Annotated in this window: 54 protein-coding genes (1 of these 54 running past the window's edge); 24 read left to right on the plus strand and 30 right to left on the minus strand. The window is 60.7% G+C overall.

The window, feature by feature from the left end:
* The 5 genes from gspD to ABWQ00_RS11645 form a co-directional block, all read left to right on the plus strand.
* The coding region (gene gspD, locus ABWQ00_RS11625; protein ID WP_353238840.1) for a type II secretion system secretin GspD at positions 1 to 1,611 on the plus strand (1,611 nt) is incomplete at its 5' end.
* 15 nt (positions 1,612 to 1,626) lie between these two features.
* Positions 1,627 to 3,033 carry a GspE/PulE family protein gene (locus ABWQ00_RS11630; protein ID WP_353238841.1) on the plus strand — a complete coding sequence of 469 codons (1,407 nt, stop codon included), beginning with the start codon at positions 1,627 to 1,629 and terminating at the stop codon, positions 3,031 to 3,033.
* 183 nt (positions 3,034 to 3,216) lie between these two features.
* Positions 3,217 to 3,888: a MipA/OmpV family protein gene (locus ABWQ00_RS11635; protein WP_353238842.1), complete on the plus strand. Its 672-nt coding sequence runs from the start codon at positions 3,217 to 3,219 to the stop codon at positions 3,886 to 3,888.
* 10 nt (positions 3,889 to 3,898) lie between these two features.
* Positions 3,899 to 5,137 (plus strand): type II secretion system inner membrane protein GspF, encoded by a 1,239-nt coding sequence (gspF, locus tag ABWQ00_RS11640; protein WP_353238843.1) that lies wholly within the window; start codon positions 3,899 to 3,901, stop codon positions 5,135 to 5,137.
* A gap of 50 nt (positions 5,138 to 5,187) precedes the next feature.
* Positions 5,188 to 6,087 (plus strand): 5'-nucleotidase, encoded by a 900-nt coding sequence (locus ABWQ00_RS11645; protein WP_353238844.1) that lies wholly within the window; start codon positions 5,188 to 5,190, stop codon positions 6,085 to 6,087.
* 11 nt (positions 6,088 to 6,098) lie between these two features.
* Here the strand turns inward: ABWQ00_RS11645 and ABWQ00_RS11650 are convergent, their stop codons facing one another.
* The 7 genes from ABWQ00_RS11650 to tyrS all read right to left on the minus strand — a co-directional run bounded on the left by ABWQ00_RS11650 (position 6,099) and on the right by tyrS (position 12,474).
* The gene (locus ABWQ00_RS11650) at positions 6,099 to 6,740 is read right to left on the minus strand and encodes a DUF3299 domain-containing protein (RefSeq protein WP_353238845.1); all 642 of its coding nucleotides are present in this window, start codon (positions 6,738 to 6,740) and stop codon (positions 6,099 to 6,101) included.
* Positions 6,741 to 6,759: 19 nt separating this feature from the next.
* Entirely contained in the window at positions 6,760 to 8,079 is a 1,320-nt protein-coding gene (locus ABWQ00_RS11655) for an ABC transporter permease (RefSeq protein WP_353238846.1), read from the minus strand.
* The gene (locus ABWQ00_RS11660) at positions 8,076 to 8,765 is read right to left on the minus strand and encodes an ATP-binding cassette domain-containing protein (protein WP_353238847.1); all 690 of its coding nucleotides are present in this window, start codon (positions 8,763 to 8,765) and stop codon (positions 8,076 to 8,078) included. The genes ABWQ00_RS11655 and ABWQ00_RS11660 overlap by 4 nt, the downstream gene beginning before the upstream one ends.
* Before the next feature lie 48 nt (positions 8,766 to 8,813).
* Positions 8,814 to 9,752: a DMT family transporter gene (locus tag ABWQ00_RS11665; protein ID WP_353238848.1), complete on the minus strand. Its 939-nt coding sequence runs from the start codon at positions 9,750 to 9,752 to the stop codon at positions 8,814 to 8,816.
* A 73-nt stretch (positions 9,753 to 9,825) separates the two neighbouring features.
* A complete protein-coding gene (gene dtd / locus ABWQ00_RS11670; RefSeq protein WP_353238849.1) occupies positions 9,826 to 10,269 on the minus strand; it encodes a D-aminoacyl-tRNA deacylase in 444 nt (147 codons plus the stop codon).
* The gene (locus ABWQ00_RS11675; RefSeq protein WP_353238850.1) at positions 10,266 to 11,192 is read right to left on the minus strand and encodes a cation diffusion facilitator family transporter; all 927 of its coding nucleotides are present in this window, start codon (positions 11,190 to 11,192) and stop codon (positions 10,266 to 10,268) included. The genes dtd and ABWQ00_RS11675 overlap by 4 nt, the downstream gene beginning before the upstream one ends.
* Before the next feature lie 49 nt (positions 11,193 to 11,241).
* Positions 11,242 to 12,474: a tyrosine--tRNA ligase gene (gene tyrS, locus ABWQ00_RS11680; protein ID WP_353238851.1), complete on the minus strand. Its 1,233-nt coding sequence runs from the start codon at positions 12,472 to 12,474 to the stop codon at positions 11,242 to 11,244.
* Positions 12,475 to 12,616: 142 nt separating this feature from the next.
* On the opposite strand from tyrS, the gene ABWQ00_RS11685 reads away from it, so the two are divergent.
* Complete coding sequence (locus ABWQ00_RS11685) at positions 12,617 to 14,083, plus strand: peptidoglycan DD-metalloendopeptidase family protein (protein WP_353238852.1); 1,467 nt, start codon at positions 12,617 to 12,619, stop codon at positions 14,081 to 14,083.
* A gap of 74 nt (positions 14,084 to 14,157) precedes the next feature.
* Positions 14,158 to 15,306 (plus strand): anhydro-N-acetylmuramic acid kinase, encoded by a 1,149-nt coding sequence (locus ABWQ00_RS11690; RefSeq protein ID WP_353238853.1) that lies wholly within the window; start codon positions 14,158 to 14,160, stop codon positions 15,304 to 15,306.
* Positions 15,307 to 15,339: 33 nt separating this feature from the next.
* Here the strand turns inward: ABWQ00_RS11690 and erpA are convergent, their stop codons facing one another.
* The 3 genes from erpA to rplM form a co-directional block, all read right to left on the minus strand.
* Complete coding sequence (gene erpA / locus ABWQ00_RS11695; RefSeq protein WP_019426473.1) at positions 15,340 to 15,705, minus strand: iron-sulfur cluster insertion protein ErpA; 366 nt, start codon at positions 15,703 to 15,705, stop codon at positions 15,340 to 15,342.
* 168 nt (positions 15,706 to 15,873) lie between these two features.
* Positions 15,874 to 16,266 (minus strand): 30S ribosomal protein S9, encoded by a 393-nt coding sequence (gene rpsI, locus ABWQ00_RS11700; protein ID WP_019426472.1) that lies wholly within the window; start codon positions 16,264 to 16,266, stop codon positions 15,874 to 15,876.
* An 11-nt stretch (positions 16,267 to 16,277) separates the two neighbouring features.
* Positions 16,278 to 16,709, minus strand: a complete 432-nt coding sequence (gene rplM, locus ABWQ00_RS11705; RefSeq protein WP_353238854.1) for a 50S ribosomal protein L13 — start codon at positions 16,707 to 16,709, stop codon at positions 16,278 to 16,280.
* 198 nt (positions 16,710 to 16,907) lie between these two features.
* On the opposite strand from rplM, the gene ABWQ00_RS11710 reads away from it, so the two are divergent.
* From ABWQ00_RS11710 to ABWQ00_RS11735, 6 genes are all read left to right on the plus strand, one after another.
* The gene (locus tag ABWQ00_RS11710; RefSeq protein ID WP_353238855.1) at positions 16,908 to 17,795 is read left to right on the plus strand and encodes a 23S rRNA (adenine(2030)-N(6))-methyltransferase RlmJ; all 888 of its coding nucleotides are present in this window, start codon (positions 16,908 to 16,910) and stop codon (positions 17,793 to 17,795) included.
* Positions 17,796 to 17,971: 176 nt separating this feature from the next.
* Positions 17,972 to 19,003, plus strand: a complete 1,032-nt coding sequence (paaA, locus tag ABWQ00_RS11715) for a 1,2-phenylacetyl-CoA epoxidase subunit PaaA (RefSeq protein ID WP_353238856.1) — start codon at positions 17,972 to 17,974, stop codon at positions 19,001 to 19,003.
* Positions 19,000 to 19,296 (plus strand): 1,2-phenylacetyl-CoA epoxidase subunit PaaB, encoded by a 297-nt coding sequence (gene paaB, locus ABWQ00_RS11720; RefSeq protein WP_353238857.1) that lies wholly within the window; start codon positions 19,000 to 19,002, stop codon positions 19,294 to 19,296. The genes paaA and paaB overlap by 4 nt, the downstream gene beginning before the upstream one ends.
* Positions 19,297 to 19,304: 8 nt before the next feature.
* The gene (paaC, locus tag ABWQ00_RS11725) at positions 19,305 to 20,087 is read left to right on the plus strand and encodes a 1,2-phenylacetyl-CoA epoxidase subunit PaaC (protein ID WP_353238858.1); all 783 of its coding nucleotides are present in this window, start codon (positions 19,305 to 19,307) and stop codon (positions 20,085 to 20,087) included.
* 9 nt (positions 20,088 to 20,096) lie between these two features.
* Complete coding sequence (gene paaD, locus ABWQ00_RS11730) at positions 20,097 to 20,645, plus strand: 1,2-phenylacetyl-CoA epoxidase subunit PaaD (protein ID WP_353238859.1); 549 nt, start codon at positions 20,097 to 20,099, stop codon at positions 20,643 to 20,645.
* Positions 20,646 to 20,674: 29 nt separating this feature from the next.
* Entirely contained in the window at positions 20,675 to 21,778 is a 1,104-nt protein-coding gene (locus ABWQ00_RS11735; protein ID WP_353238860.1) for a 2Fe-2S iron-sulfur cluster-binding protein, read from the plus strand.
* 12 nt (positions 21,779 to 21,790) lie between these two features.
* On the opposite strand, the gene ABWQ00_RS11740 is transcribed toward ABWQ00_RS11735, so the two are convergent.
* The gene (locus ABWQ00_RS11740) at positions 21,791 to 23,629 is read right to left on the minus strand and encodes an ABCB family ABC transporter ATP-binding protein/permease (RefSeq protein ID WP_353238861.1); all 1,839 of its coding nucleotides are present in this window, start codon (positions 23,627 to 23,629) and stop codon (positions 21,791 to 21,793) included.
* A gap of 41 nt (positions 23,630 to 23,670) precedes the next feature.
* Between ABWQ00_RS11740 and ABWQ00_RS11745 the strand changes: the two genes are divergently transcribed.
* The gene (locus tag ABWQ00_RS11745; RefSeq protein ID WP_353238862.1) at positions 23,671 to 24,081 is read left to right on the plus strand and encodes an acyl-CoA thioesterase; all 411 of its coding nucleotides are present in this window, start codon (positions 23,671 to 23,673) and stop codon (positions 24,079 to 24,081) included.
* A 12-nt stretch (positions 24,082 to 24,093) separates the two neighbouring features.
* On the opposite strand, the gene ABWQ00_RS11750 is transcribed toward ABWQ00_RS11745, so the two are convergent.
* Both ABWQ00_RS11750 and uvrA read right to left on the minus strand, forming a co-directional pair.
* Positions 24,094 to 24,576: a thioesterase family protein gene (locus ABWQ00_RS11750; RefSeq protein ID WP_353238863.1), complete on the minus strand. Its 483-nt coding sequence runs from the start codon at positions 24,574 to 24,576 to the stop codon at positions 24,094 to 24,096.
* 35 nt (positions 24,577 to 24,611) lie between these two features.
* The gene (gene uvrA / locus ABWQ00_RS11755; protein ID WP_353238864.1) at positions 24,612 to 30,749 is read right to left on the minus strand and encodes an excinuclease ABC subunit UvrA; all 6,138 of its coding nucleotides are present in this window, start codon (positions 30,747 to 30,749) and stop codon (positions 24,612 to 24,614) included.
* Between the two features lie 181 nt (positions 30,750 to 30,930).
* Here uvrA and ABWQ00_RS11760 point away from each other — a divergent pair, with 181 nt between their 5' ends.
* The 8 genes from ABWQ00_RS11760 (at position 30,931) to ABWQ00_RS11795 (ending at position 39,173) form a co-directional block, all read left to right on the plus strand.
* Positions 30,931 to 32,433, plus strand: a complete 1,503-nt coding sequence (locus tag ABWQ00_RS11760) for a DUF294 nucleotidyltransferase-like domain-containing protein (protein WP_353238865.1) — start codon at positions 30,931 to 30,933, stop codon at positions 32,431 to 32,433.
* 117 nt (positions 32,434 to 32,550) lie between these two features.
* Positions 32,551 to 32,853, plus strand: a complete 303-nt coding sequence (locus tag ABWQ00_RS11765; RefSeq protein ID WP_353238866.1) for a DUF4212 domain-containing protein — start codon at positions 32,551 to 32,553, stop codon at positions 32,851 to 32,853.
* A gap of 369 nt (positions 32,854 to 33,222) precedes the next feature.
* Positions 33,223 to 35,028, plus strand: coding sequence for an MFS transporter (locus tag ABWQ00_RS11770; RefSeq protein WP_353238867.1), 1,806 nt, complete (start codon positions 33,223 to 33,225; stop codon positions 35,026 to 35,028).
* 183 nt (positions 35,029 to 35,211) lie between these two features.
* Entirely contained in the window at positions 35,212 to 35,484 is a 273-nt protein-coding gene (locus ABWQ00_RS11775) for a hypothetical protein (protein ID WP_353238868.1), read from the plus strand.
* Positions 35,485 to 35,814: 330 nt separating this feature from the next.
* Entirely contained in the window at positions 35,815 to 36,111 is a 297-nt protein-coding gene (locus ABWQ00_RS11780; RefSeq protein WP_353238869.1) for a hypothetical protein, read from the plus strand.
* A complete protein-coding gene (locus ABWQ00_RS11785) occupies positions 36,102 to 36,719 on the plus strand; it encodes a tetratricopeptide repeat protein (RefSeq protein ID WP_353238870.1) in 618 nt (205 codons plus the stop codon). Before ABWQ00_RS11780 ends, ABWQ00_RS11785 begins: the two co-directional genes overlap by 10 nt.
* A 79-nt stretch (positions 36,720 to 36,798) precedes the next feature.
* Positions 36,799 to 37,062 carry a DUF4212 domain-containing protein gene (locus ABWQ00_RS11790; protein ID WP_353238871.1) on the plus strand — a complete coding sequence of 88 codons (264 nt, stop codon included), beginning with the start codon at positions 36,799 to 36,801 and terminating at the stop codon, positions 37,060 to 37,062.
* Positions 37,059 to 39,173, plus strand: a complete 2,115-nt coding sequence (locus ABWQ00_RS11795) for a sodium:solute symporter family protein (protein ID WP_353238872.1) — start codon at positions 37,059 to 37,061, stop codon at positions 39,171 to 39,173. The genes ABWQ00_RS11790 and ABWQ00_RS11795 overlap by 4 nt, the downstream gene beginning before the upstream one ends.
* Positions 39,174 to 39,283: 110 nt before the next feature.
* Here the strand turns inward: ABWQ00_RS11795 and ABWQ00_RS11800 are convergent, their stop codons facing one another.
* On the minus strand, positions 39,284 to 39,922 hold the full coding sequence (locus ABWQ00_RS11800) for a 2-hydroxychromene-2-carboxylate isomerase (protein WP_353238873.1): 639 nt from the start codon (positions 39,920 to 39,922) through the stop codon (positions 39,284 to 39,286).
* A 97-nt stretch (positions 39,923 to 40,019) separates the two neighbouring features.
* On the opposite strand from ABWQ00_RS11800, the gene ABWQ00_RS11805 reads away from it, so the two are divergent.
* Positions 40,020 to 40,463 (plus strand): universal stress protein, encoded by a 444-nt coding sequence (locus ABWQ00_RS11805; RefSeq protein ID WP_353238874.1) that lies wholly within the window; start codon positions 40,020 to 40,022, stop codon positions 40,461 to 40,463.
* A 22-nt stretch (positions 40,464 to 40,485) separates the two neighbouring features.
* Here ABWQ00_RS11805 and ABWQ00_RS11810 read toward each other — a convergent pair whose 3' ends face one another.
* Genes ABWQ00_RS11810 through ABWQ00_RS11855 form a run of 10 tightly spaced genes read right to left on the minus strand, consistent with a single transcriptional unit; the run spans position 40,486 to position 49,457 of the window.
* Positions 40,486 to 40,722, minus strand: coding sequence for a DUF1289 domain-containing protein (locus ABWQ00_RS11810; protein WP_353238875.1), 237 nt, complete (start codon positions 40,720 to 40,722; stop codon positions 40,486 to 40,488).
* A 3-nt stretch (positions 40,723 to 40,725) separates the two neighbouring features.
* Complete coding sequence (locus ABWQ00_RS11815; RefSeq protein ID WP_353238876.1) at positions 40,726 to 41,634, minus strand: hydroxymethylglutaryl-CoA lyase; 909 nt, start codon at positions 41,632 to 41,634, stop codon at positions 40,726 to 40,728.
* A 16-nt stretch (positions 41,635 to 41,650) separates the two neighbouring features.
* A complete protein-coding gene (locus tag ABWQ00_RS11820; protein WP_353238877.1) occupies positions 41,651 to 42,571 on the minus strand; it encodes a 2-hydroxyacid dehydrogenase in 921 nt (306 codons plus the stop codon).
* A 12-nt stretch (positions 42,572 to 42,583) separates the two neighbouring features.
* Complete coding sequence (locus tag ABWQ00_RS11825) at positions 42,584 to 44,593, minus strand: acetyl/propionyl/methylcrotonyl-CoA carboxylase subunit alpha (RefSeq protein ID WP_353238878.1); 2,010 nt, start codon at positions 44,591 to 44,593, stop codon at positions 42,584 to 42,586.
* 1 nt (position 44,594) lies between these two features.
* Entirely contained in the window at positions 44,595 to 45,752 is a 1,158-nt protein-coding gene (locus ABWQ00_RS11830) for an alpha/beta hydrolase family protein (protein ID WP_353238879.1), read from the minus strand.
* Between the two features lie 10 nt (positions 45,753 to 45,762).
* Positions 45,763 to 46,548 (minus strand): enoyl-CoA hydratase/isomerase family protein, encoded by a 786-nt coding sequence (locus tag ABWQ00_RS11835; RefSeq protein ID WP_353238880.1) that lies wholly within the window; start codon positions 46,546 to 46,548, stop codon positions 45,763 to 45,765.
* On the minus strand, positions 46,545 to 47,081 hold the full coding sequence (locus ABWQ00_RS11840) for a DinB family protein (RefSeq protein WP_353238881.1): 537 nt from the start codon (positions 47,079 to 47,081) through the stop codon (positions 46,545 to 46,547). Before ABWQ00_RS11840 ends, ABWQ00_RS11835 begins: the two co-directional genes overlap by 4 nt.
* Positions 47,069 to 47,470 (minus strand): type II toxin-antitoxin system VapC family toxin, encoded by a 402-nt coding sequence (gene vapC, locus ABWQ00_RS11845; protein ID WP_353238882.1) that lies wholly within the window; start codon positions 47,468 to 47,470, stop codon positions 47,069 to 47,071. Before vapC ends, ABWQ00_RS11840 begins: the two co-directional genes overlap by 13 nt.
* Entirely contained in the window at positions 47,467 to 47,805 is a 339-nt protein-coding gene (locus tag ABWQ00_RS11850) for a type II toxin-antitoxin system VapB family antitoxin (protein ID WP_353238883.1), read from the minus strand. Before ABWQ00_RS11850 ends, vapC begins: the two co-directional genes overlap by 4 nt.
* Positions 47,806 to 47,849: 44 nt before the next feature.
* A complete protein-coding gene (locus tag ABWQ00_RS11855) occupies positions 47,850 to 49,457 on the minus strand; it encodes a carboxyl transferase domain-containing protein (protein ID WP_353238884.1) in 1,608 nt (535 codons plus the stop codon).
* 99 nt (positions 49,458 to 49,556) lie between these two features.
* On the opposite strand from ABWQ00_RS11855, the gene ABWQ00_RS11860 reads away from it, so the two are divergent.
* Positions 49,557 to 50,579 (plus strand): AraC family transcriptional regulator, encoded by a 1,023-nt coding sequence (locus ABWQ00_RS11860; protein WP_353238885.1) that lies wholly within the window; start codon positions 49,557 to 49,559, stop codon positions 50,577 to 50,579.
* Between the two features lie 16 nt (positions 50,580 to 50,595).
* Here the strand turns inward: ABWQ00_RS11860 and ABWQ00_RS11865 are convergent, their stop codons facing one another.
* The 6 genes in view from ABWQ00_RS11865 to ABWQ00_RS11890 are tightly spaced (at most 60 nt apart) and all read right to left on the minus strand, a layout consistent with a single transcriptional unit that may run on beyond the window.
* Entirely contained in the window at positions 50,596 to 51,243 is a 648-nt protein-coding gene (locus ABWQ00_RS11865) for an HAD family hydrolase (RefSeq protein WP_353238886.1), read from the minus strand.
* A 60-nt stretch (positions 51,244 to 51,303) separates the two neighbouring features.
* Positions 51,304 to 51,693 (minus strand): YchJ family protein, encoded by a 390-nt coding sequence (locus ABWQ00_RS11870; RefSeq protein WP_353238887.1) that lies wholly within the window; start codon positions 51,691 to 51,693, stop codon positions 51,304 to 51,306.
* Positions 51,693 to 52,124: a rhodanese-like domain-containing protein gene (locus ABWQ00_RS11875; protein WP_353238888.1), complete on the minus strand. Its 432-nt coding sequence runs from the start codon at positions 52,122 to 52,124 to the stop codon at positions 51,693 to 51,695. Before ABWQ00_RS11875 ends, ABWQ00_RS11870 begins: the two co-directional genes overlap by 1 nt.
* Positions 52,125 to 52,160: 36 nt before the next feature.
* Positions 52,161 to 53,624, minus strand: coding sequence for a TrkH family potassium uptake protein (locus ABWQ00_RS11880; RefSeq protein WP_353238889.1), 1,464 nt, complete (start codon positions 53,622 to 53,624; stop codon positions 52,161 to 52,163).
* Entirely contained in the window at positions 53,624 to 55,015 is a 1,392-nt protein-coding gene (gene trkA / locus ABWQ00_RS11885; RefSeq protein WP_353238890.1) for a Trk system potassium transporter TrkA, read from the minus strand. The genes ABWQ00_RS11880 and trkA overlap by 1 nt, the downstream gene beginning before the upstream one ends.
* Positions 55,016 to 55,063: 48 nt before the next feature.
* On the minus strand, positions 55,064 to 56,138 hold the 3' portion of the coding sequence (locus tag ABWQ00_RS11890) for an acyl-CoA dehydrogenase family protein (RefSeq protein ID WP_353238891.1). 53 nt of this gene lie beyond the right edge of the window; the window shows 1,075 of its 1,128 coding nt (coding positions 54-1,128); the start codon falls outside the window, past its right edge — the gene reads right to left on this strand; the stop codon is at positions 55,064 to 55,066.

Genomic DNA, 56,138 nt, shown 5'->3' on the forward strand with positions numbered 1-56,138 from the left:
AACACCATCAACGCGAACCCGGGCACCAACGCTTTGGTGATCACCGACTACAGCGACAACCTGCAAAGACTGGGCCGCATCATCGCGGCACTTGACGTGGCCAACGCCACCGGGGTGGAGGTGATCCGCCTGCAGCACGGCATCGCGGGCGAACTGGCCCCCATGGTGCAACGCCTGATCGATTCGGGCGCAGCAGCTGGTGCTGGCGCTCCCCCCGTCCAAGGACAGACCGACACCGGCTTCAGGACCACGGTGCTGCCCGAGGTGCGCACCAACTCTTTGATCATCCGCGCCGCCAACCCCGCCCGTTTGTCGCTGGTGCGCAGCTTGGTGGTGCAACTGGACCAGCCCAGCGCCACCGGTGCGCGTGCAGCCAGCGGCAACATCCATGTGGTGTACCTGAAAAACGCCGACGCCACCAAACTGGCCGCCACTTTGCGGGCCGCCTTGTCGGCACAGGGCAATACGGGTTTGCCAGGCATCAACATCAGCCAGAACCCGCCAAGCGCGACACCCACGCCCACGGGCGGCACGCTGGGCCAAAGCAACGCCACCCCGCAGGTGTCAACGGGTGGCCAGATCCAGGCCGACCCGGCCACCAACTCGCTCATCATCACCGCGCCTGAGCCTCAGTACCGCCAATTGCGCGCGGTGATTGACATGCTGGACCAGCGCCGGGCGCAGGTGTTTGTCGAGAGTTTGATTGCCGAAGTCAGTGCCGACAAAGCAGCCCAATTTGGGGTGCAGTGGATGAGTGGCACCGGCACCGGCAGCAACACGGTGGGTCTGTTGGGCACCAACTTTGGCACCGGCAACACCAACTTGTTGAACATCGCCGCAGGTGCCGCGGCCGGCACACTGGTGGCGCCCACGGGGCTGAATGTGGCGGTGGGCCAGCAACGCAATGGTGCCTTGGCCTTGGGGGCCGTCGCTCGTTTTTTACAAACTGACAAAAACAGCAATGTCTTGTCGACACCCAATTTGCTCACGCTGGACAACGAAGAAGCCAAAATTGTGATTGGCCAAAACGTGCCTTTCATCACCGGCTCATTCACCAGTGCGGCACCCGGCTCGACCAACCCCTTCACCACCGTGGAGCGCAGAGATGTCGGTCTGACCCTGCGGGTGAAACCTCAAATCAGTGAAAACGGCACCGTGAAAATGCAGATCTACCAAGAGGTCAGCAGCGTCGATCAAAACTCCACCAACTCGCCAACGGGCTTGATCACCAACAAACGCTCCATCGAGTCGCATGTGCTGGTCGAAGACGGCGCCATTGTGGTGCTGGGTGGCTTGTTGCAAGACGACACCAACAACAGCCAAGAGAAGGTTCCCGGTCTGGGCAACATGCCGTTTTTTGGCAACCTCTTCAAATCCGAATCGCGACGCCGAAACAAAACCAACCTGATGGTGTTCTTGCGGCCCGTGGTGGTGCGCGATGGTGCAGCCACCGAGGCTTTGTCCAGAGGCCGTTACGAGCTGATGCGCATCGACCAACAGGGCTTTCAGCCTGTGGCCACCAGCACGCTGCCCATCAGCGGCTCGGCAGTGCTGCCCGCCCTGAGCCCTGAAGCCCAGCCGGCACCCCCACCCGCAACCACCAAGCCTTGAGCCCCGGTCCGCGCCATGAGCTACCCCTTGCCCTACTCCTTTGCGCGTGCGCACCAGTTGCTGGTGGAGGACGACGACCAAGGCCTGACCTTGAGCCTTTGCGAGGCCAGTGACCGCTCGGCCTTGTCGGAAGTGACGCGCAAGTTTGCGGGCCAAGGCTTGCAACTGCTGCACTGCACGCCTACCGACTTGGCGCAGCGCATTCACCAGGCCTATTCGGGCGGCCAAGCGCATGGCGCATCCATGGCTGCTGCAGTGGTCAATGAAGTGGAGGCCGAGGCCGATCTGTCGCGCATGATGCAAGAGTTGCCGGCCGTGGAAGACCTGCTGGAGGCCAGCGACGACGCACCCATCATCCGCATGCTCAACGCCTTGCTCACGCAAGCGGCCCGCGATGGCGCCAGCGACATCCACATCGAGCCCTACGAACGCCACTCGAGTGTGCGCTTTCGCATAGACGGCACGCTGCGCGAGGTTGTACAACCGAACCGGGCGCTGCATGCTGCACTGATTTCGCGCCTGAAAATCATGGCCGAACTCGACATCGCAGAAAAACGTTTACCGCAAGACGGCCGCATCAGCCTGCGCTTGGGCTCGCGAGCGGTGGACGTGCGCGTCTCCACCTTGCCCAGCGCCCATGGCGAACGCGCCGTGCTGCGGCTGCTGGACAAGAGCGAGGCGCGTTTGACCTTGGAGGCGGTCGGCATGCAAGGGCGCGTGCTGGCGCAAATTGACCAATTGATCGGGCAACCGCACGGCATCTTGCTGGTCACAGGCCCCACCGGCTCAGGCAAAACCACCAGCCTGTATGCGGCGCTGCAACGGCTGGATGCCTCGCGCAACAACATCATGACGGTGGAAGACCCGATCGAATACGAGTTGCCCGGTGTTGGTCAAACGCAGGTCAACAACAAGATCGATTTAAGCTTTGCCAAGGCGCTGCGGGCCATCTTGCGGCAAGACCCGGACGTGATCATGATCGGTGAGATCCGCGACCATGAGACCGCGCAAATCGCGATCCAGGCGTCTCTAACAGGTCACCTGGTTTTGGCCACGCTGCACACCAACGATGCTGCCAGCGCGGTCAACCGCCTGATCGACATGGGGGTGGAGCCGTTTTTGCTCAGCTCCTCGCTCTTGGGGGTGCTGGCCCAGCGCTTGGTGCGCAAACGCTGCCATGCTTGCGCGGGTGCAGGCTGCGATGTCTGTGGCCACACCGGTTACGCCGGGCGCACGGGGGTGTTCGAGTTGTTGGTGGCCAGCGATGAGATCCGCGCACAAATCCACAACCGCGCGGCCGAAGCCGACTTGCGGGCCACCGCTTTGGCGCAAGGCATGGTGTTGATGCGGGAAGACGGGCAACGCTTGGTCGATGCGGGCGTGACCAGTGCCGAAGAGTTGCTGCGCGTGACGCGCGACTGAGCCCTGATGCCCCACACGCCAATTTTTCGGACGTACCCATGTTTTTGGGCACTGGGTGCTGGGGGTCTGCTGGCATGGAGTGCTGCTGCTTGTGCAGCGACCGAGGCCGCAGCCACACCCCCAAGCGAACCCACGTCTGTCCCCATTGCGAACGATCCCCCGGCCAGACCGTGGTTGTACACCGTGGGCGTCAAGCTTCAAAGCCGCGATGCCGCGAACGCCAGCAGCATCTTGACTTTGCGACCCGTACTGGGTTTGCGCTACGGGCGTTGGCGAATCGGTCACCCCACAGGCACAGAGTGGTTGAGTTTCAGCGGATACCGCAAAGAGTCGAACCTCGCTTACCAATGGCGTGACGATGAGCGGCTGAAAGTGGGGCTGTCACTCCGCGTGCAAAACCTCCAAGACAACAGCTCTTTCGATGGTTTTTCTTCCGGGCAGAACACCCTGCGGGGCCGGGTGAGCGTGAATTACAAACTCGACCGGCATTGGTCACTGGGCAGCGACCTGACGCAAGACCTGATGGACCGAGGCGATGGCACCACCTTGTCGGTGGGGGCTGCTTATGGCTTGCCTTTGAGCGATCGCAGCGCCCTCAGCCTCAGTGCCGGTTTGAATTGGGCCACCGCCGACCACTGGGCCACCCAGTGGCGCAAAGCACCCGCCCCGGCAGAGCCTTGGCATTCAGGGCTGGGCTCGCTGGGTGTGGGCATGAGTTACCGCTACGCCCTGACACCCCAATGGGCCTGGTTTGGCACTCTGGGCAGTTCACGCCCCTTAGGACAAGTGCAAACCGTCAGCCCTCACAATCTCAACTGGCAAGGCCAGCTCGGCTTGCTTTACTTCAGTCGTTGAGATTTGCCCCATGCCCGCTTACCGTTTTGAAGCCCTGCAAGCCGATGGCGCCTTGCGCAAAGGCACGCTGGAGGCCGACAGCCTGAAAACTGCGCGCGGGCAATTGCGCGCACAGTCTTTGGTGCCGCTGTTGGTGGAAGCCATTGCATCGGGCGCTGCGGCCGATGCCAGCATTGGCCTGCCATGGTGGCAACGCCCCATCGGCGGTGGCCGCGCCTTCAGCACCAGCCAACGCGCGGTGTGGACACGCCAACTGGCCGGACTGGTGAGCAGCGGCTTGCCGGTTGAACGCGCTTTGGCGGCCCTCACCGAAGAAGGCGAGGACGACAAACAGCGCCACCTGATGGCGGCCATCCGCGCCGAAGTCAATGCGGGCAGCACCTTGGGCCGCGCTTTGGCGCAATACCCGCAGGAATTTCCTTCCATTGACCGTGCAGTGATCGCCGCTGGAGAACAAAGCGGGCATTTGGGCGATGTGCTGAACCAATTGGCCAATGACCTGGAAGACCAGCAACTGCTGCGCTCCAAGCTGCTGTCGGCCTCGCTGTACCCGGCCATCGTGAGCTTGGTGGCGCTGGCGATTGTGATTTTTTTGGTCACCTCGGTGGTGCCGCAAGTGGCCGGGGTGTTTGCAGGCACCCAACGCCAATTGCCGGGCCTGACGGTGGCCATGCTGGCCATCAGCGACTTCGTGCGCACCTGGGGCTGGCTGATGCTGGTGCTGCTGACATGCGGTGTGCTGGTGTTCGGTCAAGCCATGCGCCAGCCCGCCCTGCGCTTGCGTTTTGACGCCGCGTGGCTGCGCTTGCCTGTGATTGGCCGTTTGGCTCGGGGTTACAACAGCGCCCGCTTTGCCTCGACGCTGGCCATGCTGACGGCTGCAGGCGTGCCCATCCTCAAGGCCTTGCAGTCGGCGGCCGACACGCTGTCCAACCAAGCCCTGCGGGCCGATGCCCTGGAAGCTTTGGTGCGGGTGCGCGAAGGCGCGCCCTTGGGCACGGCGCTCGCGCAAAACGCGCGGTTTCCCGGCTTGCTGTCGATGTTTGCGCGCTTGGGCGAGCAGACCGGTCAATTGCCGGTGATGCTGCAGCGGGCCGCGCAGCAACTGTCCAGCGAAGTGCAGCGCCGCGCCATGGCCTTGGCCACCGTGCTCGAACCCCTGCTGATCGTGGCCATGGGCGGCGTGGTGATGCTGATCGTGTTGGCGGTACTGATGCCCATCATGCAGCTGAACCAGTGGGTCAATTGAGCGCGGATAAGTGAGCGATGATGTCAGCCTGTTTGATCAAGGAGTGAACCATGCCCGCCAGCCTTGAAGGTCAACTCGTCGTGGCCATTTCCTCTCGCGCTTTGTTTGACTTCGAGGAAGAAAACAGGCTGTTTGAGCAAGGCGACGACCGCGCTTACATGCAGCTGCAACTTGATCGCCTCGAGGCCCCCGCCAAGCCGGGCGTGGCCTTTTCTTTGGTGCGCAAGCTGCTGGCGTTCAACGACGCTGATGCGCAACGGGTCGAGGTGGTGATCTTGTCGCGCAACGATCCGGTCTCGGGCATGCGCGTATTCCGATCGGCACAGCACTACGGCCTGCCGATTCAGCGCGGCAGCTTCACACGGGGTCAGCCGCCGTGGCGCTACCTCAAGCCATTGAACGCCAACCTGTTTTTATCCACCCATTTGTCGGACGTGCGTGCGGCCTTGGGCGCGGGCGTGCCCGCAGCGCAGGTTTACCCCCATTCGGCCTTGGCGTCTGAGGCGCACCCGCACGAAGTGCGCATTGCATTTGACGGGGATGCGGTGTTGTTCTCTGACGAGGCCGAACGCGTGTTCCAGGCCGAGGGTTTGTCGGCTTTTCAAGCCCACGAGCGGGACAAAGCAGGACAGCCTTTGCTGGCGGGGCCTTTCAAACCTTTGCTGGCCGCCTTGCACCGTTTGCAGCAAGAGGGCACGCCGGCCATGCGCGTGCGCACCGCGCTGGTTACGGCCCGCAGTGCACCGGCGCACGAGCGCGCCATCCGCACGCTGATGGACTGGAACATCGAAGTGGACGAGGCGATGTTTTTGGGTGGCTTGCCCAAAGGGGAGTTTTTGCGTGAATTTGAGCCCGACTTTTTCTTTGATGACCAGACCGGTCACATCGAATCGGCGGCGCGCCATGTGCCTTCGGGCCATGTGGCATCGGGCGTGTCCAACCCCGACTGAAGTGTTCAGTCTCAGCGCTTTTTCGCGTTGTAGGGCGCCACTTGCCGGGCGTCGATGCGGTAAGCCGCCACCCCCATGTGCGAGTCGGTTTTGGTGGCGCTCATGGGGCCGGTCACCCAAACCACATCCATGAGGCGCAACCGCTTGGCGGGTTTGTCCAGCACCACATGCACGATCTGGTTGGCTGGGGGTGGGGGGGAATGGATGCAGGCCCCAAAGTAAGGTACCAGCAAAAACTCTTTCATGCCTTCGGGCAGGTCCTCCAGCGGCACCACATAGCCTGGAAGGCGCAGGTTTTGGCCCAGCACCAAGGGGTTGACGGGGGCGTTGTCCCACATCTTGCGCATTTTTTGCAGCGCCTCTTCGGCCTTGGGGTCGTTGTCTTTCAGCGCATCCAGATTCAAAGCCTTGAGGTCTTTGAAGGGGTCCCAGCCAGCCGGTATCAACTGCTCCCAGCCGACGGTGCGCACCGGGCCCGGCAGGCTGGCACCGGGGGGCGGGGCTTCGGCAGACAAGGCAGGCTGAATTTGCGGCACCAATTCACGGGCGGTCTCGCGCACACTTTGGGCCATGGCCAAACCGGGCAGCAGTGCTAAAAGAACCAAGCCCAGACCCAGGTTCAGGGCCATCGCAGCTGTGCGGCGCTGGTTCATTATGAGGATCGCTTTCATCTCAAACACGCGGTGACAAGCCATCGGCCAGGGACCAACGGTAAGCCCGCCAAGCAGGGCCCAGGCTGGCCAAGAGGCCCGCCAACAACACGGCAGCGAGCAAGGCCCACTGCGTGGGCAAGGGGGCCGACATTTGCAAGCGGATGCCCAGCTCTTGCTGCAACCAAGGCGTGCCCAGCGCCATGCCCGATTGCGCCAACAAAACACCCAGCACCACCCCGGCGCAGGTGACCCAAAACCCTTCGAGGGTGAGCAAGCCCAGCACATGGCGCGGCCCCGCACCCACGGCCCGCAACACCGCGAGTTCTCGACGGCGCTCATTCAGGCCCGCCAGCACCACTGCCATGAGCGAGACCACGCTGACCAAGGCCACCAAGGCGGACACGGCCAACAAGGCGTTTTCACCCACACCCAGCAGCGCCCAGAGCTCACCCAGGGCCACGCCAGGCATCACACCCATCAGGGCCTCGGCTTCGTAAGCGTTCACAAAGCGCTGCACATTGAACACGGCCGCTCGGGTTTTCAGGCCCACCAAAGCGGCCGTCACGGCTTGGGGCTCCAAGTTGAATTTGCGCACTTGGTCTGCAGGAATCTGCCCGCCCGGCATGGGCGCGCCCGCCACCCATTCGAGGTGCAAGGCCTCGAGCGCCTGCAGGCTCACATGCACCGTGCGGTCGACCGGGGTGCCAGTGGGCGCCAAGATACCGACCACCTTGAAGGGCTTGTCGTCATGGTGGGGGGTTGCCGGGCTGGCAGGTGCATGGCTGTGGCCGTGTGTATGGCCATGGTCATGGTCATCCATGCCGTGGCCGAACGTGATGCTTTGCCCCAAGGTGTAACCCATTTTGCGCGCCACCTCGGACCCGATCACCGCTTCGTACAAGCCATCCAGGGTGCCTGCAAACACCGCGCCTTGCTGCAAGGCCAAAGGCTGTTTGTCGCCGTATGCAAAGTGCTGGAAGTACGCGGGCGTGGTGCCCAGCACCGCATAGCCCCGGTGAGAGTCGCCCAAACTCAAGGGCACGACCCACGAGACCGAGCGGTGCTGCGACAGCGCCCGAACACTGTCCATGGACATGCCTTGTGGCACGCTGCCGATGTGGAACACCGAAAACAGCATGAGTTGCACCGGGCTGCTGCGGGCACCCACGATCAGATCGACCCCGCTCACGGATTGCGAAAAACTGCTGCGGATGTCGTGTCGCAAACGCTCCAAGGTCCATAGCAAGGCCGTGGCCAGCGCCAGCGATACCACCACCCAGACCAAGGTGCTGCGGCGGTTCCAGGCGCTTTGCCGGGCGATGCTGAGCAAACTGTTCATGCGCGCGCCCCCGTTTGTTGCAGCTCAGGCAAAGACCACTGCAGGTCAAAACGCGCGGCCTGTTGCGGGTCATGGCTCACGCACACCAAGGTGCTGCCCGCGTCCCGCGCGGCTTGCATGAGCACGTCCATGAAGTCATGGCGCAAAGCAGCGTCCAGCGCCGAGGTGGGTTCGTCGGCCAAGACCAATTCGGGCTGGCCCATCAAAGCACGGGCCGCGGCCACGCGCTGCTGTTGGCCCACCGACAAGGTGTCAGCGCGGCGTGCCCACAGGCCTTCGGGCAAGCCCATGCGCTTTAACCAAGTTTGGGCCGAGGCCTGGGGGCCACCGGCGGATTGGCAGCGTTCGCGTCGCAGTTTTGAAAAGCGGCAGGGCAAGCTCACGTTGTCGAGCACGCTCAAGTAGGGCAACAGGTTGAACTGCTGAAAAATCACGCCCACATGGTCCGCACGAAAGACGTCGCGCTGGCCAGACGGCAAAGCCGCCCAGTCTTGTCCGAGCAAAGACACGCGGCCGTGCTGCGGCAACAACACACCCGCCAGCAAGCCCAACAAGCTGCTTTTGCCGCACCCACTGGGGCCGTGCAAAAACACAGTCTGGCCCTGCGCCACGTGCAAATGGCCCAGCACCAAGGTGTCAGGCGCCCCACGGGTCCAGGCAAAGCGCATGGGCTCGATGTCGATCATGAAACTCCCCTTTTTTGAGTCCGGGACAATATACCCGCTCAAAGGGGCTCAGGCGGTTTTTCTGCGACCTTCCCTGCGGGCAATCCACACCGTGGCCCACAAAATCACAAATGCTCCCAACCAAGTGGACTGGCTGGGCACATCGCCAAACACCAACCAACCCAAGACAGAGGCCCAGACCAGATCCAAAAAGCGCAGCGACTGGGTGGCCGAGATGTCGGCCAGCGCAAAGGCGCGGGTCAGGCAGTAGTGAGCCAGCGTGCCCAGCACGCCAGTGGCCGCAAAAGCCAACCACTGCATGGGGGTTGGCATTTGCCAGTTGGGGATGGCCATGGGCAAACTGAGCACCGTCACCGTGAGGGCTTGCCAGAGCACAATGACGCCGGGCTTTTCGTAGCGGGTCAGCGCTTTGGTGATCAGAAACGAAGCAGCAAACACGGGGGCCGATGCCAACATGACCAGGTTGTACCAACCGCCATCGCCCGACATTTTGGGTAAGACCACCACCAACACACCGCTGAAACCGATGATGGCCGCGATCCAGCGGTCTTTGCGCATGGGCTCGCCCAAAAACCAAGCAGCACCCAGCATGATGAAAATCGGTCCGGTGAAACCAATCGCGGTCATGTCGGCCAAGGAAATTTTGGGCAAGGCGGTGAACCACAACACCAGCCCCAAAGTGTGAACGCCTCCACGCCAGAACTGTCCCGCCAGGTTCACAGGCCTGTAGGCCCGCCAGCCATCGCGCCAGACCCAAGGCAAGATCACCAACAAGCCAAAGAGGTAACGCAAAAACTGCGATTGGTAGACGTCCAAATGCAGCGTCAGGTCGCGGGCGATGGTGTTGAGCAAGGAAAACAAGAAGCCACCCAGCACCATCCACACCATGCCGCGTACCGCCACCGGCCAGTTGGCAAATGTGCGCAAACCGCGTCGGTGGACCAAAGACCACTGGCGTCTGGGGTAAGTGGGTTTGCGCCGTTTCAAGCCAAAACCCAGGGGAAGGAGTGCATCACATGGCCATCTTAGGCCGACCCAGCTGCAAAGCGGGTCGCTTGGGTTACGCCGTCATGCGCATCGGAATGGTGACCGGGCCATCGTTGACCAACGCCACTTTCATGTCGGCGGCAAAGCGGCCGGTTTGCACCATCGGGTGGGCCTTTTGCGCTTGCGCCACAAAGTGCGCATACAGGCGCCGGCCATCGTCGGGCGCAGCCGCTTGGGTGAAACTGGGGCGGTTGCCACCAGCCACGTCTGCGGCCAAGGTGAACTGGCTCACCAGCAGCAGCCCCCCGCCCACGTCTTGCACGCTGTGGTTCATTTTTCCGGATTCGTCACCGAAGATGCGCAGCTTGAGCAGCTTGGCCAGCAGTTTGTCGGCCACGGCTTCGGTATCGCCCTTTTCGGCGCAAACCAAGACCAACAAGCCATGACCGATCTGACCGATCACCTCGCCGTCGACCCGCACACTGGCTTCGCTCACCCTTTGTAACAAGGCCATCATTTCAAGTCCCTCGGATCGTCAAAATGCGCCTCCACATCGCTGGGCAACAGCTGGATGGTGGCCCGCAAGCCAGGCACGGCGCTCATCAAAGCCTGCTCGACGCTGCCGCGCAAAGCGGCGGCGCGGCCCAAGGTCCAAGCCGAGGGCATGTGCATGTGCACGTCGACAAATCGCCGCTGGCCCGCTTTGCGGGTGTTCAGGTGGTCAAAGCGGATGATCTCGGTTTCGCCGCGCTGGTGCGCAAAGCTGGCCAGCACCGTGTTCACTTGGGCCAAGACCTCGGGCTCCAGCGCCTCGTCCATGAGGCCTTGCGACGAGCGCCAGATCAGGTGCCAGCCTTCTTTCAGAATGTTCAGGGCCACGCCAATGGCCACCACCGCATCCAACCACAACCAGCCACTGACGCTGACCAAGGCGATGCCCAGCACCACCCCAGCAGAAGTCCAGACATCGGTCACCAGATGCCTGGCATCGGCTTCCAGCGCCAACGAGCGGTGTTGGCGGGCGGCTCGGAACATCAACCAGGCCAACAAGCCATTCAGGGCCGAGCTGCCCACAGACAAAGCCAGGCCCCAGCCGAGCTGCTCAATGGGCTGAGGGTCGAACAGGCGATGAACCGCCACCCAGATGATGCCCAGGGCGGCCACGATGATGAGAACGCCTTCAAAGCCAGAAGAAAAGTACTCGGCTTTGTGGTGACCATAGGGGTGATCGTCGTCCGCAGGACGGGCTGCGATCGTGACCATCATCAAACCGAACACCGCACTGGCCAGATTGACCAGTGACTCCATGGCGTCCGACAACAAACCCACCGAGTCGGTGAGCCACCAAGCGCCGGTTTTGAGGGCGATGGTGACCAAGGCCACCACCACCGATGCCCACAGCATGCGTGTGGGGGTCATCCAGCTGTCGATTTTTTTCATGGGATGAGGATAACGCGGCGGCACCCGGTTGCCGTGCGGCAGACCGCCATCAGGACAGGGTCACCTTGGCAAATTTGCGCTTGCCCACTTGCACCACGTAAGTGCCCGCTTCGAGCTTGAGCCCCTTGTCGGTGACCACGCTGGAGTCCACACGCACACCGCCGCCATCGATCAAGCGGCCGGCTTCGGTGGTCGAGGGGGCCAGACCCGCCGATTTGAGCAACGCGCCAATGCCCAGCGGTGCGCCCGACAGGCTGATATCGGGAATGTCGTCGGGCACGCCACCTTTGCTGCGGTTGATGAAGTCTTGCTCGGCCGCATCGGCCGCAGCGACGCTGTGGAAACGCGCGGTGATTTCCTTGGCCAGCATGACCTTGGCGTCTTTCGGATTGCGACCGCCCTCCACCTCTTTTTTCAGCGCTTCGATCTCGGCCATCGATTTGAATGACAGCAGGGTGTACCAACGCCACATCAGGGTGTCCGAGATAGAGAGCACCTTGGCGAACATGTCATTGGGCGCTTCGGCGATGCCGATGTAGTTGTTCTTGGACTTGGACATTTTGTCCACGCCGTCCAGGCCTTCGAGCAAGGGCATGGTCAGAATGCACTGCGGCTCTTGACCATACTCGGCCTGCAAGTGGCGGCCCATCAGCAAGTTGAATTTTTGATCGGTACCGCCCAGCTCCAGGTCGCTTTTTAATGCCACCGAATCGTAGCCTTGCATGAGCGGGTACAAAAACTCGTGCACGCTGATGGGCGTGCCAGCCTTAAAGCGGTCGTGGAAGTCGTTGCGCTCCATCATGCGCGCCACGGTGTACTTCGAGGCCAACTGGATCATGCCCATGGAGCCCAAAGGTAGCGACCACTCACTGTTGTAGCGAATCTCGGTTTTTCCGGGGTCCAGCACCATGCTCGCTTGTTTGTAATAAGTCTCAGCGTTGAGCTTGATCTGCTCGGGGGTCAGCGGCGGACGGGTGCTGTTGCGCCCCGAAGGGTCGCCAATCAGGCTGGTGAAGTCGCCAATCAAAAAGATGACTTGGTGGCCCAGATCCTGCAACTGGCGCATTTTGTTGAGCACCACGGTGTGGCCGATGTGAATGTCAGGCGCGGTCGGGTCCAAGCCGAGTTTGATGCGCAATGGCACACCTGTGGCCTCAGATTTGGCCAGTTTTTGCAACCAATCTTCCTGTGGAATCAGCTCTTCACAGCCCCTCAACGTGACCGCCAGGGCCTCACGGGTCTTGTCTGTGACCGGGAATTTTGTAACAAGCGCTTGATTCATAAGGGTTTTTTCTAAAGTCAAATGGGTTTAGACCGGTACAATAAGCCGTTGTCTAAAGGTTACCCATTTTAGGGTGCCCCGATTTTGACCCCTGCGCATGGGCTTGGTTTGACCACTCCCACTGCCGATAACCCTTCAATTGATGTCTTTTTTTGTTGCTCTCCAGTCTCGACTGGCCTCCCTGCTGATCGGTATCTTGTTCCTGTGCACTGCTGTGCTCGGCGCATTGCTGGTGGGTGTGCAACGCGTGTTGGGCTGGCTCGATGGGCAACACCCCGTGCTTACCGCCGGCAGCAAGGCCGTGGCCCGTTGGCTGGCGCGGCACCCCAAAGCCATCAGCGCCAGCTTGGCCTCCTTGCTCTTGGCAGGCGGCGGTGGCGCATTCGCCATTGCCAACTTGGGCCCAGACATTGCTGACCAGCCTGTGGTCACCATCACGGTGCCCGTGGCCATTGCCAAGCTCGAAGAACAGGTCCAGTCCCTCGACACGGTCAACCTCAACCTGAGGCGCAGTGACACCACCCGTGCATCCGACACCCCTGAAAGCTTGTTGCGCCGACTGGGTCTGGTTGACGCCGAAGCCGCGGTTTTTTTGCGCAACAACCCCTTGGCCAAACAGGCCCTGCGCCAGTCTGGCCGTGCCGTCACAGCCGAAGCGGACAGCCAGCAGCGCTTAATCGCCTTGCATGTGCGCTGGCTCAACAAAGAGTCCGATACGTTCTTCCAGCGTTTGTCCATCCAGCGCGGTGACAAAGGTCTGCAAGCCGCACTGGAGACCTCGCCAATGAACACCAGCATCCGCATGACGGGTGGCACGGTGACCCGGTCTCTCTACGACGCCGCTGACGAGGCCCGCTTGCCTGACGTGGTGATCAATCAGCTCACCCAGATCTTTTCCAACCAAATCGACTTTCACCGCACCCTGCGCAAGGGTGCGCGGTTTTCAGTGGTCTATGAGGTTCTTGAGGCCGATGGCGAGCCGGTCCGCACTGGCCGCGTCTTGACCGCCGAGTTCAACAACGGCAACAACACTTACGAAGCCACCTGGTTCCAAGAGCCGGGACAAAAAGGCAATTACTACAGCCTTGAGGGCAAAAGCCTGAGCCGTGCTTACTTGGCCTCTCCCGTTCCTTTTTCACGCCAAACCAGTGGTTTCACCATGCGTTTGCACCCCATCTTCAAAACTCAGCAGGCTCACCGCGGTGTGGACTATGCCGCGCCCACAGGCACGCCCGCTCAATCTGTGGGTGATGGCACGGTGATTTTTGCAGGCGTTCAAGGCGGTTATGGCAATGTGGTTGAAGTTCGCCACGGCAGCGGTCACACCACTTTGTATGCGCATTTGAGCAAGATCCACGTGCGCAAAGGGCAGACCGTCCAAAAGGGTCAAACCATTGGCGCTGTGGGCTCCACAGGCTGGTCTACTGGCCCTCATTTGCATTTTGAATTCCGCGTCAATGGTGTACACGTTGACCCTCAAAAAGTCATCCAACAAGCTCAGGCCTTGCCCATTGCGCCAGGTGCGATGCCCCGCTTTAACGCCCAAGTCAATCAAGCCAAAACACAGCTGCTGGCTGCGGCGCAAATGCGAGAGAGCAACAGCCAATGACCTCGAAGGGCCGCAAGGCCCTTTTTTAATGGGCGGCAAGCTTCCCTGTAACGATCCTGCATTGGTCTTTTCCCATGGCCCCAGCTTTTTTCATTGGCCTGATGTCTGGCACCTCATTGGATGGCGTGGATGGCGTCATGGCCCAGATCGACAACACCGGACGCTTGCGGGTCATCGCCCACGCCTTTGTGGCTTTTCAAGCCTCTTTCCGCGACGAGCTGCTGCAACTCAACCAGAGTGGGCCCGATGAACTGCACCGCAGCGCTTTGGCTGGCAATGCCATCGCGCGGCATTACGCGCAAGTGGTGCAAGCGCTTTTGCAAGACACAGACCTCGCGCCTGAAAACGTGGTGGCCCTTGGCGCCCATGGTCAAACGGTGCGCCACCGTCCACTGGAGTTCGACAGCGATGCAGAGGGCCTCTACCCTGCTGTGGGCTACACACTGCAATTGATCAACCCCGCCTTGCTTGCCGAGTTGACCGGGATCGACGTGGTCGCCGACTTTCGCAGCAGAGATCTGGCTGCAGGCGGGCAAGGTGCACCCCTGGTGCCAGCCTTTCACCAAGGGGTTTTCGGACAACCAGGTGCCTGTGTGGCCGTGCTGAACATTGGCGGCATCTCCAACCTCAGCGTGCTCAGTGCCGATGGCGGCGTTCAGGGTTGGGACTGTGGCCCCGGCAATGCCCTGATGGATTTTTGGTGCGCCCGTCACACCGGCCAGGCTTTTGACCGTGCAGGGGCTTGGGCGGCGCAAGGCCAAATCAACCCGCCTTTGCTCGCGCAGTTGATGACCGAAGAATTTTTGCAGCGCCTGCCCCCCAAAAGCACGGGCCGTGATTTGTTCAACCCCGCTTGGCTTGAGCACCACATGGCCACCTTGGCTAAGGACAGTGCGCATACACCTCAAGACGTTCAAGCCACTTTGGCGGAGTTCACCGCACTCACCTGCGCTTCAGACGTCTTGCGCCATGCCGAGGGCGCAGCGTCTTTGGTGGTGTGCGGGGGTGGTGCACTGAACACCCATTTGATGGCGCGACTGGCGCATCATGTGCCCGGGGTTCAGGTCGTCAGCAGTGCCGATCGAGGTCTGCCGCCCTTGCAGGTCGAAGCCGCAGCATTTGCCTGGTTGGCTTTCAAAAACTTGAAACGCGAAACCGCCAGCCTCCAAAGTGTCACGGGCGCCCGAGGCGCCCGTGTCTTGGGGGCTGTTTACCCCCGTTGAATGGCAGCGAGCAGGGCTCGCACGCGTAAAGGATCAGGCTGAGAAGGATGAACCGCAACCACAGGTCGAGGTGGCGTTGGGGTTCTTGATGACGAATTGCGCTCCCTGCAAGTCTTCCTTGTAATCGATCTCGGCACCGGTCAGGTACTGGTAGCTCATCGCATCGATCAACAAGGACACACCGTTTTTGCTCATGGTGGTGTCGTCTTCGTTGGTGATTTCATCGAAAGTGAAACCGTACGAAAAACCCGAGCATCCGCCGCCTTGCACAAAGACACGCAGCTTCAAATCAGGGTTGCCCTCTTCGGCGATCAGGTCGGCCACCTTGGCGGCAGCGCTGTCGGTAAAGACAATCGGATCGGGCATGACAGTTTGGATATTTTCAGCAACAGCGCTCATGGTGTTTCTCCGGTTCAGTGCCAAATAGTATAGCGCGCTGGTCGGGAATTACCCACTGTCGTAAGCAGTAACGCTACTGGCCTCATGGGCTTTTCACCCGGCATGCGCCCAAACAAAAAGCCGCCACGGCGAACCGGTGCGGCTTTTGGATGAAGCAGAAAAAGCGGATTAACGCTTGGAGAACTGCTTGCGGCGACGAGCGGAGTGCAAACCAACCTTTTTACGTTCGACTTCACGGGCGTCGCGGGTGACAAAACCAGCTTGGCTCAGCACGGGCTTGAGCGAAGCGTCGTAGTCAATCAGGGCGCGGGTGATGCCGTGGCGCGATGCGCCGGCTTGACCGGATTCGCCACCGCCGTGCACGTTGATCATGATGTCGAAAGTTTCGGCATGGTTGGTCAACATGAGGGGTTGCTTGGCAATCATGATCGAAGTCTCGCGGCCAAAGTAGGCTTGGATGTCCTTGCCATTGACCGTGATCTTGCCTGTGCCTTTTTTCAGAAACACGCGGGCGACGCTGGATTTGCGACGGCCTGTGCCATTGTTCCATTCACCAATCATCTCAAGGCTCCTTAGATGTCCAGCACTTTAGGCTGTTGGGCGGTGTGTGGATGCTCTGCGCCGCCATACACCTTGAGTTTCTTGATCATGGCGTAACCGAGTGGGCCCTTGGGCAGCATGCCCTTGACAGCCTTCTCGAGTGCGCGGCCAGGGTGCTTGGCTTGCATGTCGCGGAAGTTGGTGGCAGTGATGCCGCCTGGGTAGCCAGAATGGCGGTAGTAAATCTTGTCGATCGTCTTGGTGCCCGTCACTTTGAGCTGGGCAGCATTGATGATGACGATGTAGTCACCGGTGTCGACGTGAGGCGTGTAAATGGCCTTGTGTTTGCCGCGCAAACGGAGAGCAACTTCGCTGGCTACTCGTCCGAGGACCTTGTCGGTCGCGTCAATCACAAACCACTCGTGCACGACCTCAGCGGGTTGCGCGCTGAAAGTTGTTGTCATGAGTTTTCTCTTCAAAAGAAAGGTTTGTCGGGCCCTTTTCCACGGTCGGTGTTCCTCTGTTGGGAACCTCTTAGGTGGGAGATTGCTTGAGCCATAACAGCATCAAGCGTCTTCGCCGCGGGGCCACAAAATCGCTGCGAAGCCTGCCATTATACGAAAAATCAAGGACTTGCAGAAGTTATTGGTTACCATCAAGCCATGTTCAGTTACCGACACGCTTTTCACGCAGGCAACCATGCCGATGTGCTCAAACACATCACCTTGCTCGCCACCCTGCGCCACCTCATGCAAAAAGAGGCCGGCATCACCCTGATTGACACCCATGCTGGGGCCGGTTTGTACCGTTTGGACGGCGATTACTCTCAAAAGGGTGGGGAAGCAGAAGACGGCCTGTTCAAACTTCTGGCCGCCGCCGAAAAGCGCGATGCCTTGCCCGAGCCCGTTCAAGACTACCTGGCGCAAATTGCCAGCTTCAATCCCAACGGGCAAGCCAAGATTTACCCCGGCTCGCCCTTTTTGATGCAACGCCTGATGCGCCACGCCTCGCGCGACCGCCTGCGTCTGTTTGAGCTGCACCCCACCGACAGCAAAGCCCTGATGTCCAACATCGCCCAGCTCGAAGCCGGGCGCACGGTCACGGTGAGCCGCGAAGACGGTTTTGAGGCGCTCAAAAAGCTGCTGCCCCCACCGCCTTCGGCCACAGGCTCCAAGCGGGCCATGGTGCTGATCGACCCCAGTTACGAGATCAAGTCGGATTACAGCAAGGTCGCCAGCGTCATTCAGGAGTACCTCAAGCGCTTTTCGACCGGCACTTACCTGGTTTGGTACCCGATCATTCCTCGCCCCGAGGCGCATGACTTGCCCAAACGCCTGCGCACCTTGTCCAACCAGGCCCAAAAGCCGTGGCTCCATGCCACGCTGGCGATTGGCCGCGGTCCCAGCGACGAAGGCGGTCTGGTGGCCAGCGGCATGTTCGTCATCAACCCCCCCTTCACGCTCAAAGACCAGATCCGACAGGCGCTCGATGTGGTCGGGCCTGCTTTGGCGCGCGGCTCCGGCAAAAACTGGGCCGTCGAGTCGTCTTGAACGGCATGAAGCAAGTTCCAAGAGCAGCTTGCATGGGGCTTTCGCTGCGACCACCCAGCCATCAGGGAAAAACCTGAGCACGCCGTGCCAAAATTAACCGACCGGGCGGTCGGTTAATGGGTATACTGGCACCTGCGCCAAGATCATTCCATCCTGTTTGGCGCAGGAGACCCGCCATGTACACGCAATCTTTCAGCGTCCCGGACACAACCGAAGACGTCAAATCGGCCGGCCTGAAGGCCGTGCCCAAAGCCCTGAGCACGCAAGACGCTGCCCTGCAGGCGGCCTTTGACGCCCGCATCGACGCCGATGGCCGCATCGAACCCCGCGAGTGGATGCCAGAGGCCTACCGCAAAACCCTGGTGCGCCAGATCAGCCAGCACGCCCACAGCGAAATCGTCGGCATGCTGCCAGAAGGCAACTGGATCAGCCGCGCCCCGAGTTTGAAGCGCAAAACGATTTTGATCGCCAAGGTGCAAGACGAAGCTGGCCACGGCCTGTACCTGTACAGCGCCGCCGAAACCCTGGGCACCAGCCGCGACCAGATGCTGGATGCCCTGCACTCGGGCAAAGCCAAATACAGCTCCATCTTCAACTACCCCACGCTCAACTGGGCCGATGTGGGCGTGGTCGGCTGGCTGGTCGATGGCGCGGCCATCATGAACCAGGTGCCCCTTTGCCGCTGCTCTTATGGCCCCTATGCCCGCGCCATGGTGCGGGTGTGCAAAGAAGAATCCTTCCACCAGCGCCAGGGCTACGAAGCCTTGCTGGTGATGATGCAAGGCACGGCCGAGCAAAAAGCCATGGTGCAAGACGCCGTCAACCGCTGGTGGTGGAAGTGCCTGGCCATGTTCGGGCCGCCTGATGCCGACAGCCCGAACAGCGCGCAAGGCATGCGCTGGGGCATCAAGCGCATCAGCAACGACGACCTGCGCCAGAAGTTTGTGGACGCCACCGTGCCGCAAGCCAAAGTCCTGGGCGTGACCCTGCCCGACCCCGACCTCAAGTGGAACGAAGCCCGTCAAGCCCACGACTACGGCCAGATCGACTGGGACGAGTTCTGGGCCACCGTGAACGGCAACGGCCCTTGCAACAAGGAGCGCCTGGGTGCCCGCGTCAAGGCCTGGAACGACGGCGCCTGGGTGCGCGAAGCCGCACTGGCCCACGCCCGCAAACAACAAGCACGCCAATTGAAGGAGGCCGCATGAGCTCCGCAGCATTGAAAGAATGGCCCCTGTGGGAAGTTTTTGTCCGCAGCAAGCAAGGCCTTGAGCACAAACACTGCGGCAGCCTGCACGCATCCGATTCAGCGCACGCCCTGCAAATGGCGCGCGATGTGTACACCCGGCGCCAGGAAGGCGTGAGCATCTGGGTCGTGCCCTCGGCCAGCATCTCAGCCAGTGAGCCCAATGACAAATCCGAGTTTTTCGACCCGGCCAGCGACAAGGTGTACCGCCACCCGACCTTCTACCAAATCCCCGACGAAGTCGGTCACATGTGAGCGTTCAGATGAATGCCCCCACTGAATACCTTTTGCACCTGGCCGACAACGCGCTGATCCTCGGTCAGCGCAATGCCGAATGGTGCGGTCACGGCCCCATCCTGGAAGAAGACATCGCGCTGTCCAACAACAGCCTAGACCTGATCGGCCAAGCCCGCATGCTTTACCAGCACGCGGCCACGCTGCAAGGCGGCGACGCCACCGAAGACACGCTGGCGTATTTCCGCGACGTGCCCGACTTCAAAAATTACACGCTCTGCGAATTGCCACACATGCCTTTGATGGCGGCCACGTCTGTGGGCGACCGCGACTTTGCCACCACCATCGTGCGCAATTTTTTGTACAGCAGCCTGATGGTGCTGGTGTGGGACCAACTGCAAAACTCGCAAGACACGCAGCTGGCCGCGATCGCCGCCAAGTCACTCAAAGAAGTGCGTTACCACCTGCGCCACTCGCGCGATTGGCTGGTGCGCTTGGGTGATGGCACCGACGCGTCGCACGCCAAAGCGCAAGCAGCGCTCGACCAATTGCTGCCCTACACCGAAGAGTTTTGGAGCCACAGCGCGCATGAATCAGCGGCACTGGCCAATGGCACAGGCCCCGACATGACCGCTTTGCGAAACGACTGGAACCAGATCGTGGACGAGGCACTGCAAGAGGCCGCCCTGCAACGCCCAGCCGATGGTGGCTTTGTGCCCACCGGCAAGCAAGGTGTCCATTCGGAGCACCTGGGTTTTGTTTTGGCAGAAATGCAAAGCCTCGCCCGAGCGCACCCCGAAGCCACCTGGTGATGAGTTCCAATGACCACGATTACTTCGCCCGCCTCTGCGCCTGAACGCGCAGCCGATGTGAGCCACGCCTGGGCACTGCTGGAGCAGCTGACCGACCCCGAAATTCCGGTCGTCAGCTTGCGCGAGCTGGGCATCTTGCGCGACGTGCGTATCGGCGATGCGGGTCTGGAAGTGGTCATCACTCCCACCTACAGCGGCTGCCCGGCCATGGGCGCGATCGAGGACGATGTGAAAGCCCTGCTGCAAGTCCATGGCTTGCAGGGCCATGTGGTCACGCAACTGGCCCCCGCTTGGACCACCGACTGGATGACCGACGCCGCCAGAGACAAGCTGCGCGCTTATGGCATTGCCCCGCCGCACGCCTGCGCCAGCGCGCCCTCGGGCGCGGCCAACGTGGTGCAGTTTGCGGCACGCGTTGCCAAACCCGAGGTGGTGAACTGCCCACAATGCGGCTCGGCCAACACCACCGAAACCTCTCATTTCGGCTCGACCGCCTGCAAGGCCCTTTACCGGTGCCTGGCTTGCATGGAGCCCTTCGATTACTTCAAACCTTACTGAGTGGCCGCAAGCTGCCTCAACGTCACGCCATGTCCGCACCCCGATTCCATGACCTCCCGATCGCACGCATCAGCCCCGAAGCGGCCGGTGCCGTGGCGATCACGCTGAACGTACCCGCCGATCTGCGCAGCAGTTTTGACTTTCAGCCGGGCCAGTTCCTGACCTTGCGTGCGGACATCGACGGCGCAGACGTGCGCCGCAGCTACTCCATCAGCTCGGCCCGCAGCCTGCTGCAAAAGAACGGCGTACTCGAAGTCGGCATTCGCCCCGTCGAAGGCGGCGTGTTCTCCAACTGGGCTGCGACACAACTCCAAGCGGGCGACACGCTGCGCGTGATGCCGCCCGAAGGCCGCTTTGTGGTGCAGCGCCCCCGCGCGATTCACCGGGTGGGTTTTGCCGCAGGCTCGGGCATCACGCCCATCCTGTCCATCCTGGCCAGCACGCTGGAAGACCAACCCGACAGCAAATTCACCCTGGTCTATGGCAACCGCCGCATGGACAGCGTGATGTTCAACGAAGCCCTGCAAGACCTGAAAGACCGCTACCCCTCGCGCTTGACGCTGATCCACATCCTGTCGCGCCAAGCGCAAGAAGTGCCTTTGCTGGAAGGCCGCATCGACGGCGCCAAAGTGCAAGCCATCATCGATGCGTTTTTGCCTGTAGGCAGCATGGACGAGGTGTTTGTGTGCGGCCCAGAGGCCATGATCGAGGCCACCGAACAAGCCCTGCTGAAGGCTGGCGTCAAAGCCGAGCGCATTCGCACAGAACGTTTCAGCTCGCCCACACTGGATGCCCTGCCCCCCGAAGTCCGCGCCAAAGCCGTGCTGGGCCACCCGGCCACGCGCGCGCAAGGCGAAGTGCAGCTCACCGTGGTGCTGGACGGTAAGCCTTACAACATGCCGATGAACCGCAACGAGAAGATTCTGGACATCGCTTTGTCGCTGGGTCTGGACCTGCCCTACTCGTGCAAAGCCGGGGTGTGCTGCACCTGTCGCTGCAAGGTCATGGAAGGCACGACCGAGATGGAAAAGAACTTCACCCTCGAAAAGCCCGAAGTCGAGCAAGGCTTCATCCTGTCTTGCCAAGCCCGCCCCACCAGCGATCGCGTGGTGATCAGTTTCGACGAGCGCTGAAACTTTTCCGGTTCACTCGCTCGACTGCTGCATGGCCCACATGCTGGCGTAACGGCCTTGTTGGGCCAGCAGCTCGGCATGGTGGCCGCGCTCGATGATTTGGCCCGCTTCCATCACCAAAATCTCGTGCGCATCGACCACCGTGGACAGGCGGTGCGCAATCACCAGCGTGGTTTTGTTTTGCGCCACGCTGGCCAGCTCGGATTGGATCGCACGTTCGTTGGCCGAATCGAGCGCCGAGGTGGCCTCGTCAAACACCAATATCGGTGGATCCTTGAGCAAGGTGCGGGCAATCGCCACGCGCTGCTTTTCGCCGCCCGACAATTTCAGCCCGCGTTCGCCCACCGAGGTTTGGTAGCCCTTGGGCGTGGAGGCGATGAAGTCGTGGATGCGGGCCGAACGCGCTGCGCCTTCGATCTCGGCCTGGCTGGCACCGGGTCGGCCATAAGCGATGTTGTAGGCCACGCTGTCGTTGAACAGCACCGTGTCCTGCGGCACGATGCCCAAGGCCTGGCACACGCTGTTTTGGGTGACCTGCCGGATGTCCTGCCCCGCGATGCGGATGAAGCCCTGCTGCACATCGTAAAAGCGGAACATCAAACGCGCCAGCGTGGACTTGCCGGAACCCGAAGGCCCGACCACCGCCACCGTTTTGCCTGCGGGGATGGTGAAGCTGATGTCCTTCAAGATCGGGCGATCGGGCTCATAAGCGAAGGACACACGGTCAAACACCACATCGGGCGCACCTTGCAAAGCCAAGGCAGGCGCATCGGGCACATCGGCCACTTCACGCTCGCGGTCCATCAGCACAAACATCTTGTCCAGATCGGTCAGGCTTTGCTTGATCTCGCGGTACAGCACCCCCAAAAAGTTGAGCGGGATGTAGAGCTGGATCATGAAGGCGTTGATCATGACCAGATCGCCCAAAGTCATGCGTCCGGCCACCACCCCTTCTGTGGCACGCCAAAGCATGGCCACCAAGGCCGACGCGATGATGAGCTGCTGCCCGGTGTTGAGGACAGACAAAGTGGTTTGCGCCTTGAGCCTGGCCAAGCGCAAACGCTCCAAGCTTTCATCGTAACGGCCAGCCTCAAAGCGTTCGTTGCCAAAGTATTTGACAGTTTCGTAGTTCAACAGCGAATCGATGGCGCGGGTGTGCGCAGCCGAGTCGAACTCATTGGCTTGTTTCCGAAACTGGGTGCGCCACTCGGTCACACGCACAGTGAAGAAAATATAAAACACCAAGGCCGCCAAAGTGATGCCCGCGAACCAAGCGTCAAACTTGACCGCCAAAATGGTCAACACCAGGCCCACCTCGATCAGGGTGGGAATGACGCTGTAAAGCGAATAAGAAATCAAGGACTCGATGCCGCGCACACCACGCTCGATGTCGCGTGTCATGCCGCCGGTCTGCCGAGCCAGATGAAAGCGCAAACTCAAGGCATGCAAGTGCTCAAAGGTTTGCAGGGCAATGCTGCGCGAGGCCCCCTGCGTAGCTTTGGCAAAGACCAGTTCGCGCAACTCGGTGAATGCCGAGGTCAGCAAACGCAAAGCACCATAACCCAACAACAGCGCCACTGGCACCGCCAGCAACGCCTGCGGATCGCTGGGCTTGAGGCTCATGGCATCGACCAACTCCTTGAGCAACAAAGGCACACTGACGTTGGCAAGCTTGGCGCACACCATGAGGGTGAGCGCAATCAGAACTCGCCATTTGTATTGCCACAGGTAGGGCAAAAGGCGCGAGAGGGTTTTCCAGTCGTTGCCGGGGGGCGTTGGCGTTGCAGCGCCGGGCTTGGCGCCAGAGGCGTGGGGAGAAGCGGTGGCAGCGGTTTCGCCGTTGTGGCGCATAAGGGACAATCCGGTTTTGACGTTAACCACCGATTGTGCCCATGTCTGCCCACCAAAGCCCCGACACCGTGTCTTTGCCCACTGACCAAGAGCTGGTGCTCAAAGTCATCCCTATGCCTGCTGACTGCAATGCCAGTGGCGACATTTTTGGCGGCTGGGTCATGGCCCAAGTCGACTTGGCCGGAGCCGTGTTGCCCGCTAGGCGCGTGCGTGGCCGCATGGTGACCGTGGCGGTGAACGAGTTCATCTTCAAGCAAGCCGTCAAGGTGGGCGACATCCTGTCGTTTTTCTCGCGCATCGTGCGGGTGGGTCGAACCTCGGTCACCGTCAAGGTGGAGGTATTTGCCGAGCGCTTTCAGTTGCAGGGTCAGTACATCAAAGTCACCGAGGCGAACTTGACCTATGTGGCGGTGGACGACCAAGGCAAGCCCAGGCCCGTACCAGCCGAGTGATCGCTAGGGCGATCAGGACACGATGTAAGCCGCAGCGCCCGTGGACATCAAGGACCCATCGGGCCCACAAAACTCCATGCGGGAAGACCCCACACGCGAGCCCACGCGCAAGGCGTTGGCGGTGATGGTGAAGTACTCGCCAATGCCAGGACGCAGATAGTCCACCCGCAAGTCGATGGTGCCCAACTTGGCAAAGCGCTCCAGGCGTTTGGCGGGCGGCTCATCCATGTGCTTGGCCGCCAGCGCCGCCATGACCGCGGCACTGCCGATGGCGTCAAGCACCGCGCTGATGACGCCACCGTGGATGCGGTTGTAGGCAAAGTGCCCCACCAATTCGGGCCGCATGTCGATGCGGGCCTCCACGCCATCGGGCGTGACCTTGACGAGCTTCAAGCCGAGCGTTTTGTTGAAGACGATTTTTTCTTCGTAGATCTGACGAAAGCCCTCGATGTATTCAGGTTCCAGGACGATGGGGGATTCGATTCTTTGGGGCATGGCCTGATTCTATGAAATGCGCATAGGCGCCTAGGTCACGTCCGCGCCAGCACCGGCCCCAAGGCCACCCCGGTGTGGGTACCCAAGATGACCAAGGCCTCAGGCGTCATGGCCGCCACGATGCGGCCACCGGCATTGCCGCCTTCTGGCCCCAGATCAATCACCCAATCGGCCTCGGCGATCACATCCAGGTCGTGTTCGATCACGACCACGCTGTGACCTGCGTTGACCAGTCGGTGCAGCACGCTGATGAGCTTGTCCACGTCGGCCATGTGCAATCCCACAGTGGGCTCGTCGAGCACATAAAGCGTATGTGGTGCTTTGTTGCCACGCTTGCCCACTTCGTCACGCACCTTGGTCAGCTCGGTCACCAGCTTGATGCGCTGCGCTTCACCACCGCTCAAGGTCGGTGAAGGCTGACCCAAGGTCAGGTAACCCAGACCCACGTCTTTGAGCAACTGCAACGGGTGCGCGATGCTGGGCATGCTGGCGAAAAAGCCCACCGCCTCGTCGACTTCCATCTGCAGCACATCGCCAATGCTCTTGCCGCGCCAAGTGACCGCCAGAGTCTCTGGGTTGAAGCGGGCACCGCGGCAGGTTTCGCAGTGCACTTTCACGTCGGGCAAAAAGCTCATCTCGATGGTGCGCATGCCCTGGCCTTCGCAGCTGGGGCAGCGGCCTTCCCCGGTGTTGAAGCTGAAGCGCCCAGCGGCATAACCCCGGGCCTTGGCCTCTAGGGTTTCGGCAAACAGCTTGCGGATCGTGTCCCAAAAGCCAATGTAAGTGGCGGGGCAAGAGCGCGGTGTTTTGCCGATCGGCGTTTGGTCAACCTCAAGCACGCGGTCGATGGTTTCAAAACCCTGCACATCGCTGCACGCCGTCAAAGCCACCCGTTGGCCTGCATCTTGCGCGGTGCGGCCTGCAAAGGTGGAGCGCTGGCTGACCAGCGCCTGCACATTGGCCAGCAGCACATCGCGGGCCAGCGTGGACTTGCCGGAACCGCTGACGCCTGTGACGGCCACCAAACGCTTGAGCGGCACTTGTACATCGACCTGGCGAAGGTTGTGCAGGTTGGCTCCTGTGAGCGTGAGCCATTGCAAATCCACACCACCCGCCGCTTCTTTGTGGGGGGGTGGCGTGGGCGCCGATTTTGGCGTACCCCCGCCGTATGAGGTGCCCGCGCCACCGCTCCACAAAGAAGCATCCACGGAACGACGCAACTGCATCGGATGCTTCATCGCGTGCAGCAAATAGCGTCCGGTTTGCGAATCGGCAGAAGCTGTGATATCCGCCACGGATCCCTCGGCTACCAGACGACCACCGCGTTTGCCTGCGCTGGGACCGATGTCAATGATGTGGTCGGCGCGGCGGATGGTGTCCTCGTCGTGCTCCACCACCACCAGCGTGTTGCCCTTGTCGCTCAGGCTTTGCAAGGCGTTCAGCAAAATCCGGTTATCGCGTGCATGCAAGCCAATGGTGGGTTCGTCCAGCACGTAGCACACACCTTGCAGATTGCTGCCCAGTTGCGCGGCCAGGCGGATGCGCTGGGCCTCGCCACCCGAGAGCGTAGGCGCACCCCGGTCCAGCGTGAGGTAACCCAGACCCACTTCTTCCAAAAATTCCAGTCGGCTTTGGATCTCGGGCACCAGGTCACGGGCGATATCGGCATCGCGGCCGGTGAGATGCAGCCTGTCAACCCAGTGCCGCACATCGGTGACCGACAAGCTGGCGATGTCGGTGATGCGCCAGCCTTGACCCGGAGCAGAACCGAGCCTCACGGCACGCGCCGTGGCATTCAGCCGGGTGCCTTCGCAGCTGGGACAAGCCACATTGGCCAGGTCTTCGATCTCGGGCTCGGCAAAGGTTTGCTCGCGGCCTTTGTTCTTGTCGTCTTGCACCGAGTCGTCGAACACTTGGCGCTCGTCTTTGCTCAGCTTGACGCCCGTGCCAACGCAATCCGGGCACCAGCCGTGTTTGCTGTTGTACGAGAACAAACGCGGATCGAGTTCCGCATACGAGGTGGAACACGCCGGGCATGCGCGCAGTGTCGAAAACACGCGGTGCTGGCCAATGCGGGCAGTCGACTCGCCGCTGAACATGGCTTCACGCAAACCATCCAAGTCACTCAGCACATGCACCACGCCTTTGCCATGCTCCAGGGTTTTGGTCAGGGCTTGGCGCAGCGCCGTCTCGTTGCTGGGCAGCACATCGAGACTGGCCACGGGCAGTTCAATGTTGTGCTCTTTGAAGCGGTCGATGCGCGGAAAGCCTTGTGTGGGCAAAAAGTCGCCATCGACGCGCAAGTGGGTGTAGCCACGCGGGCGGGCCCAGTCGGCCAACTCGGTGTACACGCCCTTGCGGTTGGTGACCAGCGGGGCCAACAGACCAATGTGCTGACCTCGGAACTGGGTCATCAGCTGCGCGATGATGCTGTCCGGCGTTTGCGGCTGCACAGGCGTGTTGTCATGCACGCAATGCTGAATGCCCAGCTTGACATAGAGCAGGCGCAAAAAGTGCCAGACCTCGGTGGTCGTGCCCACGGTCGATTTGCGGCCACCTCGCGACAGGCGCTGCTCAATCGCCACGGTGGGCGGAATGCCATACACCGCATCCACCTCAGGCCGACCTGCAGGCTGCACGATGGCGCGGGCATAGGCGTTCAGACTTTCCAAATAACGGCGCTGGCCTTCGTTGAAAAGGATGTCAAACGCCAGCGTGGACTTGCCCGAACCGCTGACGCCCGTGACCACATTGAACTTGCCGCGCGGAATGTCCACGCTCAAGTTTTTGAGGTTGTGCTCTTTGGCGTTGACGATCTGGATGTTGTTGTTCAACACAGGTGCGCGTTGATGAGTACCGTTGGAAAGTCCTACGCCCTCACGATCCAAAGCTCTCGAGAGCGAGGCTGCGGTGTCAGAGGATGACGATTTTGGCGTACCCCCGCCGTATGAGGAACCCGCTGACACCGCAGCCTCGCCCCCATAGACATTCGATCGCCCACCCTCGCCCCCATAAACATTCAAGCGCTCAGCCACCCCTAACACCTCGCCCATCGACTCAGCGTACTCGCGCAGCGCCAGCCCCGTGTGCGATGTCGCATGCTGACGCACATCTTCGGGCGTGCCCTCGGCCACGATCAGCCCCCCAGCATCACCGCCCTCTGGGCCCAAGTCGATCAGCCAATCGCTCGCGCGGATCACGTCCAGGTTGTGCTCGATGACGATGAGCGAATGCCCTGCTTCGAGCAGCTTGCGCAAAGCGCGCATGAGCTTGGCGATGTCGTCAAAGTGCAGGCCGGTGGTCGGCTCGTCAAACAGAAACAAGGTGCCCTTGCGCGCCAGGCTCTGGCGACTCTTGGATGCGCTCTTGGCCGCCTCGGCCAAAAAGCCCGCAAGCTTGAGGCGCTGCGCCTCGCCACCCGACAAGGTGGGCACGGGCTGGCCCAGACGCACGTATTCCAGACCCACATCCACAATCGGCTGCAGGGCACGGATGACTTCGCGGTCTTGCGCAAACAAAGCCGCAGCCTCGCTCACGGTGAGCTCCAAAATATCGGCCACATTGAGGTGGCGCACCGAGCCGCTGATGGCTTGGCGCTCGATGGTGATCTCCAAAATCTCGGGGCGGTAACGCTTGCCGTCGCAGTCGGGGCAGCGCAAATACACATCGCTCAAGAACTGCATCTCCACATGCTCAAAGCCCGAGCCGCCACAAGTGGGGCAGCGCCCGTCGCCGCCGTTGAAGCTGAACTTGCTGGCGGTGTAACCACGCTGACGCGACAGCGGCGCGGTCGCAAAAATCTCGCGGATCGCGTCCCACGCGCCGACATAGCTCACCGGGTTAGAACGGGCCGTCTTACCAATCGGCGACTGGTCCACAAACACCACATCGCTCAGGTGGTCAGCCCCCAGCAAGCGGTCGTGCGCGCCGGGAGTTTCGGTGGCTTTGCCAAAGTGGCGCATCAGCGCCGGGGCCAGCACATCCTGGATCAAACTCGACTTGCCCGAGCCACTGACACCCGTGATGGTGACCAAGCGCTGCAGGGGGAAGTCCGCGCTGATGTTTTGCAGGTTGTGTTCACGGGCGCCTTCCAAAATCAAACGCGGCGTGCTGTCGGTGACCATGCGCTTGAAGCCCAGACCCACTTGCTTGCGGCCGCCCAAATAAGCGCCTGTGAGCGTGTCGACCTTGCGCAGGTCAGCGGTGGTGCCGTCAAACACGATTTGGCCGCCGCGCTCGCCGGGACCGGGCCCCATGTCGATCATGCGGTCAGCGGCCATCATCACGGCCGGGTCGTGCTCGACCACCACCAGCGTGTTGCCCGCGTCACGCAGGCGGTGCATGGCCAAGGTGATGCGGTGCATGTCGCGCGGGTGCAAACCAATGCTGGGCTCGTCCAACACAAACAAGGTGTTGACGAGGCTGGTGCCCAGGGCCGTGGTGAGGTTGATGCGTTGCACTTCACCGCCGCTGAGCGTGCGGCTTTGGCGGTCAAGGGTGAGGTAGCCAATGCCGACGTCGCACAGGTATTTGAGGCGGGTGGTGATTTCTTCCAGCAGCAACTGCAGCGCTTTTTGTTCGGCGCTTGGACCGTGACTGGTTTCTTCGGCGGTTCGGTCTGCATCAGAGCGGGGGGCGAGCTCCTCATGAGGCGGGGGTACGCCAAAATCGTCGCCCGCCCCCCGCTCTGACACAGACCTTGTGGCTGATCCAGCGTTTTCTGAATTCTCATACCCCGAAGCCGACACCCGGTCAAAAAACAAACGCAAACGATCGAGCGGCATGATCATCATGTCGTGCAGACTCAACCCCGGCAACGCCTCCAACTGCGCCCGCGACCACTTCACACCTGCTGGCATGAAACGCTTTTCCACTGGCAAAACCCCATCGGCATCCGAGTGGCTGCCGATGCGCCAGAGCAAACTCTCGGTCTTCAAACGTGCCCCTTGGCACGTTGGGCACTCGGTGTAACTGCGGTACTTGGACAAGAGCACACGGATGTGCATCTTGTAGGCCTTGCTCTCCAGGTACTCAAAAAAGCGCTTCACGCCATACCACTGGTGGTTCCAGCGGCCCTTCCACTCGGGTGAGCCGTTGATCACCCAGTCTTGCTGGGCTTTCGTCAGCTTGTCCCATGGCGTGTCGCGCGGAATGCCTGCAGCCTCGGCGTGGCGCATCAGGTCGTCCTGGTTTTCTTGCCAGGCGGGCGTTTGCAGTGTCTTGATGGCACCGGCGCGCAGCGTGAGCTTGGGGTTGGGAATGACCAAGCCGTAGTCCACGCCGATCACGCGCCCAAAACCACGGCAGGTCTCGCACGCGCCCACCGCCGAGTTGAAGGAGAACATCGACGGGATCGGGTCGGTGTAGCGTTGATCGCTGTCGGGGCAATGCAGGCCTGTGGAAAAGCGCCAGATGTCAAAGGCGGGCTCAGGGGAAGAAGCAGCGGAGAAATTGGGATCTGACCCCAATTTCTCCACATACACATTCAGGCGGCCGCCGCGTTTCAGGGCGACTTCGGTGGCTTCGACCACGCGGGCTTTTTCGGCGGTGCCGATGCGAAAGCGGTCGGCGATCACATCCAGCACTTTGCGCGGACCGGTGGGCGTGGCCACTTCGCGCTCGGCCTGCACCTTGGTGAAACCGCTGGCCGACAGCCATTGCTCGACTTGCTCAGCGCTGGTGTTTGCGGGCAATTCCACCGGGAAGGTCAGGTACAAACGCGGGTCGCCCGCTTGCGCGGCACGCTGCGCCAGCTCGGCGTAAATCGTGTCGGGGTTGTCGTGGCGCACCGGCTGCGCGGTGTCTTTGTCGAACAGCTGACCCAGACGGGCGAACAACAACTTCAGGTGGTCGTTCAGCTCGGTCATGGTGCCCACGGTGGATCGCGAGCTGCGCACCGGGTTGGTCTGGTCGATCGCAATCGCCGGGGGCACGCCTTCGACCTTGTCGACCGCCGGTTTGTCCATGCGGTCCAAAAACTGGCGGGCGTAGGCGCTGAAGGTCTCCACATAGCGGCGCTGACCCTCGGCATACAGCGTGTCAAACACCAGACTCGATTTGCCCGAACCACTGGGGCCAGTGACCACCGTGAGTTCACCGGTGCGGATGTCGAGGTCGATGTTTTTGAGGTTGTGCTGACGGGCACCACGGATGCGGATGAGACCTTGGGACATGCTGGGCTTTGTGGGGTGAAGGCCAAATATTCTAGGGCCGCGCCCGATGTACCTAGACAAGGCCTGTCTTGCCCCTTTTTCTTGACCGGGATCATGAAAACCACCGACTTTTCTGCCGCGTAAACCTGGCCGATGACAGAATGGAAAAACCTTGTTGACCACGAAAGGACGGGGCCAGAACATGTCCCTTGTGAGCAACGATGACGCTGTACCGCCGGATGCCATCGCTTTGCGCGATTCAGCAGCAGGACAAGATCAACACGCGCCCTTGTTGGGCTTGCCACTGCAGGCCTTGGTTCAGCACGGCCCCATCACCATGCCTTGGGATGCCAGCGTGCGCGATGTGGCCCGCACCATGCGCGACCACAAGGTGTCTTCGATCTTGCTGGTACAAGAAGGCCAATTGATGGGCTTGGTCACCGACCGTGACCTGCGCGACCGTGTGGTCGCCGAGGACCTCGACCTGTCTCGCCCTGCTGCCGACATCGCCAGCCTGAACCCCATCACATTGGACCAGCGCAGCCCGGCCTTTGCGGCCTTGCTGCTGATGACACGCCACAACATCCACCATGTGCCTGTGATGGACGGTCAGCGCTTGGTGGGCATGGTCACCGCCACAGATCTGATCCGACAACACAGCACATCACCCTTGTACTTGACGCGCGACATCCACCGACAAACCACGCTCGAGGGTCTGGTGGGCATCGGTCGGCAAATCAAGGGCTTGCAAAACCACTTGAGTGCAGCCAACGCCAGCGCCTACCAAACCGGTCACATCATCACGGCCATCACCGATGCTTTGACCTGTCGCTTGATTGCACTGACCGAGGCGATATTAGGCCCCCCGCCCGTGCCCTATGTCTGGGTGGCTGCAGGCTCGCAAGGACGTTGCGAGCAAACCGCCAAATCCGACCAAGACAACTGCATGGTTTTGGACGACGCCTATGAGCCCAGGGTGCACGGCGACTATTTCAAGACCTTGGCGCGACGGGTCTGCGATGGTCTGGCAGCCTGTGGCTATATCCACTGCCCGGGTGAGATGATGGCCATGACCGACACGTGGCGTCAACCGCTGCATGTTTGGCGTCGGTATTTTCAGCGCTGGACAGAACACCCCGAGTCCAAGGCTTTGATGCTGATCACGGTCTTTTTTGATCTGCGGGCGGTGCACGGTGCGTTCGAATTGCTTCAGGCATTGCGCCAGGACGTGATGGCGCATACACCCCAAAAAAGCCTGTTTTTGGCGCATGTGGTGAACAATCCACAAAAGCTACGCCCGCCCCTCAACTTGTTTGGCCAAATCACCAGCAGCCACAGCGGCGCGCACGCCGGGACGGTTGACTTGAAAAACCACGCCATCACGCCCATCGTGGACCTGGCGCGCATCTGCGCCTTGGAGTCCGGCTTGCTCGAAGTCAACACCTGTGATCGAATCGAAAAGGCCTCAAAACTGGGCGAGTTGTCTGAGTCCAGTTCGCGCGACTTGCGGGACGCCTTCGAATTCGTGTCCCGCCTGCGCATCGCCCACCAAACCCTTTGCATGCAGCGCGGCCTCGAGCCTGACAACCACTTGCATTTGCAAGAACTGTCGAATTTCGAACGCGACCACCTGCGCGACGCGTTGTCCGTCATTCAATCTCTGCAGGATGTCTGGGCCCAGCGCTACCCCTCGGGCTTGCTTTGAAACCCTGGGCGCTCTGTAGTGCTTGCCATGCACCCGCTGTGCATGCAAGGGTAAACACCGAATGTCGGTGTGGTGCGGCGCCTACAAACGCCATGGGTTTTTTGCGTATCCTTGCATATGCCTGAAATTCACACGCCATCGGCTGCGCTGAAAAAACGTGAAAACCGCTTGAAGTGGACCTTGTTGTCCATTTGGCTTTTGACCAGTTTTGGGCCTGGTTTTTTTGCACGCGACCTGGCCATCGACATCCAAGGTTGGCCTCTTTATTTTTGGATGGCCGCACAAGGCTCTTTGCTGGTTTTCATGGCCATCGTGGTGCTTTATGCCTGGCTCATGAACCGCTGGGAAGCCGAAGAAGTGGCACAACTGAGCGCCGCCCACCAACGTCCGCCTCTCTCAGACACGCACGAATCTAACTGATGGTGCGTTCAGCGCACCCCCGCACCAGGCCGGCATGAGGTGCGTGCCAACGCCTTCACCATTCGAGCCGCCTGAGACATCCGGACACCTGTTGACCTGGGTCAAAACAACAAGTGGACGGCATCGCTATGGTTCAGCACGAACACGCGCATGCCCTTGATTCGCCCACAGGCCAATCCAAGGACAGCCGTTCTAATTTAAGTGTTTACCCTAGGTTTTGCGACGCCTTATAGCCGATGCAATTCTCAAGTAAGTTAATAAACCTAAATTGATAAGGTAATTGTTTGGGGACCCAAAAAGTGCGCCCATCAGTACACGCTTTACCTAAACCGTCGGGCTTTGAAACCCGACAACCATCAAGGAAACGACATGTCCACAACAGATCAGTCCAACAACGTGCGGGAACGCTCCCGTCCGATGACGCCAGAGGAGAAGAAAGTCATCATGGCTTCTTCAGCCGGCACCATTTTTGAGTGGTACGACTTTTACCTTTACGGCGCTCTGGCCGCCATCATTGGTGCGCAATTCTTCACCGCCTTCCCCGAAAACACCCGCAACGTTTTTGCCCTGCTGGCTTTTGCCGCGGGCTTCATCGTGCGCCCCTTTGGCGCTCTGGTGTTCGGCATGTTGGGCGACATGATCGGTCGCAAGCACACTTTCTTGATGACCATCGTCATCATGGGCGTGTCCACCTTCTTGGTGGGTGTGCTGCCCAATTACGAGAGCTGGGGCGTTGCTGCACCCATCATCCTGATTCTTTTGCGCATGGCACAAGGTCTGGCCCTGGGTGGTGAATACGGTGGTGCGGCCATTTATGTGGCAGAGCATGCCCCTGCCAATCAGCGCGGCTACTTCACCGCCTTCATTCAGACCACGGCCACTTTGGGCCTGCTGCTTTCGCTGATTGTCATTTTGTCGGTGCAAGGCTACGTCAATGGCAACTACCCCGATGTGCCCTTGATGAAAGACGGCGTGGCCGTGCTCATGGCCGACGGCAACCCCACCATGGTCAAGGCCTTCAACGCCTGGGGCTGGCGTGTTCCCTTCATTGGCTCCATCTTCTTGTTGGCGATTTCGCTGTACATCCGCTTGCAGATGAACGAAAGCCCTGCCTTCAAAAAGATGAAAGAAGAAGGTCGTACTTCCAAGGCGCCTTTGAGTGAAGCTTTTGGCAACTGGAAAAACGGCAAGATCGCTTTGATCGCGCTGCTGGGTTTGGTGGCGGGTCAGGCTGTGGTTTGGTACACCGGCCAGTTCTACGCTTTGTTCTTCATGCAAAACGTCATCAAGATCGACAGCTTCACCGCCAACGTGATGGTGGCTTGGTCGCTGATCTTGGGTACAGGCGGTTTCTTGTTCTTCGGCGCTTTGTCGGACCGCATCGGTCGCAAGCCGATCATCCTGGCCGGCTGCGCGCTGGCTGCTGCCACCTTCTTGCCCGTGTTCAACTTTTTGACTGAAACGGCCAACCCCGCCATTTACCAAGCGCACAAGACGCCGGTTTCCGTCAAGGTCTCGGCCGAAGATTGCTCTTTCCAGTTCAACCCCACGGGCACTGTGAAATTCACCTCCTCTTGCGACATTGCCAAAGCTCAATTGGCTCGTTCTTCGGTGAACTACACGACCGAAGAAGGCGCGTCGCCTGGCACACTGGCCATGGTGAAGGTGGGCGAGACGGCCATCGAGTCTTATGACGCAGGCAAGCTGACAGGCGACGATCTGAAAAAGGCCAAGGCCGCTTTCGACAGCAGCCTGAACGCAGCCTTGAAGCAAGCCGGTTACCCACTGGTCCCTGCGGACAACAAAACCATCGCCAAGGCCAGCAGTTTCATGGACATCTTCACAGCGCAGAAGATCACCATCATTGTGATCCTGACCTACCTGGTTTTGCTCGTGACGATGGTCTATGGCCCGATCGCAGCGATGCTGGTTGAAATGTTCCCCACCCGCATCCGTTACTCCGGTCTGTCTTTGCCCTACCACATCGGCAACGGCTGGTTCGGTGGTTTGATGCCTGCCACGGCGTTTGCGATTTCTGCGCAGACCGGCAACATCTACTCCGGCCTCTGGTATGCCATCGTGATTGCGGTCATGACCGTGGTGATCGGTACGCTGTTTGTGCCAGGCGGCACGCACAAGAAGGACATCTTCGCCGGCGACCGCGACGCCCGATAAATCCAAGCCCAACCCGACTCGGTCTTGCACAAAGCCGAGCTCGGGTTGCACGGCTGCGTTGCCCCTGACAAGGCAAGCGGCCGGTTGGCTTCTTGCAAATCGGGTTGGTCCAACCCAGCCCGATTTGCAAGGCGCAGACCATGTCAAACTCCATGCGCACTTCACCCCTGAGGAAATGACACCGTGATTGAGCTTGTGTTTTCGCAATTGAGCGACGTATTTCGCATCGGTTTGATCATGGCCTTGGTGGTCACCATGCTCAGAACCTCCTCGGTGACGGGGCGCGTCTTGCCCTTGATCGCGGGCGTGGTGTTCGTGGCCGTGATCGTGCCGAGCACCCTGTCTGGCAGCACGGAGACGCTCAGCCAAGAAATCGCCGCAGGCCTGATCTCTAACTTGATCATTTTGGTCCCCGTGCTGGTGCTGGCGCGGCTGATTGCACACCTGCGCCGCTGACGCTGCACGTCTGCCCGCCATCCCATGTGGGCCTCCTGGCCGCCAACAGAGCGGGCCTGCCACCCGCGTTTGCGTTGAGAAATCCCGCAATCCGCCTAAGTGTTTTCCCTCGGACCCCCATCGCCAAGGCTGTAAGCCTTCAGAAAGCAATCTGTCAGGCCTTTGTCAGCTTGGCCTTTTTCCCGAGCGAGGCCACCTAATAGGCGTAAAAAAATAAGGTTTTAGAGCAACTTCTGCAAGGTTTTATGCGGGACTGGCTGGGTTTGGACGATGGCAAGCTTGCCCATAGAATCCAAAAAAATCACCTGTTCACCCTATCAATAGAGCCTTATGCTGCTTGCCGTTGTCATTGCCAAGAGTCTGATTGAACTGTCTTTGATGTTCATCGTCGGGCGTTTCTTGCTGGGACTGCTGGCGGGCGCCAAACGTGACACCAACGTTTTTTACCAACTGCTCGACGTGGCGTCCAAGCCTGCGCTTTGGATCACCCGCAAGATCAGCCCCAAATTGATCCTGGACCAACACATCCCCCTGGCCACCAGCAGCTGGCTTTTGATCGCTTGGGTCGTGGTGGTGCAATGGAAGATCGAACTCTGCCTCGAAATGGGCATCACAGCATGTCAGTGAAAACCCAACTCTCTCCCGCCAACCCCAGAACCTCCCACCGAGGCAGGTGCTTTTGGCTGCGCCTCCAAGCCAAGGCGCTGTTGGTCGTGGGCATGCGCCGCAGAGCCCACGAGGTGTTTCAAGACATCCTGGACCTCAATCCCCACGATGTCTTGGCCCTCAACAGCCTCGGATACAACGAATTGAACGATCGCCGCTTGGTCCAGGCTTTGGGGTTTTTTGAGCGCGCCTTGGCCCTCACCCCCGCCAATGCCAATGCGCACTTCAACGTGGGTTTTGTCTGCGAAGAGTTGGGACGCAGCCAGGAAGCAGAACAAGCGTTCAGGGCCGCACTCCAAATTGACGAAAAAATGGACCGCGCCTGGTATGGCCTGGGATTGGTGCTGGTGCGTCAACGGCGATTCGAAGAGTCGTTGGTGGCCTTTGAGCGCAACACCAAGTTGCAATCGATGAGCCCCTACGCCTGGTACCAAATGGCCCGCGTGCACATGGAGATGCAGGCCCCCGATAAGGCGCTGGAAGTCATGCGCCACCTGAACGGTTTCGAGCCCAAGGTCGCCGCACAACTCGAGCGCGAAACAGGGCTCAAGTTGAACACGCTCATGTGAGTTCCTGCCCCCCAGCTTGGGGCAAGCCATTCAAATGTGACAGTCGGTAGTTTGATTTTTTAACGAGAAGGAGATGACGATGCAGCTCACTGCAAGGCACCAGGAATACTGGGGCAAAAACTTAAGGATCACGGGGCTATTGCTGGCCCTGTGGTTCTTTGTCACGTTCGTACTTTTGTTTTTTTCGCGTGACTTGACGTTCAGCTTTTTTGGCTGGCCGTTTTCATTCTGGGTGGCCGGCCAGGGCGCACTGATCGTGTACTGCCTGATCATCTGGTACTACGCACGCTACATGAACAACCTTGACAAGGAATATGGCGTTGCAGAAGGAGAAGAAGCATGAGCGTTTTCGGCGGCGAAGGCCAAACCCAAAGCCAGTTTCAGAAATCTCTGAACAGGGTATTCACGTTCTACATCGGGGGCTTTGCAGCCTTCGTGATCTTGCTCGCCATCCTTGAACAGATGGGGTTGCCTAAAGAGTACATCGGCTACGCCTTCTTGGCCGCCACCGTGCTCCTCTACGGCGGTATCGGTGTGATGAGTCGCACCAACGATGCAGCCGAATACTATGTGGCCGGCCGCCGTGTGCCCGCCATGTACAACGGCATGGCCACCGGTTCTGACTGGATGTCGGCCGCGTCCTTCATCGGTATGGCCGGTACACTGTACCTGACAGGCTACGGCGGTCTGGCCTTCATTTTGGGCTGGACAGGCGGTTACTGCCTGGTGGCGCTGTTCCTGGCACCTTACCTGCGCAAGTTCGGTCAGTTCACCATCCCTGACTTCCTGGGTGCACGCTACGGCGGCAACATGGCACGCCTGATTGGCGTGTTTGCGGCCATCCTGGTGTCCTTTGTGTACGTCGTGGCCCAGATCTTCGGCGTGGGCCTGATCACCGCCCGTCTGACAGGTCTGTCCTTCGACGTGGGTGTTTATGTGGGTCTGGCTGGCATTTTGGTCTGCTCGTTCTTGGGCGGTATGCGCGCCGTGACCTGGACTCAGGTGGCGCAGTACATCATCCTGATCGTGGCCTACATGATTCCTGTGGTCTGGTTGTCGGTGAAACACACCAGCATGCCCTTGCCTCAGATCTCTTACGGCTACCTGCTTGAAAAAGTCAGCGCCAAAGAAGAGCAACTGCTGAAAGACCCCAAAGAACTCGAAGTTCGTGGCATCTTCAAAGCACGTGCCGATGCAGCCGCTGAAAAGCTGAAAGATGTGCCTGCAGCCATGGCCGCTGACAAAGAAGCCGCCACCAAGAAGCTGGAAGAGCTCAAGGCGAACAACGCACCGGCTGCTGACATCCAGGCCGCTGAAAAGGCTTTGGCAGCTCTGCCCAAAGACGAAGCCGCTGCTAAAGCGGCTTACACCGCTGCGCGTGCTGCCAATGCACCCCGTGCCAACCCACCCCTGCGCCATGCTGAGCCCTTCCCAGGCAAGGACGACGCAGCCCGGGATGTGGCCCGCAAGAACTTCTTGGCCTTGGTGTTCTGCTTGATGGTGGGTACGGCTGCTCTGCCACACATCCTGATGCGCTTCTACACCGTGCCTTCGGTGCGTGAAGCACGTCAGTCGGTGGCCTGGTCGCTGTTCTTTATCTCGCTGCTGTACTTCACTGCGCCTGCTTTGGCGGTGCTGGTCAAGTTCGACATCTACACGCTGCTGGTGGGAACACCGTTTGACCAGTTGCCGGGATGGATTGCACGCTGGAACGTGGTCGACCCCACGCTGATGGCGGTGGCTGACATCAACAAAGATGGCATCTTGCAGTTGGCTGAAATCCGCCTGGGTGGTGACATCGTCGTGCTGGCTACGCCTGAAATCGGTGGCTTGCCCTTCGTGATTTCCGGCCTGGTGGCTGCGGGTGGTCTGGCTGCAGCCTTGTCCACAGCTGACGGCCTGCTGCTCACGATTGCCAACGCCTTGTCGCACGACGTGTACTACAAGATTGTGGACCCCAACGCCTCGGCCAACCGCCGCGTCGCGATCTCCAAAATCATTTTGGTGTTCGTGGCTCTGGCGGCTGCCTATGTCGCATCACTGCGCATGGCGGACATTTTGTTCCTCGTGTCTGCGGCGTTCTCGTTCGCTGCGGCAGCCTTCTTCCCTGCGTTGACCCTGGGCATCTTCTGGAAGCGTGCCAACAAGTGGGGCGCTTCGCTGGGCATGATTGCTGGTTTGGGCATCTCGTTCTACTACATGGTCAAGACCCATCCCTGGATGTACGGCTTGTTCCATGAGGGTACGCTGACACCTGAAATCTTGAAGGCCAACACCTGGTGGGACATTGCCCCCATCTCGGCCGGTATCTTCGGTGTGCCGCTGGGCTTCGCAGTGATCATCATTGTGTCGCTGCTGACCAAAGAGCCCGAGAAAGAAGTTCAGGAATTGGTGGAAAACGTCCGTTTCCCAAGCTTTGACGGCACCACCTCTCAAGGTACTGCTGCTCACTAAATGGATGACGTGTGCAGGGCTCGCCCTGCACCACTGAAACCCTTTCATAAAAAACCCGATCGCTTGATGCGATCGGGTTTTTTTTCGTCCTCTGCGCGGGATCGGTCAAGTCATGACCGCTTCACCCCCACCCCACACGCAGCCGGCGCCTGCCAGTCAGGCCCCTCAAACCAGGGATCACCTTGCAGGTAAGCGCGCAACATGGGCAAGGCGTCTTGCCCCCAGAACAGCTTGTCGTCAACGGCAAAGGTGGGCACACCGAAAACGCCTTGGGCGATGGCCTGGTCGGTGTGGGCCTGCAGGGCTTGCTTGACATCAGCTGACGAGGGGTCGCGGGCGGGGTTGAGTTCGGCCGTCAATTGCGCCAAGCGCTGGGGGTCGGCAGCGTCCTGGCCGGACCACCACACATGGCGAAAAATCTTCTCGCAGACATAGCGGCTGGGCTCACCAGCGCTGTCGGTGGCGACCGCCAGGCGCAGCAAGCCCAAAGGATTGAACGGGTGCATGGCCGGCAGCTGCAAAGGCGTGCCTTGCCGGTGGGCCTGCCACAGCACTTGGCGGTACGTCCAATCGCGCTTGGCCGGGATTTCGGCTGGGCCGAGCTGTCCGTGGTGCTTGAGCAGCGCGGCGAACAAGATCGGTTTGTGCACCACCCGATGGCTGATGCCTTGCAAGGCTTGGGGCAAGGCATCAAAGCCCAACCAAGCGTAAGGCGAGATGAAGTCAAGATAAAACGTGATGGTTTTCATGGGTTTTTCCAGCAGATCGGACAGTCTATAGGGTCAACACCAGCTTGCGCATTCCAGCCAATGCGGCACATGATTTTGTCACTCAGAGGAGACGGGCATGTACAAACACATCATCCTGGCTTACGACGGCTCGATCACGGGCCAAAAGGCTTTGCTGGAACTCAAGGAGCTGGCGCACTGGGGCAACCCCCGTCTGACCCTGGTGGCGGTGGCCCCTCACCCGGTCGACGTCGGCTCGATGGAAATGGGTTATTACACCAGCGCCAACCCCGAAGCACTGGAACAAACGCTGAAAGAGCAACTGGCCCAAGGTGTACACACCCTGCAAGCCATGGGCTTCACCGCGCAAGGCGAAATCCTCCAGGGTGAAGTCATCCATGCGCTGACCGAGTTTGCTGCCCAAGCTGGCGCCGACCTGATCGTGGTGGGTCACAAACATGAAAAAAACCTGTTGCGCCGCTGGTGGAGCGGCTCTACCGCCAAATCGCTGGTGGAGGAGTCACCCTGCAATGTGCTGATCGTGGTGGAACGCGAGGGCTGAGACGAGTCCGCCAGCACCGGTTTCAGCCGCCCGTGACCTGCACCAAGCGCTGCTGAATGGCTTGCCACACGATGCGCTTGTCAGCGTCGCCCATGCGGCCCCAGTTGCCAATTTCTGACAAGGTTCTCAAGCAGCCTTCGCAATGCCCGCCATCGGGGTGCATGAGGCACACCGAGACACAAGGCGATGGCACATGCGGCGCATCTTGGGCGAGAACCTGTTGGGCGCGCTGTGCCAGCAATTTGAAGTGCGGCTTCATGGCTCAGATCACCCGTTTATTGAGGATGGCCCGGGCCACATTCGAGTGGGGTTGACGACCCAGAAAACCGCTGATGAACACGCCCGCATCGACCAGTTTGTCCAGGTCAATGCCGGTGGCAATGCCCATGCCGTGGAGCATGTACACCACGTCTTCGGTGGCCACGTTGCCCGTCGCGCCTTTGGCATAAGGGCAGCCGCCCAAACCCGCCACCGAGGACTGGAAATTCCACACCCCCATTTGCAGCGCTGCCAGTGTGTTGGCGAGCGCTTGACCGTAGGTGTCGTGAAAGTGGCCACAGATGTGGTCGATGTCGAAGTGCTGGCCTGCGGCCTCGATGGCTTTTTGCACCTTGAGCGGCGTGCCTGTGCCAATGGTGTCGGCCACGTCCACGCGCTGCACGCCAATTTGCTTCATCAAACCTGCCAAATGGGCCACGCTGGCCGCTGAGACTTCGCCTTCGTAAGGGCAGCCCACGGTGCAGCTCATGGCCCCGCGCACCGCAATGCCCGCGGCCAGCGCGGCTTGCACCACGGGCGCAAAGCGCTCCATGCTTTCTTCGATGGAGCAGTTGATGTTCTTCTGGCTGAAGGCCTGGCTGGCGGCACCAAAGACCACGATCTCGTCAGGCTTCGAAGCCACCGCCGCCTGAAAGCCCACCATGTTGGGCGTGAGCACCGAATAGCGCACGCCCGCTTGACGCGCAATGCCCGCCATCACGACCGCGTTGTCGGCCATCTGCGGCACCCACTTGGGGCTCACAAAACTGGTGACTTCGATTTCGCTCAGGCCTGCGGCCTGCAGGCGGTGCACCAAACCGATTTTGACCTCGGCCGGGACCGGCTGCTTTTCGTTTTGCAAACCGTCGCGGGGGCCGACGTCGATGAGTTGAACGCGGGAAGGAAGGTTCATGGGGTTCTCTGAATGCTCAATAACCACGCTGATGGTCGACCACACCATTGATGGGCTCACCGCGCTGCAGCGCCTGCATTTTGCCCACGATTTGCGCGATGCTTTCTTCACGCAGGGTACGGGCGGAGGTGTGCGGTGTGACGGTGATTTTCGGGTGTTGCCAGAACACATGGTCGGCGGGCAGTGGCTCGGTGCGGAACACATCCAGCATGGCCCCGGCCAGGTGGCCGCTGTCGATGAGGGCCAAGAGATCTTCGTCCACCAGGTGTTTGCCACGGGCCACGTTGATCACGTAGCCGCCTTTTTGCAGTTGCGACAGCGTGTTTTTGTTCAGGATGTTTTCGGTCTCAGCAGTGAGCGGCATCAGATTGACCAGCACGCGCGTGGCCTGCAGGAAGCCGGGCAAGGCTTGCGCACCGCTGAAGCCACGGATGCCGGGCAGGTCTTTGGGGCTGCGGCTGTAGCCGTTGACCGGAAAGTCAAACACCTGCAACGCTTTGGCCACACGCTCACCCAGCACACCCAGGCCCATCACACCCACCGCAAAGTCGGCGCGGCTGCGCGGCTTGCGGTACGACCATTTGCCCAATTGGGTGTCGGCGTCATAGCCATCGAACTCCCGGAAGTGACGGATCACGGCATGGCACACGTATTCGGCCATTTGCACCGACATGCCCGCATCGTCCAGGCGCACCACCTTCAGCGCTGGCGGCAGTTTCAGCTGCAGCAAAGCGTCTACACCGGCCCCGATGTTGAACAGGGTATGCAAGCCCGGCTGCTCGTCGATGAACTCCTGGGGCGGTGCCCAGACGATGGCATGCTGGGCGGGCGGTGCGCCAGGGGCCCAAGCGGACACCGTGGCCTCTGGGAAAGCCTTTTGCAGGCCCTGCACCCAAGGCGCGGGGTCGAGCTTGTCAAAGCAGATGGTGATGTTCATAGGCCGATTTTGTCAGCCCAGCTTGAGCAGCTCTGCCCCGTCGGCGACTTGGTCACCCGGCGCGTACAGCAACTCCGCCACAACACCGTCTTTGGGCGCGCTGATGGTGTGCTCCATTTTCATGGCCTCCATCACCGCCAGCGGCTGACCGGCTTTGACCTTGTCACCCGCTTTGACGGCAAAGGACACCACCTTGCCGGGCATGGGGGCTGTCAGGCGACCACCTTCTTGCGCGGCTTCGCCCGCATGGGCCAGCGGGTCGAGCACGGTGATGCGGGTCGCGCCCTGAGGCGTGAAGAGGTGCGCGGTTTCGCCTTGCCAGTCGAGTTGGGTGAAGCACCGTGGGGCGCTGCCCCACTGCACCCACAGGCCTGAGCCATGGGCAGCAAATGTCAGCACGCCAGATGCAGCGTCATCGCCCTCCAGAGACAAGCTCAAAGCGCCGTCGTGCAAACAGTTCAAACGGGCCGAGCGCGGCTGGTCTTGCCAGACAAATTCAAAGCGGCGCTGCGCCAGGCCGTGCGACTGCCAGCCATCGCGGCGGCTGAAGGGGTCTGCGCCCTGCAGGGCTTTTTCGGCGTGCAGGGTATGCGCCACCACGGCGGCCACGGCTGCGGCTAAGCCCACGGTTTCTTGTTGGAAGAGCACAGCGGCTTCGCGCTGGATGAGCGCGGTGTCGAGCTTGGCGGTGGCAAACGCACCGCTGCGCACCACGTGGCCCAAGAACTGCACGTTGGTGTTCAGGCCCACGATGTGGGTTTGCGCCAAAGCGGTGTCCAGCCGGGCCAGCGCTTGCTCACGCGTGTCGCCGTGCACGATCAGTTTGGCCACCATGGAGTCGTAAAACGGGCTGATGGTGTCGCCCTCGCGCACGCCGTCGTCCACACGGATGGTCCCCCGCTCGAAGCTGGTCGCCTGCGGCTTGCGGTAGACCTGCAAGCTGCCTGTGGCAGGCAAGAAGTTGTTGTCGGGGTTCTCGGCGCAAATGCGCGCCTCGATGGCATGGCCCTGGATGCGCAGCTGGTCTTGCCGCAAAGGCAGCGCCTCGCCACTGGCCACGCGCAACTGCCATTCCACCAGGTCCAGCCCGGTGATGGCTTCGGTCACCGGGTGCTCCACCTGCAGTCGGGTGTTCATCTCCATGAAGAAGAACTTCATCGATTCGGGTTGGTCGTACGCGGTTTGCTCGACGATGAATTCCACCGTGCCCGCGCCCACGTAATTCACCGCTTTGGCGGCGGCCACTGCGGCCGCGCCCATTTGCGCACGCAGGGCCTCGGTCATACCAGGGGCCGGGGCTTCTTCCAGCACCTTTTGGTGGCGGCGCTGCACCGAACAGTCGCGCTCGAACAAATACACACAGTTGCCCTGGGTGTCGCCAAACACCTGGATCTCAATATGACGCGGGCGCTGCACATACTTTTCGATCAACACCGCATCGCTGCCAAAGCTGTTGATCGCTTCGCGCTGGCAACTGGCCAAAGCAGCGGCGAAGTCTTCGGACTTCTCCACCACGCGCATGCCTTTGCCGCCGCCGCCTGCACTGGCTTTGATGAGGGCGGGGTAACCGATGCGATCGGCCTCGCGCTGCAACAGCGCCGGGTCTTGGTCAGCACCATGGTAGCCGGGCACCAGGGGCACACCGGCTGCTTCCATCAAACGCTTGGACTCGGCTTTGAGGCCCATCGCCAAAATCGCCGAGGCGGGCGGGCCGATGAACACCAAACCCGCAGCGGCACAAGCCTTGGCAAAGTCTTCGTTTTCGCTCAAAAAGCCATAGCCGGGATGCACCGCCTGAGCGCCCGTGTCTTGGGCGGCTTGCAAAATGCGCTCCCAACGCAAGTAGCTGTCTTTGGGGGCCGAACCGCCCACATGCACAGCTTCGTCGCAGGCCTGCACATGTTTGGCCCCAGCGTCGGCGTCTGAATACACGGCCACGGTCTGGATGCCCATTCGGCGTGCAGTAGCGGCCACACGGCAGGCGATTTCGCCACGGTTGGCGATCAGTATTTTTTTGAACATCTCAATTTCTCCAAACCACTTGGTTATCTACGGCGTACAACTTGCAGGCAATGCCACGGCGAGCCTGGCAAAAACCCAATGCGCGACCCACGGCCCAATCGCCCGTGGCAAAGCCCGCGCCACCCGGTCCTATGGCAAAGGCGCGCGGTGAGGGGCTGGCCAGAAAACGGCTGTACAGGTTTTGCCGGGTCTCGGCACCCACCGGCACTTTGTCGATCTCGTCCACTTGAGCGAAACCACTCGGCTCAGGGACCGGTGGCAAAGCGGGCTGGGTGTACCCGGCCTTGGCCAGAAAAGCATCCACCAAGGGCACCCAGCGGTCCATGTCGATGCTGAACCCCGAGTGACCATCTTGGCCCACGGGCGCGAGTTGGTGAAACTCGGCTTGACCACCACCGTCCAGCCAGGCGCGATGCCAATCACGAGGTGCTTGCGCACCCCAGAACAAATCGTTTTCCCAATACAGCCACAACATGGGCACTCGGGCTTGGGCGGCGCGGGCCTTCCAGAGTTGGCCAATTTGAACGTTCGCACACGAACGTCCCGGACGGCCCACAGGATCGCCACCGGTGCCGCCTGCGAAATTGACGGCCCCTTGCAAGCCTGCAGGGTTGCGCCAGGTGGTGGCCACCGTGGTCAAGCCGCCGACCGATTGGCCCATGACCCACCACCGCGAGGCGTCAATGAACGGCAAGCTGCGCGCAAATTCGGCCACCGCGATCACTTGGTCCGATGCGGCCAGGCTCATGGATTCGATGCGGGGCTGGCTGCAGCCGCCGTTGGTTTCCGGATCAAAACCATCGTAGGTCTCGCCATAGCCCACACGGGTGGGCACCATCACCACAAAACCCTTGCCTACAAAATAACGGGCCTGCTGCTCATACCGAAAGCGTGTCGGCTGGGCCATTTTCTCGCGGCTGGTGGCACGGCCATGGTTGAGCACCACCATCGGAAATGGCCCATCCCCAGCGGGCTTGAACACCGTCACGGGAATCTGGCGCTGCTCGCGCCGACCATAAAGGTCCTGCACAGAAACCGGTACACGGTGAACGACTTCATGCAGATCTTTGGCGTTCGGCAACTCGGCAGGGGCTTGCGCGTACACCGACATCGCCCACCAGCAAGCACCCAACCCCAGCAGACCACGAAGCAGTTTCATAGCCATGCGCTCAAGACAGCCGCCAGTTGGGTTGGCGTTTTTGCAAAAAAGACTGAACCCCTTCCTTGCCTTCACTGCTGGCACGGATGTCGGCGATGCCGGCTACCGTCTGCGCCACCAGTGCGTCGTTGATTTCGCGCTCGGCCACGTCTTGCACCAGCTTTTTGCAGGCGCGCACGGCGTTGGGGCTGGCACTCACCAGCGCTTGGATCAGCTCGGCCACTTTGGCGTCCAGGGCATCGGCGGTCACCAGCTCGTGCACCAAACCCATGCGGTGCGCCTCGGCGGCATTGAAACGCTCGGCGGTTAAAAAGTAGCGATGCGCTGCACGCGTGCCCATGGCGCGGATCACATAGGGGCTGATGGTCGCGGGGATCAGGCCCAGTTTGACTTCGCTGAGGCAGTAGTGCGCGGTATCCACGCTCACGGCCATGTCGCACGCGGCCACCAGACCCATGCCACCGGCGTAGACATCGCCTTGCACGCGGGCAATGGTCGGCTGGGGACAGGCGTAAATGGCATGCAACATGGCGGCCAGCTCGCCCGCGTCAGCCAGGTTTTCGTCGCGGGTGTAGTCGGCCATGCGGCGCATCCAGTTCAGGTCTGCGCCTGCGCAAAAAGCCGGGCCCTCGGCAGCCAACACCACGCAGCGCACAGCGTTGTCCTGGGCCACTGCCAGAAAAGCGTTTTTCAGCTCGGCAATGACTTCGTCGTTGAAGGCGTTGCGCACATCGGGGCGCGACAGCGTGATGGTGTGCACGCCGCCTTGGGTCGAAATTTTCAGGGTTGTACTCATGCTTTGGGGGACTGTTCTGTTTGAAGGAAATAGACCATATCGAGTTCTGGGCAAGGCTGGCCCATGGCCGTCAGTGCCGCTGTGATCTGGCCACGGTGGTGGGTGGCATGGTTGAACACATGCGCCAAGGTGGCGGCAAACGGCAAGGACAGGGGGTCGCCCTTGCTGGTCCGGTAGTCCAAATGGCCGTCAAAACGCTCGGCGCTCCAACTGGCGATCAGTGGCGTCCAGTTCGCCGATCCGCCTTTGAGCGCCTGCGCCAAGCGTTCGCGGTGGGGTTCAATTTCACTGTTCAGCGACAGCACCGGCGATGTGCCTTTGGCAAAACGCGCATACCAAAGCAGGTGCTCGGCCACCAGCATGTGGTTCAGCGTGCCGTGGATGCTTTTGAAGAACAGACCCACATCGCGTTGGTAGTCTTCGCTTGGCACCCGCGAGATCGCTTCGAGCAGGCGGTGCGTGGCCCAGACGTGGTAGCGGGCTTGACTGCTGAAGTGGGCATGCCAAGTCGATGAAGCGTTCACTGTGGCCATGTCTCCAGCCCTCCCAAAGTTTTGAGCGATTCAAAGTCTGCATCGCGGTGCAGCAGCGCGTGGCCGTGCGTCATGCAGTAGCTGGCCAGCAGCACGTCGATAGGGCTTCGCACGGTGCGGCCCTGCGCACGCAAACGGCGGTAAAGCGCTGCCGCGTTGAGTGCATTGGCCGCCCCGCCAATCTCCATCACGGGTAAATCCAAGAGCAGGTTTTCTGCCGTGCGACGGGCTGTGTCCTTGCGAAATCCGCGCAGCACTTCGAACACCACCAGATCGGCCGTGCCAATCGACACGTCTCCACCTTCCAGCCAGCGCACCAGTTGCAGGCGTTGCGGTGTCGGCGCTTGATTGAAGAAGTCAATCCAGACGCTGGAGTCCACCAGAATCATGGCTTTTTCCGCGCTTTTGCGATCAATGTTGGGGGCTCGGGCTCTTGAAGCACCAAAGCCTGAACACCTGTGTAGCCTTTCTCTGCCGCGTCAATGGCGCGGTCGTACGGTTCGCCGGCCGCCTTCAAAGCTTGCTGCTGCGCCCGCCAGCGGGCCCATCCTTCGTCAGAGTCGTCCCACTGAAGCTGTCCTTGCAAGGCCAGCAAGCCGTCATAGACTTTGCGTCGCTTGAGCATGCGCAAGCCCTCTTCCACAGCCTCTCGCTTGGTCTTGAAGTCGCCATAAGCCATGACGTCGGCCATGAGCTTGTCGTCGATCACGATGTTGGTGCGCATGTGAAATCTCCCTGAATGTGTATAAATTTACAAAATCATACACATCACATGCGGAAAAGTCCAAATTTCGTCTCGGGTATCAGGGCATTCAGCGATGCGCTCAAACCCAGGGCCAGCACACGGCGCGTGTCGGCCGGGTCGATGATGCCGTCGTCCCAGATGCGGGCGGTGGCGTAGTAAGGGTGGCCTTGGTCTTCGTATTGCTGTTTGATCGGAGCTTTGAAGGCTTCTTCTTCTTCCATGCTCCACTGGCCGCCTTTGCCCTCGATGCCATCACGCTTGACGGTGGCCAGCACGCTGGCGGCCTGCTCGCCGCCCATGACGGAGATGCGGGCGTTGGGCCACATCCACAAAAAACGCGGGCTGTAGGCACGGCCACACATGCCGTAGTTGCCTGCGCCAAAGCTGCCGCCGATGATGATGGTGAACTTCGGGACAGCCGCCGTGGCCACAGCGGTAACCATCTTCGCGCCGTTGCGGGCGATGCCCTCGTTTTCGTATTTGCGGCCCACCATGAAGCCGGTGATGTTCTGCAAAAAGACCAGCGGGATCTTGCGCTGGCAGCACAGCTCGATGAAGTGCGCACCTTTGAGCGCCGACTCGCTGAACAAAATGCCGTTGTTGGCGATGATGCCCACCGGCATGCCTTCGATGCGGGCGAAGCCGCAAATCAGCGTGGTGCCAAAGCGCGATTTGAATTCATCGAACTCCGAGCCATCGACGATGCGGGCGATGATCTCGCGCACATCAAAAGGCTTGCGCGTGTCCGTGGGAATCACCCCATACAGCTCTTGTGCGTCGAACTTCGGGGGCACAGGCGCGTGGGTGGCGATGTTGGGGGCCTTTTGTGCGTTCAGGTTTTTCACGGCCAGACGCGCCAACGCCAGCGCGTGCACATCATTTTGCGCCAAGTGGTCGGCCACGCCACTCAAGCGCGTGTGCACATCACCACCGCCCAAATCTTCGGCACTCACCACCTCACCCGTCGCCGCCTTCACCAAAGGCGGGCCACCCAAAAAGATGGTGCCTTGGTTTTTGACAATGATGGTCTCGTCGCTCATGGCGGGCACATACGCGCCGCCTGCGGTGCAGCTGCCCATGACCACCGCGATCTGCGCGATACCCTGCGCGCTCATGTTGGCCTGGTTGAAAAAAATGCGTCCGAAGTGGTCGCGGTCGGGAAACACTTCGTCTTGGTTGGGCAAGTTGGCACCGCCGGAGTCCACCAAATAGATGCAAGGCAGGTGGTTTTGCTGCGCGATCTCTTGCGCCCGCAAATGCTTTTTCACCGTCATCGGGTAATAGGTGCCGCCCTTCACCGTGGCGTCGTTGCACACGATCATGCAGTCCACCCCACTCACGCGGCCAATGCCCACGATCACGCCCGAGCTGGGTGCGTCGTTGTTGTACATGTTCAAAGCCGCCAAGGGCGCGACTTCGAGGAATGGCGTGCCGGGGTCGAGCAGCATCTGCACACGGTCACGCGGCAGCAGCTTACCCCGGGCGGTGTGCTTGGCGCGTGCGGCTTCGCCACCGCCTTGGGCCACGCGCTCCAAGTGGGCACGCAGGTCATCGACCAAGGCACGCATGGCGGCGGCGTTGAGCTGGAAATCGGCGGAACGCGGGTTGAGTTGGGAGTGCAAAACGGTCATGGCAAGTCCTCGGCTGTCTCAGTTGGCCACCAGCATAAAGCGAAGTGTCCTGAAACATCACGCCATGCAGGTTGCAAATTCTGCCAAAATACGTCATACATGAACTGGGCTTCCCCGACCTCCCGATCTGAAACACCGATCGCCTTCATTGCAGCGATGGTCAATGCCTACACCGACCGCGGAATGGACCCGGCCGGGGCGCTTCGAAGAGCACAAATCACGCCAAAATTGTTATCGCAACCCGATGCGCGCGTGACCGCACTGCAAATGGAATGGATGAGCGAAGCGGCCATGCGCGAGCTGGACGATGAGGCCCTGGGCTGGTTCAGCCGCCGCCTGCCTTGGGGCAGCTACGGCATGCTGGTGCGCGCCTCACTGACCGCCCCCACTCTGGGTGTGGCACTGGCCCGCTGGTGCCGCCACCACGGCCTGCTGACCGACGACATCCACCTGCAAGTCAGCCAGTCGCAGGGCGTGGCCAGCCTGCAATTGTCCGAGCAACGCGGGCTGGGCGCTTTGCAGGAATTTGCCGTGGTCTCGGTGCTGCGCAATGCTTTGGGCGTGGCCTGCTGGCTGACGGATTCGCGCATTCCGCTGCTGCAGACTACTTTGCGCTTTGCGCCGCCGCCCCATACCGACAGTTACCGCGTGCTGTTTGATGGCCCCACGCAGTTCAACGCGCCCACAAACAGCCTGCAGTTCGATGCGGGCTACCTGAGCCTGCCGGTGCGCCGTGACGAGGCTGCTCTGCAGCGCATGCTGCAGCGCGCCCTGTTGCTCACGGTGCGGCCTTACCGGCGCGACCGTCTGCTGGTGGAAAAAGTGCGCCAAACCTTGGCCGAACACCCCGAGCACAGCCGCAACGCCGACGACCTGGCGGCCTGGCTCAACCTGTCACCGCGCACCCTGCACCGACAACTCAAAGAAGAAGGTGCGGGCTTGCAGCAGCTCAAAGACGCCGTGCGCCGCGACCTGGCCACCGACCTGCTGCTGCGCACGCAGCGCCCCATCAAACAGATCGCCGCCGAGGTGGGCTTTCAGAACGAGAAGAGTTTCATGCGGGCCTTCAAAGGCTGGACGAGGCAAACGCCCGAAGAATTCAGGCTGGCCAAGGCCCCCTGAAATCAACCCGCTCCATTCAGGCCAAACGCAACGCGTGCATGCCGGTGAAGACCCGCTGCGCGCCGGCTTTCAACAGAGGCTCATGCTCGGCAGGCGGTGCCGCATAGGCCCACACCGTGGCCCCCGCAGCCACACCCGCTGTGATGCCCACGGTGGTGTCTTCCACCACCAGGCAGCGCGTCGGGTCGATCTGCAGATGGGCCGCAGCGGCCAGGTACACATCGGGATGGGGCTTGCTGCGGGGCATCTCATGCCCACTGAAAATGCGGCCTGCAAAAAAGTCGATCAGCCCCACTTGCTTGAGCATCATCTCAACCTTGAAACGGTCTGCCCCCGAAGCCACGGCGATGCGACCCTGGCAGTGGTCGTGCAGGTGCGCCACCGCTTCGTGCACGCCTTCAATGGCGGTGATGTTTTGCGTCAAGCGCTCGTTGCGGAGGGCATAAAACTGTTCCAGCCACGCATCGGTGAGCGGCTGCCCCGTGTGGGCTTCGATGGTGGTGCGCTGGCTTTTGACGGTGTGACCCACAAAGCGCTGCATGCACTCGGCCAGCGTCATGCGCCAACCCTGCTCTTCAAACATGTCGCGCAGCACGCCGCAGGTGATGGCTTCGCTGTCCACCAGCACGCCGTCGCAGTCAAACAAAATGGCTTCAAAGTTCATGGGGGCGATCATACGGGCTGGTCTCGTGGGACGGTCTTCTAGCGTGGGTCAAAACCACCCTCACAGCTCGTCACCGTCCACATAAAACCAGCGCCCATCCTCGCGCACAAAGCGGCTGCGCTCGTGTTGGCGCACCGCTTTGCCGCCCACCCGAAAGCGCGCCACAAATTCGACCTCGGCGGTGTCAGCGCCTGTCACCCGGTGCTGCTTGATCTCCAAACCCAACCACTTGCCACCTGTTTCGAGCTTCAATTCGGCCGGGCGCTGGCTGCTGTGCCATGTGGCCAGCAGATAGGGCACGTCACCCAACACAAAGGCGCTGTAGCGTGAGCGCATGAGGCGCTCGGCATCGGGGGCGTTCTGGTTGGCGTGGTGCGGGCCGCAGCATGTGTCCAAGCTCAGTGCTTGGCCTTTAGGGGTGGTGCGGCCGCAGGGGCATGGTGCCGCCATCAAGCGCCTTTGCGCGCCGCGCTTTCGGCTTTGTGTTGTTCCATGGTGACAATAGGTGCCGCGGCTTTTTTCCAGGCTGTGAAGCCGCCGTCGATGTGGGCGACGTTGGTCATGCCCATGTCTTGCAGGGTTTTGGTGGCCAGGGCGCTGCGCCAACCTGCGCCGCAAAACAGGATGAACTGCTTGCCCTCGTCCGCGAACACAGGTTTGAAGTAGGGCGAGGCCGGGTCCACCCAGAATTCGAGCATGCCCCGGGGCGCGAGCAAAGCGCCGGGCACAGTGCCTTCGCGCTCCAGTTCACGCGGGTCACGGATGTCGACGATTTGCACGGCTGAGTCGGCTAAGCGCGCTTGCACCTCGGCCACGCTATGCGTGGTGACCTGGGCCATGGCCTCGTCGACGAGGGATTGAAATCCTTTGGTGATCGGCATGTGTCTCTCCTTGTTGTCACGGCAAAAGTGCCAGCATCATTTACGCCAGAAGTGCGAGCTGAACAAGACCAGCACCGACAGCAGCTCCAGTCGGCCCAGCAGCATGGCAAAGCTCAAAACACCGAGCTGGAAGGGGTTCAGGCCGCCGTAATTGCCCGAGGGGCCGACTTGGCCCAAGCCGGGGCCGATGTTGTTGACGGTGGCGATCACAGCCGAGAACGCGGTCACGATGTCCATGCCACTGAGCAAGAGCAACATGCTCAGGCCCATGGTGGCACCGCCATAAATGAGCATGAAACCCAGCACCGCCGTCATGACCGACATGGGGATCACGGCACCGCCCAGCGTGACCGGGTTGATGACTCGTGGGTGGATGATGCGCACCAGCTCACGTCGCGCTTGCTTGACCAGCAAAACCATGCGCACCATCTTGATGCCGCCGCCCGTCGACCCTGCACACGATGCAAAGCAGCCCAAGAACATCAACAAAATCGGTGCGAACACTGGCCATTGTGCGTAATCTGTGGCGGCATAACCGGTGGTGGTGGCCAACGAAACCACATGGAAAGCACTGATGCGCAAGGCCTCCAGCCCGTCCTCATAAACACCATGGGCCAAGAGCAAGGCCATCACCAACAAAGTGGAGGCCAACAAGACAGCCAGGTAAGTGCGGATCTCGCGGTCGTTGCTGATGGGCAGGATGGAGCGGCTGCGCAGCACCACAAAGTAGCGCACAAAACTGATACCGGCCAAGGTCATGAACACGATGGCGACCCACTCGATCGCAGGCGAATTGAAGTGCCCAAAACTGGCGTCATACGATGAAAAACCACCCAAGCCCATGGTGGTGCACATGTGCATGAAGGCGTCAGCCCAGCTCATGCCGGCCCAGCGGTAAGCCAGCAAGCAAGCGGCCGAGAACAAAAAGTAAACGCCCCACAATCCGCGCGCTGTCTCTGCAATCCGAGGCGTGAACTTGGTGTCTTTCATGGGGCCGGGCATTTCTGTCTTGTAGAGCTGCATGCCACCCAGCCCGAGCATGGGCAGCACGGCAACGACCAGAAGCATGATGCCCAGGCCACCAATCAGCTGCAAAAAGCAGCGCCAAATGTTGACCGACACTGGCAAATGGTCAAGCCCCGACAAGGCCGTGGCCCCGGTGGCGGTCAAGGCGCTCATGGCTTCAAAATAGGCCTTGAACCAGGTGATCTCGGGCACCAAAAACATGAGCGGCAAGGCCGAATAAGCGGGCAACACCAGCCACACCATGTTGACCAACAAGAAACCGTCTTTGGTCTTCAATTCACGCCGATGCTTTTGAGTGAGTGCCGCCAACACCAAGCCACTAACAGCCGTCAAACCAAAGCCCGCCAGCCAGATCCACTGCAAATCACGGTGGTCTTCAAACCAAGCCCAGATGCCGGGCACCAAGAACGTGACCGAAAACGCGATCAAAATGCGCGCCATCAAAGCCAAGACCGGCGAGAGGAACGTGAGCATCAGCCAAAGAAGGTCGCACTGACCTGAAAGAGTTTTTCCACCGCACGCACATCGCGCTTGTTGGGAATGAACAAGACGATGTGGTCATTGGCTTCGATCAGCGTGTCGTGGTGCGGCATGAGCACTTCGGAATTTTTGCCCTCGCCACGCACAATGGCGCCCATGCTCACGCCTTGGGGCAGCTTGATTTCCTCGACACGCCGTCCCACCAACTTCGAGGTTTTGATGTCACCGCGCGCAATGCCCTCTAGCGCCTCGGCCGCGCCCCGGCGCAGGCTGTGCACCGCCGCCACATCGCCCCGGCGCAGATGCGCCAGCAGCTCTCCGATCACGGTTTGTGCAGGCGAGATCGCGATGTCGATCGTGCTGCCTTGCATCATGTCGGCATAAGCGCGTCGGTTGATCAGGGCCATGACACGTCGCGCACCCATGCGCTTGGCCAACATGGCCGACATGATGTTGTCCTCGTCGTCGCTGGTCAGCGCCAAAAACAAGTCCATCTCACCCACGTTTTCTTCTTGCAGAAGGTCTTCGTCAGCGCCGTCGCCATTCAGAATGAGCATGCTCGACGGCAACTGGCTGGCCAGGTATTCACAGCGCTTTTTGTCGCGCTCGATCAGCTTCACGTCGTATTGGTCCGCCAGAATGCGCGCCAGGCGCAACCCAACCTTGCCGCCCCCTGCGAGCATCAGCCGCTGCACGGGTTGGTCGGTTTTATGGATTCCGGACAACACAAGGGGGATCTTGCGGGTGTCGGCCAGCACAAAGACCTCATCGCCGGGCAGGATGCGCGTCTCGGGCGAGGCATCCACCAGCGCATCCTGTCGGTACAGGGCCACCACGCGCATCTCGGCATCCGGTAAGCGGTCACGGAACTCGGCAATGGTGTGATTCACCAGCAGGCTGTCGGCCGCCGCACGCACCACGATCAGGCTCACACGTCCTTCGGCAAATTCGAGCACCTGCAAGGCCTCTGGGTACTGGATCAGCTGCTGGATGTAGCGCATCACCGACTCTTCGGGGCAGATCACATGGTCCACCGAAAAACCCGACTTGCCCAACAAGGCGTCACCTTCGTTGAACTCGGGCGAGCGCAAACGGGCAATGGTGGTGGGCACGTTGAACACATCGTGGGCGATCTTGCAAACCACCAGATTCGACTCGTCGGCCGCCGCGCAGGCGATCAACATGTCGGCGTCCTGGGCCCCGGCTTCGCGCAGCACCGAGGGCTGAATGCCGTTGCCCACGACACCGCGCAGGTCCAAGCGCTCTTCAAGCAGCCGCAGGCGTGCCGGATCCTGGTCGATGACAGTGATGTCGTTTTGCTCGGAAACCAGGCTTTCAGCGACGCTTTCGCCCACACGGCCAGCGCCCAGGATGATGATGTTCATGGGGCGGGATGATACGTGAGCCGTGGCTCAAAAGGGCTATTTTGGCGCTCAAAGCGCGCGCTGGATGATGATTTTCTGCACGTCGCTGGTGCCTTCGTAAATCTGGCACACACGCACATCGCGGTAAATGCGCTCAACCGGAAAGTCGCTCACATAGCCATAGCCGCCCAGCGTCTGGATGGCGGCGGAGCAGATTTTTTCGGCCGCTTCGCTGGCAAACAGCTTGGCCATGGCCGCTTCTTTCAGGCAAGGGCGGCCCGCGTCGCGCAAGCTGGCCGCATGCCAAATCAGCTGGCGCGCCGCTTCGAGTTGCGTGGCGCAGTCGGCCAAACGAAAGCCCACAGCCTGGTGGTTGAAGATGGACGTGCCGAAGCTCTCGCGCTGCTTGGCGTAGTCAATCGCCACATCGAGCGCGCTGCGGGCCATGCCAAGGCTTTGCGCGGCAATGCCAATGCGCCCACCCTCCAAAGACGACAGGGCGATCTTGTAGCCCTCGCCCTCTTGGCCGATCAGGTTTTCGGCAGGAATGCGGCAGTTGTCAAAGTTGATCTGCGCGGTGTCGCTGCTGTGCTGGCCCAGCTTGTCTTCGAGGCGCGCCACCACATAACCCGGTGCGCTGGTGGGCACCAAAAAGGCGCTCATGCCTTTCTTGCCCGCGCCCTTGTCGGTCACGGCAATCACCACCGCCACATCGCCGTGCTGGCCGCTGGTGATGAACTGCTTGACGCCATTGATCACGTACTCGTCGCCGTCTTTGACGGCCGTGGTGCGCAGGGCCGAGGCGTCCGAACCCACATGCGGCTCGGTCAGGCAAAACGCACCCAGCATCTGGCCTTGGGCCAGCGGCGTGAGCCACTGCGCCTTTTGCGCGGCGTTGCCGTACATCATCAAGATGGCATTCACGGGGCAGTTGGTCACGCTGATGGTGGTGCTGACGCCGCCGTCACCGGCTGCGATTTCTTCGAGCACCAGCGCCAGCGTCACATAGTCCAGACCTGCGCCGCCCAACTCCTCGGGCACACAAATGCCATAAGCCCCCAGCTCGGCCAGGCCCTTGTGCGCTTCTTTGGGAAAGTGGTGTTTCTTGTCCCACTCGGCGGCATGGGGCCAGAGTTCACGTTGT

The sequence above is a fragment of the Limnohabitans sp. genome, assembly GCF_040400975.1.
Classification (GTDB): domain Bacteria; phylum Pseudomonadota; class Gammaproteobacteria; order Burkholderiales; family Burkholderiaceae_C; genus Limnohabitans_A.

Coding starts and splice junctions, on each gene's coding strand:
- ABWQ00_RS11630 (WP_353238841.1), top strand. CDS start 1,627: ATGAGCTACCCCTTGCCCTACTCCTTTGCGCGTGCGCACCAGTTGCTG.
- gspF (WP_353238843.1), top strand. CDS start 3,899: ATGCCCGCTTACCGTTTTGAAGCCCTGCAAGCCGATGGCGCCTTGCGC.
- ABWQ00_RS11645 (WP_353238844.1), top strand. CDS start 5,188: ATGCCCGCCAGCCTTGAAGGTCAACTCGTCGTGGCCATTTCCTCTCGC.
- ABWQ00_RS11650 (WP_353238845.1), bottom strand. CDS start 6,740: ATGAACCAGCGCCGCACAGCTGCGATGGCCCTGAACCTGGGTCTGGGC.
- ABWQ00_RS11655 (WP_353238846.1), bottom strand. CDS start 8,079: ATGAACAGTTTGCTCAGCATCGCCCGGCAAAGCGCCTGGAACCGCCGC.
- ABWQ00_RS11660 (WP_353238847.1), bottom strand. CDS start 8,765: ATGATCGACATCGAGCCCATGCGCTTTGCCTGGACCCGTGGGGCGCCT.
- dtd (WP_353238849.1), bottom strand. CDS start 10,269: ATGATGGCCTTGTTACAAAGGGTGAGCGAAGCCAGTGTGCGGGTCGAC.
- ABWQ00_RS11675 (WP_353238850.1), bottom strand. CDS start 11,192: ATGAAAAAAATCGACAGCTGGATGACCCCCACACGCATGCTGTGGGCA.
- tyrS (WP_353238851.1), bottom strand. CDS start 12,474: ATGAATCAAGCGCTTGTTACAAAATTCCCGGTCACAGACAAGACCCGT.
- ABWQ00_RS11685 (WP_353238852.1), top strand. CDS start 12,617: ATGTCTTTTTTTGTTGCTCTCCAGTCTCGACTGGCCTCCCTGCTGATC.
- ABWQ00_RS11690 (WP_353238853.1), top strand. CDS start 14,158: ATGGCCCCAGCTTTTTTCATTGGCCTGATGTCTGGCACCTCATTGGAT.
- erpA (WP_019426473.1), bottom strand. CDS start 15,705: ATGAGCGCTGTTGCTGAAAATATCCAAACTGTCATGCCCGATCCGATT.
- rpsI (WP_019426472.1), bottom strand. CDS start 16,266: ATGATTGGTGAATGGAACAATGGCACAGGCCGTCGCAAATCCAGCGTC.
- rplM (WP_353238854.1), bottom strand. CDS start 16,709: ATGACAACAACTTTCAGCGCGCAACCCGCTGAGGTCGTGCACGAGTGG.
- ABWQ00_RS11710 (WP_353238855.1), top strand. CDS start 16,908: ATGTTCAGTTACCGACACGCTTTTCACGCAGGCAACCATGCCGATGTG.
- paaA (WP_353238856.1), top strand. CDS start 17,972: ATGTACACGCAATCTTTCAGCGTCCCGGACACAACCGAAGACGTCAAA.
- paaB (WP_353238857.1), top strand. CDS start 19,000: ATGAGCTCCGCAGCATTGAAAGAATGGCCCCTGTGGGAAGTTTTTGTC.
- paaC (WP_353238858.1), top strand. CDS start 19,305: ATGAATGCCCCCACTGAATACCTTTTGCACCTGGCCGACAACGCGCTG.
- paaD (WP_353238859.1), top strand. CDS start 20,097: ATGACCACGATTACTTCGCCCGCCTCTGCGCCTGAACGCGCAGCCGAT.
- ABWQ00_RS11735 (WP_353238860.1), top strand. CDS start 20,675: ATGTCCGCACCCCGATTCCATGACCTCCCGATCGCACGCATCAGCCCC.
- ABWQ00_RS11740 (WP_353238861.1), bottom strand. CDS start 23,629: ATGCGCCACAACGGCGAAACCGCTGCCACCGCTTCTCCCCACGCCTCT.
- ABWQ00_RS11745 (WP_353238862.1), top strand. CDS start 23,671: ATGTCTGCCCACCAAAGCCCCGACACCGTGTCTTTGCCCACTGACCAA.
- ABWQ00_RS11750 (WP_353238863.1), bottom strand. CDS start 24,576: ATGCCCCAAAGAATCGAATCCCCCATCGTCCTGGAACCTGAATACATC.
- uvrA (WP_353238864.1), bottom strand. CDS start 30,749: ATGTCCCAAGGTCTCATCCGCATCCGTGGTGCCCGTCAGCACAACCTC.
- ABWQ00_RS11760 (WP_353238865.1), top strand. CDS start 30,931: ATGTCCCTTGTGAGCAACGATGACGCTGTACCGCCGGATGCCATCGCT.
- ABWQ00_RS11765 (WP_353238866.1), top strand. CDS start 32,551: ATGCCTGAAATTCACACGCCATCGGCTGCGCTGAAAAAACGTGAAAAC.
- ABWQ00_RS11770 (WP_353238867.1), top strand. CDS start 33,223: ATGTCCACAACAGATCAGTCCAACAACGTGCGGGAACGCTCCCGTCCG.
- ABWQ00_RS11780 (WP_353238869.1), top strand. CDS start 35,815: ATGCTGCTTGCCGTTGTCATTGCCAAGAGTCTGATTGAACTGTCTTTG.
- ABWQ00_RS11785 (WP_353238870.1), top strand. CDS start 36,102: ATGTCAGTGAAAACCCAACTCTCTCCCGCCAACCCCAGAACCTCCCAC.
- ABWQ00_RS11790 (WP_353238871.1), top strand. CDS start 36,799: ATGCAGCTCACTGCAAGGCACCAGGAATACTGGGGCAAAAACTTAAGG.
- ABWQ00_RS11795 (WP_353238872.1), top strand. CDS start 37,059: ATGAGCGTTTTCGGCGGCGAAGGCCAAACCCAAAGCCAGTTTCAGAAA.
- ABWQ00_RS11800 (WP_353238873.1), bottom strand. CDS start 39,922: ATGAAAACCATCACGTTTTATCTTGACTTCATCTCGCCTTACGCTTGG.
- ABWQ00_RS11805 (WP_353238874.1), top strand. CDS start 40,020: ATGTACAAACACATCATCCTGGCTTACGACGGCTCGATCACGGGCCAA.
- ABWQ00_RS11810 (WP_353238875.1), bottom strand. CDS start 40,722: ATGAAGCCGCACTTCAAATTGCTGGCACAGCGCGCCCAACAGGTTCTC.
- ABWQ00_RS11815 (WP_353238876.1), bottom strand. CDS start 41,634: ATGAACCTTCCTTCCCGCGTTCAACTCATCGACGTCGGCCCCCGCGAC.
- ABWQ00_RS11820 (WP_353238877.1), bottom strand. CDS start 42,571: ATGAACATCACCATCTGCTTTGACAAGCTCGACCCCGCGCCTTGGGTG.
- ABWQ00_RS11825 (WP_353238878.1), bottom strand. CDS start 44,593: ATGTTCAAAAAAATACTGATCGCCAACCGTGGCGAAATCGCCTGCCGT.
- ABWQ00_RS11830 (WP_353238879.1), bottom strand. CDS start 45,752: ATGAAACTGCTTCGTGGTCTGCTGGGGTTGGGTGCTTGCTGGTGGGCG.
- ABWQ00_RS11835 (WP_353238880.1), bottom strand. CDS start 46,548: ATGAGTACAACCCTGAAAATTTCGACCCAAGGCGGCGTGCACACCATC.
- ABWQ00_RS11840 (WP_353238881.1), bottom strand. CDS start 47,081: ATGGCCACAGTGAACGCTTCATCGACTTGGCATGCCCACTTCAGCAGT.
- vapC (WP_353238882.1), bottom strand. CDS start 47,470: ATGATTCTGGTGGACTCCAGCGTCTGGATTGACTTCTTCAATCAAGCG.
- ABWQ00_RS11850 (WP_353238883.1), bottom strand. CDS start 47,805: ATGCGCACCAACATCGTGATCGACGACAAGCTCATGGCCGACGTCATG.
- ABWQ00_RS11855 (WP_353238884.1), bottom strand. CDS start 49,457: ATGACCGTTTTGCACTCCCAACTCAACCCGCGTTCCGCCGATTTCCAG.
- ABWQ00_RS11860 (WP_353238885.1), top strand. CDS start 49,557: ATGAACTGGGCTTCCCCGACCTCCCGATCTGAAACACCGATCGCCTTC.
- ABWQ00_RS11865 (WP_353238886.1), bottom strand. CDS start 51,243: ATGAACTTTGAAGCCATTTTGTTTGACTGCGACGGCGTGCTGGTGGAC.
- ABWQ00_RS11870 (WP_353238887.1), bottom strand. CDS start 51,693: ATGGCGGCACCATGCCCCTGCGGCCGCACCACCCCTAAAGGCCAAGCA.
- ABWQ00_RS11875 (WP_353238888.1), bottom strand. CDS start 52,124: ATGCCGATCACCAAAGGATTTCAATCCCTCGTCGACGAGGCCATGGCC.
- ABWQ00_RS11880 (WP_353238889.1), bottom strand. CDS start 53,624: ATGCTCACGTTCCTCTCGCCGGTCTTGGCTTTGATGGCGCGCATTTTG.
- trkA (WP_353238890.1), bottom strand. CDS start 55,015: ATGAACATCATCATCCTGGGCGCTGGCCGTGTGGGCGAAAGCGTCGCT.